Below are 52,097 nucleotides of genomic sequence, written 5' to 3' on the forward strand. Positions count from 1 at the left end.
GGAACGCACGCCGCTCGGCTGTCAGTCCACCGCCTTGCGGATACCTCATTGGCCAGGCATACCGCTAGGACCGTCACCTGTCAGCCCTGGACGACATCACGCCTTCAAGCTCGTTAGTTGCCGCAGGCGAGGCCGCATCGGCAGCCGACGGTAAAGACTGCAGGAATAGCAGCCCGGGCAGCAGACTCATGAGAATGACCGCGACCGCGGCGGATGCGCGTCCCGAACGAGCCCATGCCAAATTCCGGCGCATACGCCGTCACACTCCGAACCACAACGAGGGGCATCTGCCGATGCCAGACGTCGCTCCACCCCACCCGGCAGACCTGGACGTCCTGGCCCGTGCGGCTCGGAGCAGCTACCAAACGGGCAAAGCGTAACTTCACCATGATCGGGCAACAAGATCCATTGCAGCTACCAGTCGGGCACGGAATGCGACTTACCGGACTTACCTGACATCGCCTACGTCAGACCTGATCGAACGGTGCCGACGACCGCACGTCGAGCTTCTCGCCAACCAGACGGTCACGCAGCTTGCTAGCCCTGTTCGTGAGGCCCACCAACGGTCTACGCGCGCACGCCAGCTCGGCACACAGGCGGAAGCGGGCGCCCTGGCTCGTCTTCTCACGACCGAGCGGCTATTAACGGCACTCCCTCGAGGTCTTGGGGTGGCCAGGGTTCAGGATCTGCCCCATAGAAGCCGGGGAGTCGCCGGCAGCCTTGACCCAAGCTTTCCCTCCACCGGCAACCCTTGCCGCACCCTTGGGTGCTGCATGGACAGGAACGCCGGCTGCACTCATAGCGAGCCAAGCACTGTGACCGTCTTCCCGAGGGCCCGCATACGGACAATTAAGATGAATCCGGACATCTGAGATCGAATCTGAAGATCAGCTGTGAAGATCGAGCGACTTAGACGGATCCGGCTCCCTATTTGGTTCCTGTGATCTATGTCACATTCAAGTGACTACACAACGTAACATCACACTAACGGAACTTTCGTCCCACACGCCACACCCCCTGCATACCCTGCAAAAACATCTCCTTCCGATAACAACACGGAAAGATTCCTGACAGATAACGGAACGGTCACGCAGGTAACGGCGCCTACCAGACCCCTCAAACCGGGTTCCACCTGCGAAGATCACCGCGCTATGTTCCTTGCCATCCCTTTACTGACGCATGGGACGCACGATGCGACCCACGACAGACCAAGGAGCAGTTCCCTTGAAGCGCATCCTCATCCCCGCCGGTGGCGCGATCATGGCCACCGGTCTTCTGGCCGCCGGTCTCGCCGGCTCGGCCCAGGCCGACCCGACCACGGCCAAGGACCCGATGGCCACCAGCGCCGCCAACGCCAAGGCCATCGCCCAGTTCTGGATGGAGAACAACGGTGCTGCCCTGAAGGCTGCCACCGAGTCCAACGTCTGGGACAAGCAGGACGTCGCCAAGCTGCAGAGCAAGGGCGGCTACAGCTCGGACACCAAGCCGGGCCAGACCGCTCCGATCGGCCAGGAGAAGAAGGCCGCGACGAAGGTCCAGAACGTCAACATGCCGAAGACCATCGGCAAGGTCTTCTTCGTCAACAGCAAGGGCGAGAAGAGGTGGTGTTCGGCCACTTCGATCCAGTCCAAGTACCGCAACCTGGTCGCCACGGCCGGTCACTGCGTGTACGACACGGCCAACAACACCGAGGTCGTGTCCAAGTGGGTCTTCGTCCCCGGTTACTACCAGGGCAAGGCTCCTTGGGGCGTCTACGTGGGTAAGCAGGCCTTCACCCACTACGACTTCGACGTGTACGAGGACTACGACCGCGACTACGCGTTCGTGACCGTGTACAACGGCGTCCACATCGGTGGCGGCACGCCCAAGCAGGTCTCCAAGGCTGAGTGGGACAAGTACCAGGGCATCAAGGATGCCAAGGACGTCGAGATCAGCCGCGAGGAGTTCCGCAAGTGCAAGCTCGACCCCACGTCGACTGTTGCGTGCTGGGTGAAGAGGGGCACGGCGCCTGAGGCGACCGGTCCCGACTACCCGGGCGCCGTGGTGGGCAAGGTCGAGGTCAACGAGGCCACCTACAAGGCGGCCAAGGTCGGCAAGGGCAACGGTTTCAAGTTCGGTGAGCCTGTCACCGAGATCGTGACCGACAACGAGGCCGCTGCCTACCTCGAGAAGCAGAAGAAGGACCCGGAGAAGTACCCGGCCAAGGTCGTCAAGGACGCCCGTGGCAACTGGACCATCACGCACTACTACGTGCAGCAGTGGTACAGGCCGGGTTCGGACACCAAGTTCTACAAGACGGTGTTCTTCATCGTCGAGGGCTTCGTCAAGGACGCCGGCCGTCTGGGCGACAACGTCGGCGGTCAGGGCTTCGCCTGGAACCAGCCCACCGGCAAGTACGTCCGCGTGTTCGGCTACCCGGCCGCGCCGCACCCCGACGGCAACAAGGCCTACACCGGCATCACGCCCAAGTGGTGCTACGGCAAGACCTCGGCCAAGCTTGTCGGCTCCGCCGCCAAGAAGATCGAGGAGCACCTCGCCCTCAAGTGCGCCATGACCGAGGGCGCCGACGGTGGCCCGTGGCTGTACAAGTACAGCAACGCCAAGCGCCTCGGCTACGTCAACGGTGTCACCAGCACCTTCAACGACCAGGACGGCAACGGCCGCGTGGACTACATCTCCTCGCCGTACTTCGACGGTGAGACGAACACGGTCTACAAGGCTGCGGCCAACGTCTGGTCGGGCAAGATTGTCTGAGTGACGGACAGCGATCGGCTCTGAGCCGTTCGTACGACCGTTCCAAGCGAAGGGCCCGGCATCCGCCGGGCCCTTCTGCTTTCCCGGCCCGGAAAGTGAAGGCGTTTGGACGCACGGCGCGCCCAGACGGTGCCATTGATCCGATGTGATGTGCGTCACATCGGACGATCGAGCCGGACAGGAAGGACGCCTCCGCCCCGCGAGTCACACTAACAACTCCCTTATGTTGATCAGGGCAAACAGGTGAGAGGCAGGCCTCCTTCGACTCCTGCGCATCAGCCACTTAAACATCACAGAACGATCACGACCGACTTGTCGCCTCTTTTCCCGTCAAAGCGACTACCCGAGTTCAAGATCGACACTGTAGGTTCCTGGCTATCCCTTTACTGACGCATGGGACGCAAGAGGCGTTCCACGACAGCGCAAGGAGTTCATTGTGAAGCGCATCCTCCTCCCGGCCGGTGGCGCCGTTCTGGCCACTGGTCTGCTGGCTGCTGGTCTGGCCGGCACCGTCCAGGCCGCCGAGCCGACCGTCGACAGCGCGCACCTGGCTGAGACCCAGGCGAAGGCGGCCGAGGTCCTGGACTTCTGGACCAAGTCCAACAACGCGGCTCTGAAGGGCGCCAAGGCCTTCAGCCCCGACTACCTCGAGGTTCCCAAGATCTCGGCCAAGGGTGGCTATACCCCGGACAGCAAGCCGGGCATCGCCGAGCCCATTGGCGGGGAGAAGAAGGTCACCGCCAAGGTTCAGAACGTGAACCTGCCGAAGACCATCGGTAAGGTTTTCTTCGAGGGCCGCGACGGCAACCTCTACTACTGCTCGGGCACCTCGATCCAGTCGCAGTACCGCAACCTGGTCGCCACGGCCGGTCACTGCGTGTACGACCTGGCTGCCAACGACGAGGTCGTGTCCCGCTGGGTCTTCGTCCCCGGTTACTACCAGGGCAAGACTCCTTACGGGATCTACGTGGGTAAGCAGGCCTTCACCCACTACGACCTGAGCGTCTACGAGGACCTCGACCGCGACTACGCCTTCGTCACCGTCTACGACGGTATCGGCGGCACCCTGAACAAGCCCAAGTTGGTCGACTGGAAGACCTACAAGGAGTACAAGGGCGAGAAGTTCGTCAAGGACGTCACGGTCACCGAGGACGAGTACAAGAAGGGCAAGCTCGACCCCAAGACCACGGACTACTACGACGTGGACCCGGGCTCGTCCGACGAGGCCACTGGTCCGGACTACCCCGGCGCTGTGGTGGACCGGGTCGAGGTCACCAAGGCGGTGTACGACGCTGCTGGTGTCGGCCAGGGGAACGGTAAGAAGTTCGGCGAGCCCATCGTCGAGCACGTTACCTACAACGAGGCCATCGAGTACATCAAGAAGCAGGACCCGCGTTGGCGGCCCGGTCGGCCGCTGCCGGCCCCGACCAAGGACTACCCTGGTACCGTTGCGCTGGACGAGCGGACCAACTCGACCATCACGCACTACTACGTGCAGCAGTGGTACAAGAAGGGTAAGGTCGCTCGTTACATCCGTCTCGAGCCGTACATCGTGGTCCACGAGGTCAAGAGCGTTGGTCGCCTCGGCGACAACGTTGGTGGCCAGGGCTTCGCGTGGAACCAGCCGACCGGCAAGTACGTCCGCGTGTTCGGCTACCCGCAGGGTGAGCACCCCGACGGCAACAAGCCCTACACGGGCGTGACGCCGAAGTGGTGCTACGGCAAGACCGGCACGAAGACCTACCAGGCTCCGAAGTACAAGGTCGAGGAGCACGTCGCGCTGCGGTGCGCCATGACCGCCGGCTCGTCCGGTGGCCCGTGGCTGTACAAGTACAGCAACGCCAAGCGTCTCGGCTACGTCAACGGTGTCACCAGCCTCATGGCCGACACCGACGACAACAAGCGCTACGACACGATCACGACCGCGTACTTCGACGGCGAGACCAACCTGGTCTACAGCGCCGCTGCGAAGGCGTGGTCCGGCAAGCTCATCCCGTAGTTTGCCGATCGGACGTAGACCTGGTCTTCGTTCAGCAGTCAGTACCAAAGGGCTCGGCCGCCAGCCGGGCCCTTTGGCCTTTTTGGTGAGAAATCTGAGAAGAACCCTTACCAGAGTGACTAATGGGTCGATAGGGTCTTTACGCACTTCTTGACAACCGTTGTGGAGCCTCCGTTGAAGCGCCTGCTCATCCCCCTCGCCGCCGCCGGCCTGAGCGCCGCCAGCCTCGCCCTTCCCGCCAGCGCGGAACCTCACTGGGCCACCGACCCCCTCGCACCGAAGCCAGCTGACGCCTACAGCAACGCCTACTTCTGGCTCGACGCCAACGGAGCAGCTCTGCGCAAGGCCACGCAGTACCACTGGGACTTCAAGCAGGTTCCCAAGCTCGTGAGCCCCCAGAGCAAGACCCCCGACGACGGCAAGCCGGGCATGACCGCCCCGACGGGCTCGACCGGCGCCGCGACCAAGGTCAACAACATCAACCTGCCGAAGACGGTCGGCAAGGTGTTCTTCATCGACAAGGCCGGCAAGTACCGCTGGTGCTCGGCCACCTCGATCCAGTCGCGTCACCGCAACCTGGTCGTCACCGCGGGACACTGCGTGTTCGCGAACGGCAAGGACGACGTCTACGACAAGTGGGTCTTCGTCCCCGGCTACTACCAGGGCAGGGCCCCGTGGGGCGTCTACGCCGGCGCGTACGCCTTCACCGCCTTCGACCTCGACACCTACGACGACTACGACGGCGACTACGCGTTCGTGGCCGTCCACAACGGCTTCTCCCTCGCCGGGGAGAAGGAGGTGTCGCACAAGGAGTTCAAGGAGTGGGCCGGCGACAAGTGGATCAAGCCGCGTGAGATCGACTCCAAGGAATTCCTCAAGTGCCAGCTGAACCTCGGCGAATGCTGGTCGGAGGGCGAGGACAAGCCGGCTGACCTCGTCGGCCCCGACTACCCCGGCGCCGTCCTGGAGAAGGTCGAGGTCTCCAAGGAGGCCTACGATGCGGCCAAGGTCGGCAAGGGCCAGGGCTTCAAGTTCGGCGAGCCGGTCGTCGAGCAGGTCACCAAGCCCGAGTGGGACGCCTACAAGGGACCCGGTGACAAGGGCACCGACAAGGTCGGCAACTACATCATCACCCACTACTACACGCAGAAGTGGGTCAAGCCCGGCACGTCGCGTAAGTACTACGAGGCCCACTACATCATCGGCCTCGCCAAGGACTTCGGCCGGCTCGGTGACGTCGTCGGCGGCCAGGGCATGGCGTGGAACCAGCCGATGGGCCAGAAGGTCGTGGCCTTCGGCTACCCGAGCGCCCCGCACCCCGACGGCAACAAGCCGTTCTCCGGCCTGACCCCCAAGTACTGCATGGGCAAGACCGGCACCAAGACCTACCAGGTCAACATGTTCAAGGTGGAGACCCACCAGGTGCTCAAGTGCTCCATGACCCCCGGCGCCGACGGCGGCCCCTGGCTCATCCGGTACGACAACAACAAGCGCAGCGGCTACGTCAACGGCGTGACGAGCATGTTCCACGACCAGGACGGCAACCAGCGGATCGACTTCATCAGCTCCGCGTACTTCGACGGCGAGGTGGCCGCGGTCTACAACAAGGCCAACTACGCGCAGACGAAGGCGATCGTCAGCCCCAAGGGCGAGCTCCTGCAGTGAACCTGGGAATGCGGTGAGGAAGGCCCGGAGCGGGGAGAATGCTCCGGGCCGTTCCCGTCTTCGGGGGACCGATTCATACCGCGGTGAGCTCTTTGGCGTGCTCCCGCAGTGCCAGCACCGGTCGTTCGTTCTTGTAGGGCTCCAGCCGCCGCCGCAGATCGGCCGCGTACGACCGGGACCGCGCCGACTGCAGCTCCGCGGCCAGCGTCATGGCGCTCGCCGCGACGGAGCAGGCCTCCTCCAGCTCCCCGCACTGCACCAGCCCGGCGGCCAGCAGTGACAGGTTGAACATGCGCCCCCGTACGTACCGGGAGTCCATGTCGAGCGAGCGCCGCGCGTGGCGGACGGCCCGCTCCCCCTCCCCCAGGTCGCGGAAGCAGTGGGCGAACTTGGCGGACAGGTAGGCCTCGTCGAAGTAGCCGAGCCACGGGGGCTCGTCGGCGGGCCTGCGTGCGTCGAAGGCGCGTTCGGCCTCGAAAAGGGAGGCGCCGCAGGCGCGGGCGTCGCCGCGCCCGGCGTGGGCATGGGCCTCCAGGACGTGCGCGGAGGCCAGCAGGGTGTTGACGCCCGCGCTGCGGGCCGCGAGCTGGGCCGCCCGGGCCAGGTCGAGGGCGTGGGCCGGCTGGCCCATGTAGATCGCCTGGTGGGCCATGCCGGCCAGGATCTCGCCGCCCAGGGTCTGGTCGTCGGCGCCCCTGGCCAGGCGGAGTGCCTGGATGAGGTAGCGCTGGGCCAGGCCGTGCTGCTCCATGTCGTAGGCCATCCAGCCGGCCAGGCGGGTCAGCTGGGCGGCCGCGGCGGCCAGCTGACGGCCGGTGGCCTCGTCGTACGAGCCTTCCTTGAGCAGGGGCGAGACGGCGGTGTCGAGGTATTTGACGACGGACGAGCGGACGCGGCCGCTGCCGAAACGGTTGTCGAGCTCACCGAAGGACCGGGTGACCTCGTGGATGGCGGCGATGTCGGCGCGGCCGACGCGCCGCGTTCCCGTGCCGCTCAGGCGTCCCTCAGACGGGGACGTCAACCAGCGAATGGCTCCGACGGAGCCTGCTCCGATCGCGAACGTCGAGTCGATCAGAAACCTCCGTCTCTCTACGTCGGCCCGCCACAGCGCGGTCACAGTCGCGACCCCCTCCTGCCACGTGTGCGTGAACTCCTGCCCGAGATCGAGGGGTGTAATGATGGCCGGCATCCCGAGGTCCTCCGAGGTGACCGGCCTGCCCAGCCGCATCGCGAAGATCTCCGTGAGCAGGCATGGGACCGGGTCCCTCGGGCGCTGGCCACCGATCCAGCGCAGCACCGAGCTGTGGTCGTACTTCAGACCCGGCGTGCCACGTGCGGCTCCGAGATCGTTGAGGCGTCTGGCCAATCCCTTGTGGGAGAAACCCGCCTCTACGATGAGCTGCTGCAGCAGTCGATTCGGCTCGCGTTCCATCGCTCTCCTCGTCACAGGAGTGGGCCGCCGACATCATTACAGAGAGCTACAGTTATAGCACCTTGCGTAAAGGGTTTATGACAGATTCCAAAGCTTGTCCAAACTCCGTGCTCCTTCCGCCGCCGGCGCTGTGCGCGGGCAGGCAGGTGGCGGCTCCGTCTCGGGCGGGGATCCTCACGTACCCAAGGGAACGCCGGGCAATCGCAAAGCGGCCCCGACCTGCGGCGGGAACCGTTCGGTCCCCGCCGCGGAGCGCTCAGGCGCGGGCGACGCCGTCGGCGCGGGCCTGCGCGGCCACGGCGGCCGCGACGGCGGGCGCGACGCGCTCGTCGAACGGGCTCGGGATGACGTACGTCGGCGCGAGGTCGTCGCCGACGACGCCCGCCAGCGCGTCGGCCGCGGCCACCTTCATGTTCTCGGTGATGTTGGCGGCGCGGACGTCCAGGGCGCCCCTGAAGACGCCGGGGAACGCCAGCACGTTGTTGATCTGGTTGGGGAAGTCGGAGCGGCCGGTGGCGACGACCGCGGCGTGCTTGGCGGCGACCTCCGGGTGGACCTCGGGGGTCGGGTTGGACAGGGCGAAGACGATCGAGCCGGCGGCCATGGAGGCGATGGCCTGCTCGGACACGGTGGAGCCGGACAGGCCCACGAACACGTCGGCGCCCGCCAGTGCCTCCTCCGTCGAGCCGGTGCGGCCGGCCCGGTTGGTGTCGCCTGCCAGTGCCTCCTTGACCGGGTTGAGGCCCTCCCTGCCCTCGTAGATCAGGCCCTTGGAGTCGGAGACCGCAATGTCGCCGATGCCGGCCTCCAGGAGGATGCGGGTGACCGCGACGCCGGAGGCGCCGGCGCCGGCCACGACCGCGCGCAGGTCGCCGAGCGGGCGGCCGGTCAGGCGGGCGGCGTTCTGCAGCGCGGCGAGCACCACGATGGCGGTGCCGTGCTGGTCGTCGTGGAAGACGGGGATGTCGAGCAGGTCGCGCAGGCGGGCCTCGATCTCGAAGCAGCGGGGCGCGCTGATGTCTTCGAGGTTGATGCCGCCGAACGACGGCGCCAGGCGCACGACGGTCTCGACGAGGTCGTCCACGTCGGTGCAGTCGAGGCAGATCGGGACGGCGTCGACGTTCGCGAACTCCTTGAACAGCAGCGCCTTGCCCTCCATGACCGGCATGGCGGCGGAGGGGCCGATGTCGCCCAGGCCGAGCACGGCGGTGCCGTCGGAGACCACCGCGACGACCCTGGAGACCCAGGTGTAGTCGTTGACCAGCGCGGGCGTGTCGGCGATGGCGGTGCAGACCCGGGCCACGCCCGGCGTGTAGGCGAGCGACAGGTCGTCCGCGTCGCGGACGGGAACGGCGGAGCGAACCTCGAGCTTGCCTCCGCGGTGCAGCGCGAAGGCCGGGTCGAGATCGAGTGTTTCGACGGATGCAGAAGCGGGCGTGGCAGCCACAGCGACCCCTGTAGTCATCGGAAGCGGAAGAACCTTCGGCGGACGAGCGCGAGCGGGCTGGCTTCGGTAGCTGCCAGGATCCCCTCGGCGATCATCTCGTGAGGGGGGTTCGGGGGTCACCCGTGATCCCATAGTGCCACATGGTGAGATGGCTTCGGTGTCGGCGCCGACGCCGTTCCGTTGACGCATCGTTAAACGGCCGATGACGGACCGCAGCAAAACCCCATTTAAACTGCACAAAAAGCAAGTTTCATGACTTTTCACTTCTAGGAGGCCGTACATGGCCCTCAGTACTAAGGGCCGCCGTGGTTACGCCGCCGGCGCGCTCGCCCTGGCCGCTGCGCTCACGCTGACCGCGTGCGGCAGCGACACCGGCTCGAGCTCCGGCACCACCAGTGCGAACGCGACCGCTGCCGGCGGCGCCAAGCTGGTCCAGCCCGGCAAGCTCACGGTCTGCACGAACATCCCGTACGAGCCGTTCCAGTTCAAGGACGCGAGCGGCAAGATCGTCGGTTTCGACGTGGACATCGTCGACCTGGCCGCGAAGAAGCTGGGCGTGACCCAAGAGATCGTCGACATCGACTTCGCGGTGATCAAGAGCGGCGCCGCCATGGCGTCGAACAAGTGCGACGTGGCCGCCGCCGGCATGACGATCACCCCCGAGCGTCAGAAGAACATCGACTTCTCGGTCCCGTACTTCGACGCCACCCAGGCGCTGCTGGCCAAGAAGGGCACCGGCGCGAAGTCCCTGGAGGACGTCAAGGCCAAGGGGCTCAAGCTGGGCGCCCAGGCCAGCACCACCGGCCTCGACTACGTGAAGGGCCAGGGCTTCGACCCCACCGAGTACGCCGACTCCTCCAAGGAGCTGCTGGCCCTGCAGGCCGGACAGTCCGACGTGATCATCCAGGACCTCCCCGTGGTGCTCACCTGGTTGAAGAAGCCGGACATCGCCGCGAAGTTCGAGCTGATCGGCAGCCTCGACACCGGTGAGCAGTACGGCATCGGCCTGAAGAAGGGCTCCGACCCGGTCCTGCTCAAGACGATCAACGATGAGATCACCAAGGCCAAGCAAGACGGCACCTACGAGAAGATCTACGTGAAGTGGTTCGGCAAGAAGCCCGGCGAGCTGGGCTGATCCATGGCCGACCAGCCGAAGACGGCTGAGCCTGCCCGCGCCAGGCTCAGCCCCCGGAAGAAGCGGCAGATCAGCAGGGGCGTCCAGTACGTCATCCTGGTCGTCGCGCTCGTCGCCCTCATCCTGTACGCCGACTGGGGCAAGCTCGCCGAGAGCTTCGCCGAGCCGGACGTGGCCAGGACGACGCTGCCCGAGCTGTTCACCATCGCCCTGCGGAACACGGTCATCTACACGATCGGTGGCTTCGCCCTGTCGTTCCTGCTGGGCCTGCTGCTCGCGCTCATGCGGCTGTCGGAGGTACGGCCGTACCGCTGGATCGCGATCGTTTACATCGAGATCTTCCGCGGGCTCCCCGCACTGCTGATCTTCCTCTTGATCAACTACCTGCCGCTGGCGCTGCCCGGGTTCCAGGTGCCCTTCGGCACCTACGGCCAGGGCATTCTCGGCCTCGGCATGGTCGGCGCGGCGTACCAGGCGGAGGTCTTCCGCGCGGGCCTGCAGGCCGTGCCCAAGGGGCAGACGGAGGCGGCCCGGTCGCTGGGCATGTCCGCCATGCGGGCCCAGTTCACCGTGGTCATCCCGCAGGCCATCCGCATGGTCATCCCACCCACCATGAACCAGTTCGTGGCGCTGCTCAAGGACTCCTCGCTCGTGCTGTTCCTCGGAGTGTCCAGCCAGTACGTCGAGCTGGCCAAGTTCGGCAACGACCTGGCCTCCACGCACTCCAACGCCACGCCCATCATGATCACGGGCTTGACGTACCTGATCGTCACCATCCCGCTGGGATACCTGGTGACGCGGCTGGAGGGACGTAAGGGGAGGACCATATGACGCACGCCATCGAGCTCGCGGACCTGCACAAGTACTTCGGCAAGAACGAGGTGCTCAGGGGCATCGACATGACGGTCGACCCCGGCCAGGTGGTCTGCGTCATCGGCCCGTCGGGGTCGGGCAAGTCGACCCTGCTGCGCTGCGTGAACCTGCTGGAGGTGCCCACCCGGGGCAAGGTGTTCGTGGAGGGCGTCGAGGTCACCGACCCCGACGTGGACATCGACGCCGTACGCCGCCGGATCGGCATGGTCTTCCAGCAGTTCAACCTGTTCCCGCACATGACCGCGCTGCAGAACGTGATGATCGCCCAGCAGCGGGTGCTGAAGCGGAGCAAGAAGGAAGCCGAGGTCGTCGCCAGGGACAACCTGAACAAGGTCGGCGTCGGCGAGAAGTGCGACTCCTACCCGGCGCAGCTGTCGGGAGGGCAGCAGCAGCGGGTGGCGATCGCCAGGGCGCTGGCCATGAACCCGGATCTGATGCTCTTCGACGAACCCACGTCGGCGCTGGACCCCGAGCTGGTCGGCGACGTGCTCGCCGTCATGCGCAAGCTGGCGGAGGAGGGGATGACCATGTTGGTGGTCACCCACGAGATGGGGTTCGCGCGGGAAGTGGCCGATCGGGTGGTGTTCATGGACGGCGGCGTGATCGTCGAGGACGGTGCGCCGGCCCAGGTGATCGGCGCGCCGAGCCAGGAGCGCACCCGCACGTTCCTGCGTCGCGTCCTGCACCCGGAGGGCTGACCGGGCATCGACGGCGGGGGCGCTCCTTCGGCGCCCCCGCCGCGATCAGTGCCGGCTGTGTAATACTCCGGCATGGACCTCACCTCTTACGCCGAGTGGGCGGTCCGCCTGGCCAACGACCCCGCGCCGCCGCCCGGCCTCGTCCGGCTCAGGGACGAACTGGCCGCGGTGTTCGACGCCGCGGGCGACGAGCGGGCCGTGGCGGAGCTGCTCAACGCGCTGCTCGTGCGCTATCCCGTACGCCCTCAGCTGACCGACCACGACGGCGGCGGCTGGCATCTGCACCTGGCCGAGGACCCCGCGGCCACCGCCGTGATGGGCCTGGCCGCGGTCGTGGCCGAGCTGGGCGCCGACCGGCTGGGCCGCTGCCTGGAGCCGCGCTGCGGCCGTGCGTTCCTCGACACCTCCTCCAACCGCTCCCGCCGCTACTGCTCGGCCCGCTGCGCCAGCCGCGCGAACGTCGCCGCCTTCCGCGCCCGCCGCAAGAGCGCCTCCTAACGCCGCGGCCGGCGCCGCAGCAGAGGCCAGTAACGCAGCACGACGCGGCCGACGATGTCGTGGACCGGCCCGAAGTCCCAGCTGTCGCGCCGCCCGCTGGCCCGCTGGTTGTCGCTCTCCAGCCACCACCCGTCCGCCCCGTGCCACTGCGCCCGCTTGACGATCAGCCGGTCGGGATCCTCCGGCAGTCTGGCCACCACGAGATCACCGGGATGGACCCTGGCGTTCCTGCGCACCAGGAGCCAGTCGCCGGGAAGCAGCACGGGCCGCATCGAATCGCCCTCGACACGCACTCTCATGCGCCATGACCCCCTACTCCCCAGGAGTTCCGACCCGAGTAAGGTCGGTTGTGGACCAAGCTGATTCAGCATCCAGGAAGGACTTTCTGATGCTCGCACGACTGCTACGACCCAAGCATGTCGCTTCCGCACACTGCGACCTGCCCTGTGGGGTCTACGACCCCGCTCAGGCCCGCATCGAGGCCGAGTCGGTCAAGGCGATCATGGAAAAGTACGCGGCCAACGAGGACCCGGTCTTCCGCGCCCGCGCGCTGACCATCAAGGAGGAGCGCGCCGAGCTCGTCAAGCACCACCTGTGGGTGCTGTGGACCGACTACTTCAAGCCTCCGCACCTCGAGCAGTACCCCCAGCTCCACCAGCTCTTCTGGGATGCCACGAAGCTCGCGGGCGCCGCCGGCGCCAAGGGCACGGTGGACGTCTCCAAGGCCGAGGACCTGCTGGGCAAGATCGACGAAATCTCCAAGATCTTCTGGGAGACGAAGGCGGCCTAAAACGGCACATAAGGCTCTGTGCGGTCGTGGCCGCACAGAGCCTTTTCCGTTGATGGCGAGTCTGATTCGTCCAAGCACCTCTCCGGGGCGGTAAGTTGCAGTTGGCGTCGGATATGCGAGGAGGAACGTGACCGAGGAAACCGAGACGCGCGCGGAGGGCGTGGCCGGCATCCGCGACGTGGTGAGCATCAGGCTCCCCGCCGCGAGCGCCTACCTGTCTGTGCTGCGTACGGCCACCGCCGGGCTGGCGGCGCGGCTTGACTTCACGCTGGACGAGATCGAGGATCTGCGGATCGCGGTCGACGAGGCGTGCGCCATGCTGCTGAGCGAGGCGGTGCCCGGCACCGACCTGACCGCCGAGTTCGAGCTGACCGGGCAGGAGATGCAGGTCCGGGTCGAGGTGGCGACGGTCGGCAGCTCCGCGCCCAAGCGCGACGACTTCGCCTGGATGGTGCTGACCGCCCTCGCGGACGACGTCGACGCGGTGACCGACTCCCCCGATCGCATGGCGATCGTCCTGCGCAAGCGCCGAGGCGCGGCCCAAAGAACGGCGGGGCCGGCGTGACGGAAAGGACTGGAGCCATGGCCACCAGCGAACACGCCGTGCCCGACAGGGTGCGCGCCCGTCAGCTCTTCGCCGAGCTGGCCGAGCTGGGCCCCGAGGAGCCGCGCCGCCAACGCATCAGGGACGAGCTGGTCGAGCTTCACCTTCCCCTGGTCGAATACCTGGCTCGTCGCTTCCGCAACAGGGGCGAGTGGCTCGACGACCTCACCCAGGTCGCCACCATCGGTCTGATCAAGTCCATCGACCGTTTCGACCTCAACCGCGGCGTGGAGTTCTCCACCTACGCCACGCCCACGATCGTCGGCGAGATCAAGCGGCACTTCCGTGACAAGGGCTGGGCGGTCCGCGTGCCGCGCCGCCTCCAGGAGCTCAAGCTCTCGCTGACCAAGGCGATAAGCGATCTGTCGCAGCGCGAGGGCCGCGCCCCGACGGTGGCCGAGCTGGCCTCCTACCTGAAGATGACCGAGGAGGAGGTGCTCGAGGGCCTGGAGTCGGCGAACGCCTATTCGACCGTGTCCCTGGACGCGCCCGACTCCGGCGACGACGACGCCCCGGCGGTGTCCGACTCGCTCGGCATCGTGGACGAGTCGCTCGAGGGCGTCGAATATCGCGAGTCGCTCAAACCGCTGCTCGAGCGGCTGCCGCCGCGCGAGAAGCGCATCCTGCTGCTGCGGTTCTTCGGCAACATGACGCAGTCGCAGATCGCCACCGAGCTGGGCATCTCGCAGATGCACGTCTCGCGCCTGCTGGCCCGCACGCTGGCGCAGCTGCGCGAAGGGCTGACGGCCGACGACTGACAGGCGCCGGCGCGTCTCCGCGGTCGGCCTCGCGTACCTCCGCCACCCCAATGGGGAGGGATCGGGAGGTGACGGCGGCGATGAGCCGGGGTCCTTTTGGGAGACGACCTAGCCGTCGCCGTAGAGCGCGTGCGTGGTGGGGGGCGCCAGCAGGGTGGCGAGCCCGGCCACGGCGATCACGAGCAGGGGGATCCCCAGTTGCGGCTGGCCGGATTGGATGAGCGTGACCGCGACGGGCACCATGAAGATCTGGGTCAGCACGCCCGGCGCCCTCCCCCATCGCTCCATCTTGAACAGGCCGCCCCAGGCCACCCAGAGCAGCCCGGCGCCGACCAGCACGCCGAACCCCGCCTCGGCCGCCGCGGTGGTCATGTCGTCGGGCTTCCCGATCAGGGTCTCCACCGCGACGTAGACGCCGAGCCCGAGGGCGACCAGCCCCTCCAGGGCGACGATGGCGGCGGCGATGAGAAGAGTGAGCGGGCGACGGTTCACGCCCGTACACTACCCGGCCTCCCCGGCGGTCCGGCTTCCGGCCGATCTGCGCCCGCCGATCACGGGCTACCCTGGCGATATGCGCGCGATGCTGCTGGTTAACCCCAAGGCCACGACGACGAACGCCCGCACACGGGACGTGCTGATCCGCGCGCTCGGCGCGGCCGTGCAGCTCACCGTCGAGGAGACCCGCTACCGGGGGCACGCGGCGGCGCTGGCGGCCACCGCCCGTGCGAAGGGCTACGACGTGGTGGCGGTGCTCGGTGGCGACGGGACGATCAACGAGACCGTCAACGGCCTGCTCAACCCGGTCAACGGCGACGACGCCCCCGCTCTTGCCGACCCGAGCGAAGGCCGGCCCGCGCTCATCGTCATCCCCGGCGGCAGCGCCAACGTCTTCGCCCGCGCGCTGGGGCTGCCCAACGATCCCGTCGAGTCGACGGGCGCGGTGCTGGAGGCGCTCAGGGAGGGCCGGCGCAGGACCGTGGGTTTGGGCCAGGCCCTCTGGGAGGGGCAGAGCCGCTACTTCACGTTCTGCTCGGGCATGGGGTACGACGCAGAGGTTGTACGGGCCGTAGAGGGCCTGAGAGGCACCGGCCGCAAGGCTACCCCGGCACGGTATGTCAACACGGCTCTACGGCACTATCTGGCCACGGACAAGCGGCATCCAGCGATGACGCTGACCGGTCCCGGCATCCCCGCCGCCCACGGCATCTACATGGCGATCATTTCCAACACCTCACCGTGGACGTACGTCGGCAGCAGGCCCGTGCGCCCGACCCCGTGGGCGAGTTTCGAGACCGGCCTCGACGTCCTGGGGCTGCGCCGGATGGGGCCGATCGCCCTCGCGCCGGTGCTCCGGCACATCCTCACGGAGAGTGACGCTCTTCCGTCCGGCCGGCACCTCGTCCAGCTCCACGACGAGGCCGAGTTCACGCTCACCGCGGACCGCCCTGTGGCCTTTCAGCTGGACGGTGACTACCTGGGTGAACGTGAAATCGTAACATTCCGGTCTACACCGAACGCGTTACAAGTTCTGGTCTAGCCGGTTACATTCGGTCATTGTGTGACGCATCCGACATCCATATCAGCCAAAACTTCGCCCGAACCCCCTTGCGTGCACTCTCCGTGGCTGAAAAGCTCACTACTGACGTCGGAACGTAGGACCTTTAACAGCCCCAAGGGTCCTCCGGCCGTCAAACGGACGACCCCGGTCCCCAACAGGATCCGGGTACTCGTTCGCGGGAGTTAGTGAAACTCTTCACAAAGTAGTAGCCGCACGGAGCCGACCAAAGGCTTCATCTACTAAGGAGTGGACGCATGGACTGGCGCCACCGAGCTGCCTGCCGTGACGTGGACCCCGAGCTGTTCTTCCCGATCGGCAACACCGGCCCCGCCCTCATGCAGATCGAGGAGGCCAAGCAGGTCTGCCGGTCCTGCTCGGCCATGGATGCGTGCCTGAAGTGGGCCCTTGAGTCCGGCCAGGACGCCGGCGTCTGGGGCGGCCTGAGCGAGGACGAGCGTCGCGCGCTCAAGCGCCGCACGGCCCGCGCCCGCGCTCGCGCCACCGCCGTCTGACCCAGTCCCCCTGTTACGCAGCCGGGAGCGGGATCGACAGCACGACCTCCGTGCCGCCCTCGACGCGCGGCTGAATGGAGATCCTGCCCGACAGCTCGCCCTCGACCAGCGTGCGGACGATCTGCAGGCCGAGGCTGGTGGAGCTGTCGAGGTCGAAGCCCCCGGGCAGACCCCGCCCGTCGTCCCACACGGTGACGTTGAGCCGGTCGAGCGCCGGCTCCACCACCACCTCCAGCCGCTTGGGCCGCCCATGCTGCAACGCGTTCTGCAACAGCTCGGTCAGCGCCATGGCAAGGGGTGTGGCGATCAGCGACGGCAGCACGCCGAACGCCCCGACGCGCCGCGGCGTCACCGCCACCTCCGGCGACGACACCTCCCCCGCCATCGCGATCACGCGGTCGGCGATCTCGTCGAAGTCGACGAACTCCTCCGGCGCGTGAGACAGCGTCTCGTGCACGATCGCGATCGAACCGACCCTGCGCACCGCCTCCTCCAGCGCCTCCCGGCCCTCCGGGACCTGCAGCCGCCGCGCCTGCAGGCGCAACAGCGCGGCCACGGTCTGCAGGTTGTTCTTCACCCGGTGGTGGATCTCGCGGATCGTGGCGTCCTTGGTCATCAGCTCGCGCTCGCGCCGCCGCAGCTCGGTCACGTCCCTGATGAGCACCAGCGCGCCGATGCGACCGCCGCCGACGATCAACGGGATGGCCCTGAGCTGCACGATCGTGCCGCCGGACTCGACCTCGGTCTCCTTTGCCGCGCGTCCGCTGGCCACGATCATGAGGTCTTCGTTGATCGGCTCGTCGGAGTAGCACAGCGTGGCGGTGACCCGGCCCAGCTCGGCGCCGACCAGGTCGGCGTGCAGGCCGAGCCGGCGGTAGGCGGACAGGGCGTTCGGCGAGGCGTACGTGACGCGGCCGGCCCGGTCGAGCCTGAGCAGGCCGTCGCCGACGCGGGGCGAGCGGACCAGGATCGGCTCCTCGCCGGAGAACGGGAAGCGACCTTCGGCCACCATCTGCGCCAGGTCGGAGGCGCTCTGCAGGTAGGTCAGCTCCAGGCGGGAGGGCGTGCGGGCCGAGGACAGGTTCGTGGAGCGCTGGATCACCGCCAGGAAGCGGCCCTCGCCGCCCTCGACCCCGCGCCGGACCGGGATCGTCTCCTCCCTGACCGGGACGCCCGTGGACCAGTCGGGGTCGCCCTCGCGGCAGATGCGGCGCTCGTTCCACGCGGTGTCGATGAGCTGGCGCTCGCCCTTGGCGGCCACGGTGCCGACGATGTCGTCGTGGTAGACGGTGGGGCCGGTGGTGGGGCGCATCTGGGCGATCGCGATCCAGCCGTTCTCCCCCAGCAGCGGCGCCCACAGGATGAGGTCGGCGAACGACAGATCGGCCAGCAGCTGCCAGTCGGAGACGAGCGAGTGCAGCCAGTCGAGATCCGCGCCGTCGAGAGCGGTGTGGCGGGCGACGAGGTCGCTGAGAGTCGGCACGACTGCATCATGCGTGCTTTCCCCCGCCAGAACCAAACCGAACCCCTCAAGGAATGCGCACCATCATGAGCGGGCAGTACTCCGCCGTGGGCCACCGCACGCCCGCGTGCTCGCGCAGTGAACACGGATACGGCATCGTTCACCCAACTGGTCTTTTGCGAAATCTCCTATTGTGAAAAGCGTCACACTGCTGAAGTCGTTCGGGTCCCGGGGCGGGGCTGTGCGGGGCGAGCCGGAGGTGATCTTCACGGGCACGTGGTACCACCGTGACACAGGGCGTGCGGGTCTCGAGACCTGCGCCGGGCCGCGGGACGCGTCCGCTGCGGGACCCTCGGTTGCGGTCGCGCGCGATGCTGTGGATATCCTTCACCATCAGCCTGAGCAGCCCGGACTTCCGCATGCCAGGCACTCGGTGTTGAGGGGCCGCGACAGCCGGCGGTTGACCGCCCCGGCCGATGTGAGTTCCGATGATCTCGCGGTGATCAGACACGCCTCACCGCCGTGGCAGAAGTGAAGGTGAGCGCGTGACAGACGACAGCCCCCGCGTACCGAAGTACTACGACGTCAAACGCAGCCTGCTGGAGCTCACCAAGAGCCTGCCGCCGGGCACGGCGCTGCCGCCGGAGCGGACGCTGGCCGTACGGTTCGAGACCTCGCGCACCACGGTCCGCCAGGCGCTCACCGAGCTCGTGGTCGAGGGGCGGCTGCTGCGCATCCAGGGCAAGGGCACGTTCGTGGCGCAGCCGAAGGTGGCGCAGGTGCTGCAGCTGACCTCGTACATCGGCGACCTGCGCACCGCCGGCCTCGAACCCGACACCAAGATCCTCGAGATGGGCTACATCACCGCGGACGAGGCGCTGGCCCGCCGGCTGGCCATCAACCCGGGCGGGCGCGTCCTGCGCATCCACCGCCTCAGGCTCGCCAACGGCGAGCCGGTCTCGATCGACACCACGCACCTGTCGGCGCGGCGCTTCCCGAGGCTGCGGCGGGAGCTGGAAGTGCACTCGTCGCTCTACGAGACGCTGCACAACGCCTACAACGTGCGCCTCACGGATGCCGAAGAGATCATCGAGACCGTCCTGGCCACCCCGTACGACGCCAAGGCCCTCGGCGTCGACGTCGGCCTCCCGATGCTCCTGCTCACCCGCCACGCCTTCGACGCCGACGGCAACCCGGTCGAATGGGCGCAGTCCCTCTACCGCGGCGACCGCTACAAGTTCGTCACCCGCCTCCGCAGGCCGTAGCGGCCCCTCGATCGTCCCGCTCGGAGGAGACCCGTCGCGACGGATGGCCGTGACGTTCCCTGAAGCGCGCGAGTACGGGCCTACGCTGGGACTATGAGCATCCTCGTCGTCACAGGGACCGGCGCCGGAGTGGGCAAGACAATCGTGACGGCGGCCGTGGCGGTGCTGGCCAGAGGGCGCGGCGCCGCCGTCGCCGTGGTCAAGCCCGCTCAGACGGGTGTCGCGCCGGGCGAGGCGGGCGATCTCGACGCCGTCATCCGGCTCGCGGGCGTCACCACCACGTTCGAGCTGTGCAGGTTCGCCGAGCCGCTGTCCCCGGCCGCGGCGGCAAGGGCGGCCGGGATGCCACCGGTGTCGATGACGTCGGCGGCGCGGCTGGTGCGGGAGCTGGCCGAGAGCAACCGGCTGGTGATCGTGGAGGGCACGGGAGGGCTGCTCGACCGGTACGACGAGGACGGCGCGACCATCGCCGACCTGGCGCGGCTGCTGAGATCGCAGGTGCTCGTCGTGACCGGGGCCGGAGCCGGCGCGGTCAACCAGGCGGCGCTCACCCTGGAGGTCCTCGCCCACCGCGGGCTCGACCTGGCCGGGCTCGTCATCGGGCGGTGGCCGGAGGAGCCCGGGGTCGCCGAGCGCAGCACCGTGGCCGATCTGGAGATGCTGGCCGCCCGGCCTCTGGCGGGCGCCCTGCCGGAGGGGGCGGGCGGTCTGGGGCGGGAGGCGTTCGCGGAAGTGGCGCGCCACGGGCTGGGCGCCACGCTCGGCGGCACGTTCGATCCCGCCGCGTTCCGGCACGAGGTCGGCTAGCAGGCCGGCTTCCGCAGGTCGCGTGCGGACCGTGGTGGGGCTAGCCCCACCATCCACCCGCACACCAGACCCATTTCGCGTCCTCCGCCCGGCTCAATACCGTTGGGGCATGAAGGTCCCCCGTCCGTGGTCGGCACGGGCCTGGCTCGACACCGCGCACCTGATGATCGGTCTGCCGGTCGCGCTCGTGCTCGGCGAGCTGACGCTCGTCCTGATCGTGGCGCCTCCTCTGCTGCGGCGCGCGCTGCCGTGGTTCACCCGGGTGCAGCGCTCCAGGTTCGAGGCGTTCCTCGGCGTGCGCATCCCGCCCGTGCCGACGCCGTCCAACTGGCGCAGCCGGGCGACGTGGCGGCAGATCGCCTACCACCTGCTGTCGCCGTTCGTGGGCCTGGCGGCCGCGTTCCTGGTGGCGGTGGCGTGGGGCGGTGCGATCGTGGGGCTGCTGGCGTTCCTGCCGCAGAAGCTGCAGGAACGGCCGCTGGAGTTCGTGTTCAACCTCAGGGACAACCGGGTCGTGGTCATCTTCATGGTCATCGGGCTCGTGCTGCTGGTGCTAGCGCCGATCCTGGCGCGCGGCATGGCGGCGCTGGACCTGTCGGTGGCGCGTACGCTGCTCGGGCCCAGCCGGTCGGAGCTGGGCCAGCGGATCGAGACGTTGACCGAGAGCCGGGCGGGCGTGATCGACGCGGCCGACGCCGAGCGCCGCAGGATCGAGCGGGACCTGCACGACGGCGCCCAGCAGCGCCTGGTCTCGCTCGCCATGAACCTGGGCCTGGCCAGGGCCACCCTCACCGACCTGCCCGAGCCGGCCCGCGAGGCCATCGCGCAGGCGCACGAAGAGGCCAAGCAGGCGCTGAAGGAGCTGCGCGACTTCGTCCGCGGCCTGCACCCGGCCGTCCTCAACGACCAGGGCCTGGACGCGGCGCTGTCCGGCGTCGCCGCCCGCGCCCCCTTCCCCGTGAAGCTGCGCGTCGACATCGACCGGCGCGCCAGCCCTACGATCGAGGCGGTGGCCTTCTTCATCGTGTCCGAAGCACTGACCAACATCGCCAAGCACGCCGCGGCGACCAGGGCCGAGGTCAACGTGCGGCGCGAGCGCGACCGGCTGCACGTGCTCGTGTACGACGACGGCTGCGGCGGCGCCCGGCTGGACGGCGGCACCGGCCTGCGCGGCCTGGCCCAGCGCATCGACTCCGTCGACGGGGCGCTCCGGCTGTCCAGCCCGCTCGGCGGCCCGACGACGATCGAAGTGGAGCTGCCGTGCGAGTAGGCCCGAGGACGATCGAAGTGGAGCTGCCGTGCGCGTAGTGCTCGCCGAGGATTCCGTGCTGCTGCGCGAAGGGCTGATCCGGCTGCTCGACGCCTCCGGCATGGAGGTCGTGGCGGCCGTGGACGAGGCCGAGGGGCTGCTGCGGGCGGCCGACGAGCACCGGCCCGAGCTGGTGATCACGGACGTCCGGATGCCGCCCACGCACACCGACGAGGGGCTGCGGGCCGCGCTCGTGCTGCGTCGCCAGCAGCCCGGCCTGCCGGTGGTGGTGCTCTCGCAGTACGTCGAGGAGCGCTACGCCGCCCAGCTGCTGGCCTCCGCCGCGAACGGAGGCGTCGGCTACCTGCTGAAGGACCGGGTGGCGGACGTGGCCGAGTTCATCGACGCGCTGCGCAGGGTGGCCTCCGGCGGCACCGCGCTCGACCCCGAGGTGGTCGCCCAGCTCATCGTGCGCGGCAACAGCGACCCGCTGGAACGGCTGACGCCCAGGGAGCACGAGGTGCTCAAGCTGATGGCGGAGGGCCGCTCCAATGCCGGCATAGGCCAGGCGCTGGTGCTCAGCGAGGGCGCGGTGGGCAAGCACATCGGCAACATCTTCACCAAGCTCGACCTGTCCCCGGCGGAGGGCGACCACCGGCGGGTGCTCGCCGTCCTGCAGTTCCTGAAGATCAGGAGCCTGCCGTGAGGGCGGCCTGGCTGGCGGCCGGCACCGTGGCGACCGCGATAGCGCTGCTCATGTCCACGGTGCTGCTCTGGCGCGAGTTCGCCAGCGCCAGGACGCCGGCGGACGTCACCCAGCGGTCCATCCCGTTCATGAAGGACAAGGTCCAGATCCAGGCGGTCGCCGGCCAGGTGAGCCTGGTCCTGATGCCTGGCCGGGCGGGCGAGCTGCTGATCAACAGAACACTGAGATGGTCCAGGGACCGGCCGGACGTCACCGAGGACTGGAACGCCCGCACCTCGACGCTGCGGCTGAAGGCCGTCTGTCCCGGCGCCGATCAGCCGGACGGCCCGGTGTGCCGCGCCACCTACATGATCATGGTGCCGCCGGAGACCGACATCGTGGCCGGCACGACCGAGGGCATGCTGTCCGTGGAGAACACCTTCGGCAACCTGCGTCTGACCTCCGTCTCCGGCTTCATCCAGATCGACGGCGTCTTCGGAACCGTCTGGGCCAGGACCCGCACCGGCGACATCGAGGCGGACCGGATCGACGGCGAGCAGGCCGACGTGGAGGTCGGCGCCGGCAACGTGGACCTGTGGTTCGTGAACCCGCCGACGTCCGTCAGGGCAGTGGTCAGGACCGCAGGTGCGGTCGGCGTCAACCTCCCGCGCACCGGCGCCTACGACGTGACAGCGGAGGCCACGAACGTGACCCTCGACATCAAGAGGGACGAACAATCGCCACGGAAGATCATCGCGACGGTGGGGGACGGCTCGGTGACCCTGTGCTGCCGTTGAATATCTGTTTACCGCTGTGACTGATTGGTAAGTTCCCGGCATGGAGTCTGCGAAGCACGCCGGTGACGCCGCCGTCGCCGTGTCCAAGGCCTATGGCGTCGAGACCATGTTCACCCTCTCCGGAGGACACGTCTTCCCGCTCTACGACGGCGCGGTGCACGAGGACATGCGCATCCTCGACGTACGCCACGAGCAGAGCGCGGTGTTCGCCGCCGAAGCGACGGCCCGGCTGACCAGGAGGCCGGGGCTGGCCGTGCTGACCGCCGGCCCCGGCATCACCAACGGCGTCAGCGGCATCGCGACCGCCCACTTCAACGGCTCGCCCGTGGTCGTCATGGGCGGGCGGGCCCCCAAGTCACGCTGGGGCAGCGGCGCGCTGCAGGAGATGGACCACCCGCCGCTGCTCGGGCCGATCACCAAGCTGTCGTTCACCGCGAGCGACGCCGAGTCGGTCGGCCAGGAGGTCGAGTCGGCCTTCCGCACGGCCATCGCCCCCCATCGCGGACCGGTCTTCCTCGACTTCTACATGGACCATCTGTTCTCGCCGTCGCCCGTGCACGAGGTGCGGACGCAGACGCCGTCCCCGCTGGAGCCCGACCCCGACGACCTGGCCGCCATCGCCAGGCTGCTGGCAGAGGCCGAGCGCCCGGTGCTGGTGTACGGCTCCGACGTGTGGATGGACCGGGCGGAGGAGGCCGCCCGCGACTTCGCCGAGACGTGGCGGCTGCCGGTGATCCCCAACGGCCAGGGCCGCGGCATCCTGCCGTCCGGGCACGAGCTGCTCGTCACGCGCGCCCGCGGGCTCGCCTTCTCCCAGGCCGACCTGGTCATCGTGGTCGGCACCCCGCTCGACTTCCGCCTCGGCTACGGGTGGTTCGGCGGCAAGGACGGCGCTCCGCTGGCCCGCGTGGTCCACATAGCCGACGCGCCGTCGCAGCTGACCACGCACATGCAGCCGGCCGCGTCGGCCGCCGGCGACCTGTCGGTGGTGTTCTGGAGCCTCGGCACGGCCTGCGGCGACGCGGGGGTCAAGCCGGACGCGTACGCCCCGTGGGTGTCGAAGCTGTCGGACGCGGCCTCCGCGGCCATCGCGGGCGACGCCGAGCTGCTGGCCTCCGACTCCGACCCGATCCACCCCATGCGCGTGTACGGCGAGCTGGGCAAGGTGCTGGCCGACGACGCCGTGGTGATCGGCGACGGCGGCGACTTCGTCTCCTACGCGGGCAAATACGTCGAGCCGAAGCAGCCCGGCAACTGGCTCGACCCGGGCCCGTACGGCTGCCTCGGCACCGGCCTCGGCTACTCCATCGCCGCCCGCCTGGCCAGGCCCTCGTCCCAGGTGGTGCTCCTGCTCGGGGACGGCGCGGCAGGCTTCTCGCTGATGGACGTCGACACCCTCGTACGCCACCGGCTCCCGGTCGTCATGATCTGCGGCAACAACGGCATCTGGGGCCTGGAGAAGCACCCCATGCAGCTGCTGTACGGCTACGACGTGGCGGCCGAGCTGCAGCCGCAGTGCCGCTACGACCAGGTCGTGACCGCACTCGGCGGAGGCGGCGAGCTGGTCACCAAGCCGTCGGAGATCGGCCCGGCGCTGCGCAGGGCGTTCGACTCCGGGATCCCGTACATGGTCAACATCGCGACGGACCCGCAGATCGCCTATCCGCGCAACACGACGGGCGTGTGACGGTCATCTCGGCGTGGTGGTCGGGCTGGGGCTCGTCGACGGGGTCGAGCAGTCGCCGTCGACCACGATCAGCTGGACCGGCTTGGTGATGTCCTGCGCCGTCCCGCCGCTCGGCACCGTCCGCTGGATCCTCCCGCAGCGCAGCCCGGCGGTGGTGGTGGTCTGGTCGGTCACGCGCACCTGGAAGCCGGCCCCCTCCACCATCGCCTGCCCGTCCAGGAACGGCATCCCGACGACCTTGGGCACGAGCACCTTCTTGATGGTCGGCGTGGGACTGGACGACGGCGTCTTGGACGGTGTCGTGGTGGGCTCCTTCGTCACGGTGGGGGTGGGGGTCTCCTCCTCGTCCTCGGTCACCGTCGGCTTCGGCCTCGCGGTGGTCGGCTTGGGCTCCGGCGTCCGGGTCTTCACAGGCTTGGGCTTCGTCGTGGTCGGCTTGGGGCTGTTCTTGGGCGTGGTCTCGTCTCCGAGCGGGGGCGCGGTGATCGTCGGGGCGGGACCGGCGGTCATGCCGGTCAGCGCGACCGCCGTGGCGCCCGCCCCCAGCACCACCGCGACGGCGACGCCCGCGATCAGCCCGGTTCTGCGCGGGGCCTTCGCGGCGCGCCGCCCGCGCCGCTCGGCGACCGTCGTCTCCTCCGGCCGGGCCGCGCGGACACCGGTCTGGTACGGCCCCGCGTCGAACTGGCCCGTCGACTGGGCGGGGAAGTCCGGCGGCGGCACCATCGTGGCCCCGGTGGTCAGCGGCTCGGGAGGGGGAGCCGGCGTCTGGCCGGTGGCGATCGCGCGGGCCGCGTCGCTCATGGCCTTGGCCGTCGGGTAACGCCTGGCCGGGTCCTTCGACAGGGCGATCTCGACCAGGGTGCGCACCGGCTGCGGGATGTCGGGCGGCAGCGGCGGAGGGGCCTCGCGGATGTGCTTGAGCGCGATCGTGACCGCGCTGTCGCCGTCGAACGGCCGCTGCCCCATGAGGCACTCGTACGCGACCACGCCGAGCGCGTAAATGTCAACGGCAGGCGTGACCGGCGCACCCTCGGCCTGCTCCGGCGCGCAGTAGGCGGCCGTGCCCAGGACCATGCCGGCGTCGGTCAACCGGCTCGCCATGTCGGAGCGGGCGATGCCGAAGTCGGTGAGCACCAGCGTGCCGTCGCGCTGCACGAGCAGGTTGCCCGGCTTGACGTCGCGGTGCACGATGCCCTGGTCGTGGACGGCCTGCAGCGCCGACGCGGCCTGCGCGATCAGCTCCATGGCGGCCTGCGGCGGGATCCTGCCCAGCCTGGCGAGCAGCCGGTCGAGCGGCTCGCCGTCCACGAACTTCATCACCAGGTAGACGGTGTCGCCGCTGACGCCGTAGTCGTAGACGTCGACGACGCCGGCGTGGTTGATCGTGGCCATCGCCCGCGCTTCCCCCTGAAAGCGGGCGAGGAACCCCGGATCCTGCATGCGGCCGGGAAGCAGCACTTTGACGGCGACGGTGCGGGCGAGCACGATGTCCTCGCCTCGCCACACCTCGCCCATGCCACCGGCGCCGATGCGGGTATCAAGCCGATACCGCCCCGCCAGTGTCGTCCCTTGGGCCACCATGATCCCCCCGCTACCCCCCTACCTCTGTAACCTCTTCCACCCCGCGGTTCTCCAACAAAGCGAACCTTTGTCGCGGTGAGGTAACACAGTGGTCACGGAACTCAGAGAGTGTACGACTCACCTGTCCCACATGCCACTCAAACGTCTCAAGCCGTACAAACACTATCCTGCGACCTCATGGCGGTAGTTGTCCGCGTTTCCAGGTAACTCCCGGGGCCCATTAGCCGGTGTCGCTACACCCCACCTGCGCTGTGCCGCTGAACGCGGCCCACCGTACCCTGACTCCATGGAGTTGGTTGCGGGGCTTCGGGCCCAGTCGGTCGTCGTGGTCGAGATGAAGGACACCGCGAAAGAGGTGGGCAGCGGCGACGTGCCCGTGCTGGCCACGCCCCGGCTGCTCGCGCTGGCCGAGGCGACGACCGTACGCGCCGTCGAGGAGCATCTCGCCCCCGGCCAGACCTCCGTCGGCACCCGGGTCGAGCTGGAGCACCTGGCCGCCAGCCCGTTGGGCAGGCAGGTGCAGGTGGGCGTGGAGCTCGTCGAGGTCGACGGCCGCCGGCTGGTCTTCGCCTTCGAGGCCCACGACCAGCACACCGTCGTGGGCCGAGGCACGATCGAACGCGTGGTGGTCGACCGGGGCACGTTCATGGCCCGTGCTACTCGATGACGGCGATCAGGTCGCCTTCCTGGATCACGTCGCCCTCGGCCACCTTCAGCTGCACCAGGACACCCTCGTCCTCGGCGAGCACCGGGATCTCCATCTTCATGGACTCGAGGATGACCAGCGTGTCGCCCTCAGAAATGGTGTCACCCTCTTTGACGAGGACCTTCCACACATTCGCCACCATCTCAGCGCGTACCTCAGCCACCTGGACTCCCCTCTTACACCGTTGTAGTTACCTTAGGCCCGCATCCGCCCGACCAGGCCCGTGTCGTAGTCGCCGGTGACGAACTCGGCGTTGTCCAGCAGTTCCGCACAGAACGGCAGGTTGTTCTTGGGCCCCTCGACGGCGAACGCCTCGACAGCCTTGCGGCCCTTCTCCAACGCGTCGGTCCGGTTCGCCCCATGGACGCAGAGCTTGGCCATCAGCGGGTCGTAGAACGGGGTGACCGCGTTGCCCGCCTCGTAGCCCGAGTCCACGCGCACTCCGTCGCCGGTCGGCTCCTCCCATGTCGAGATCACGCCGGGCCCGGGGAAGAAGCGCTTGGGGTCCTCGGCGTACACGCGGAACTCGATCGCGTGGCCGCTGGTCTCGACCCGCACGTCGGGGCTCTCCCCCGCGGCCACGCGCAGCTGCAGCTCGACCAGGTCGAGCCCGGTGACCAGCTCGGTGACCGGGTGCTCCACCTGCAGCCTGGTGTTCATCTCCAGGAACACGAAGTCCTGTTCGTCGGCGTCGACGAGGCACTCGACGGTGCCCGCGCCGAGGTAGCCGACCGCCTCGCCGGCCCGCACGGCCGCGGCGAGCATGCGCTCGCGCAGCTCAGGGGTGATGCCGGGGGACGGGGACTCCTCGACGACCTTCTGGTGGCGGCGCTGCACCGAGCAGTCGCGCTCGCCCAGCGCCAGGACGCGGCCGTCGGGCAGGCCGAGGATCTGCACCTCGACGTGGCGGGCCCGCTCGATGTAGCGCTCCAGCAGCACGGCCGGGCCGTCCAGCGCGTCGGAGCTCGCGCCCGCGAACCTGGACGCCGCCCGCGCCGCCTGCTCGTACGCCTTGGCCAGCGCCTCGTCGTCGTGGGCCACGCTCATGCCGATGCCACCGCCGCCGCCCGCGGTCTTGACCATGACCGGGTAGCCGATGGCCTCGGCCGCCCGCAGCGCCTGCGACAGGTCGGTGACCGGCTCACGGGTGCCCGGGGCGACCGGCACGCCGGCGGCCTCCATCAGATTCCTGGCGTTGATCTTGTCGCCCATGCGCTCGATCGCCTCCGGCGCGGGGCCGATCCACACCATCCCGGCGTCGATCACGGCCCGCGCGAACGCGGCGTTCTCGGAGAGAAAGCCGTAGCCCGGGTGGATCGCCCGCGCACCGGTCGCGCGGGCCGCCTCCAGCACCTTCGCGGCGTCCAGGTAGCTCTGCGCGGGACTGGCCGGGCCGATCAGCACGGCCTCGTCCGCCTCGCGTACGAAGGGCAGGCCGGCGTCGGCCTCGGAGTGCACGGCGATGGCGCGCAGCCCCAACCGCTTGACCGTGCGGATGATCCGCCGCGCGATCTCCCCTCGGTTGGCGATCAGAACGGCTCCGAGCGTCTCAGTAAGCACGCCGCCCACCCTATGGCGGTCACCGGCTTGCCCCCTTTCCCCCTAAACCACCGATCCGGCGAGCACGATCTGTAGAAACCCCACAATCGTGAGCTGTCCGAAACGCGGTAGACGGGTGCCGAACTGCCGGAACGCCACAAGAGCTCAGATACGGCGCCGGTCGATCACACGCGCGAGCGCCTCGATCGCGTGCGGATCGTACGCGCCGCCGGGGGCGAGCCGGATGCGTTCGAGCGCCGCGCCCGCGCGGTCGCGGTCGGTCGAGGGGCCCACCAGGTCGTCGTAGGCGTTGGCGACCTTGATGATGCGGCTGGACAGCGGCGGGTCGTCGGCGATCGGGTCGCACTGGCGCTTGACCACCTCGGCCACCCGGTCGAGCACGCCCGTCTGCCTGATCACCTCGGCGCCCAGCTCGGCGATGCGGCGGGCCTGCTCGGGCTCGGTGAGCACGGTGGCGCCGCCCGGGATGGGGTCGCGCAGCGAGAGCTGGCCTATGTCGTGCATCAGCGCGGCGTACTCCAGCTCCAGCAGCTCGGGCTCGGACATGCCGAGCTCTCTGCCGATCGCCACGGCGAGGCGGCTCACCCGGCGCGAGTGGCCGGGCTCGACGTAGCCGCCGACCTCGGTGACCCGGGACAGCGCCCGCACGGTCTGCAGGTAGGTGGCGCGGATGCCGGCGTATTTGCGGAAGGCCACCTGGGTGACCAGCAGCGGCGCCGCGAACACCAGCAGCGCCACCAGGTCCATGCTGTGCGTGGCGAGCGCGAGCAGCACCCCGGACGAGGCGACGGCGGCGCCGAGCGGGAAGGCCATGTTGATCTCGTCGCGCACCGCCACCCGGAACGCGGTACGCACCTGCTCGGCCCTGAGCCAGGCCGCGATGAGCACGTCGATGAGCAGGCTGGCGGCGATGAGCGTGACCATCACGGCGAGCGCCGGCCACCAGGTGCTGGTGGGCGGCTTGGTCAGCTCGTAGAGCGGGTCGGCCAGGGGGCGGAAGGCGAAGGCCAGCAGCGCGCCGGTGAGCAGCCGGCGGGCCATCGCGTCCAGGCGCGGCGGGCGGCCCACCGCCAGGTGCGGGAGCGCGCCCGCCAGCATGCCGACGGCGATCACGGCCACGACCTGCAGCGCGGAGTGGCGCAGCGGGTTTTGGCTCAGGTCGAGCAGCAGGGTGTAGCCGAGCGCGGCGGCGGCGCCGATGGGCGCGACCTCCCTGTTGCCCGGCATGGTGAGCCTGGCCAGCTCGCCGACCGCGATCAGCGCGCCGAACCCGACGGCGATCTCCGGCCGGTCGAGCCCCACCGTGGCGGTGTGGGCGACGCCCGCCACCGCGACCAGGCCCGCCGCGCAGATGAGCAGGAGCTGGCCGGAGTCGAGCCTGCGCAGCACAGTGGTGCGTTCGGTGCGCCTGAGGCGCTCTGTGGTGATCATTGTCCGGTCACGACCTGGATCGGCATGGTCGGGTCGTCGTGGTCCTTGATCGGGGCCTCGGCGGCGTCGGGCGGCGGCGGTTCGACGCGGCGGGGCGGCTGCCACGGCTCGCGCTCGAGCGCGCGGATGAAGGCCGCGACCATGACCGGGTCGAAGTGGGTGCCGGCGCTCTTTCGCAGCTCCTCGATGGCCTCGGGCACGGGCCTGGCGCCGCGGTAGGAGCGGTCGGAGGTCATCGAGTCGAACGCGTCGGCCACCGCGATGACCTTGGCGAACTCGGGGATCTCGTCGCCGGCCAGCCCCATGGGGTAGCCGGTGCCGTCGTGCTTCTCATGGTGGTGCATGATCCCGGCGTACGCCTCGTCGAGGAAGCCGATGCCGCGTACGATCTCCAGCCCGCGCATCGGGTGGAGCTGGATCGCCGCGAACTCCTCCTCGGTGAGCGGCCCGTCCTTCTGCAGCACCTTGGTGGGCACCCCGAGCTTGCCGACGTCGTGCAGCATGCCCGCGTAGCGGATGGCGCGCACGCGTTCCAGCCCCATGCCGATCTCCTGGGCGATCATGGAGGAGGCGTGCGAGACGCGCGTGCAGTGGCCCCTGGTGTAGTAGTCCTTGGTCTCCACGGCCTGGCAGAGGGCGGCGATGGTGGCGTCGTACGAGCGCTGCTGCGCGTGGTATTGCCCGAACGCCCACCGCGCCACGAACAGCGGCAGCAACACCAGCACCGCCGAGATCGACTGCACGGTCGCCCAGAGCCCGGCCACGAGCAGCCCGAACGTGCCGTAACCGAGGTAGGACAGCAGGAACTGGGCCATGCCCCGCATCGGCACCTCGGCCCGCACCCGGGTGGCCAGCCCGATCATGGTGAGCGTGAGCGCGATGTTGAGCGGCACGAACACGGCGGTGGCGGCCGCGTAGGGCCCGATGAGGTCGTCGAACGCGTCGACCTGGGGCACGCCGACCCGGCCGTCGAGCGCCTTGTAGACGTGACCGGCGACGTAGCCGCAGATGGCGAACTGCGCGCCGTTGAACAGCCGTTTGATCAGCGGCAGCCCGGGCCGGACGCTCAGGACGGCGGTGAGCCCCACCAGCGCCGCGCCGTCGGGGCCGATCAGCACCACGGCGGCCAGTGAGGCGGAGAAGCTCACCGACACCGCGAACTGGTCGACGTTGAGCAGCGTCGGCATCGACTCGCACACCAGGAACAGCAGGGCGAGCACGAGCAGGACGTCGAGATCCTCCGGGGCCACCGGGGCACCGGAGGTCACTGCGCTGCGGACGATGAGGGCGGCCGCCGCCCCGATCACGGCGACCAGATAGACCCTCGCGGCCCATGGCAGGTCACGCATTGCGGCCCCCCTACGGCGTCGTCAGATCCAGGACACCCCGGGTGGCACGGCTCCGCCGATCGACGCGACCACGGGAGCGACCAGCACGATGGCCATGAACAGCCGGGCGACCGTAACCTTCAACATCCAGATGCCTCCAGTCGTCTTCTGGAGTTCACGCTACAGAAGACGGCGTGGCCGCACTGGCGGAGTCGGAAATCGCAAGCAAAGCGTAATCAAGCCACTACGCGTGGCAACGCTCCCTGGCCCACTCGACGGTGTGCTTGATGCCCGCGGCCAGGTCGGTGCGCGGCTCCCAGCCGAGCCCTTCGTGGGCCGGAACCGGATCGACGGCCATGGCCGGCAAGTCGCCCACGCGCGGCGGCGCGAAGCCCGGCTTGTCGGGGGCGCCGGCCGCGTCGGCGATCAGCGCGTGCAGGCGCCGGTCTGTGGTCTGGATGCCGGTCCCCAGGTTGAACCTGCGGCCGTCGCCGGCCTGGCCGCAGGCGCGGACGAAGCCGTCGACCACGTCGTCGACGTAGACGTAGTCGCGGGTCTGGGTGCCGTCGCCGTAGACGACCGTGGGCGTGCCGCTCAGCAGGGCGTCGGTGAAGATCGCCACGACGCCCGCCTCGCCGTCGGGCGACTGGCGCGGGCCGTAGACGTTGGAGAGCACCAGCGTGGTGTATTCGAGGCCGTAGAGCGCACGGAAGGTGGCGAGGTAGATCTCGCCGCTCAGCTTCGAGGCGGCGTACGGCGAGCGCGGGTCGGTGGGCGCGTCGCCGGGCACCGGGATCGTGGTCGGCCGGCCGTAGACGGCCACGGACGAGGCGAACACCACCTTGCGCGTGCGCCCTTCGCGGGCCGCGGTCAGCACGCGGGCCGTGCCCTCGACGTTGACGGAGGCGTCGCGCACGGGGTCGGCGACGCTCATGCGCACGCTGATCTGCGCGGCCAGGTGACAGATGACCTCCGGCTGCAGCTCGGCCGCGAGATCGACCAGGGCGGGATCGCGCACGTCGAGCTCATGGAGCCGGAACCGGTCGACGGCGGCGGCCCCGGCCAGGTTTTCCCTGCTGCCGGACGACAGGTCGTCGACCACGACGACCTCGTGACCGTCGGCGAGCAGGCGATCGACGAGATTCGAGCCGATGAACCCGGCGCCCCCGGTGACCAACACGCGCATGCGGTGCATCCTAGTCCGCCAGCTCAGACCTCACCTGCGCGATCCGTGCCAGCACCTTGGAGCGCAGATCGGCCGGGACGGGGTCGCAGCCGCAGTGCTTGTGCACCAGCGCCTTGATCGCCTTGTCCAGGTCGTATTCCTTCAGGCACGGACCGCACTCGTCGAGGTGGACCCGGATGTCCACGCAGTCGCCCTCGTCCAGCTCCCCGTCGAGGTAGGCGTAGACCTTGTCGAGCACCTCACGACAGTCGGTCTCGTGCGGCTTGCCACAGCTCATTTCGATCCCTCCGACGGGACCAGGCCACGCTCGCGAGCATAGTCCTCAAGGAGGCCCCGCAGCTGCCTGCGTCCCCTGTGCAGCCTCGACATCACGGTGCCGATCGGAGTGCCCATGATGTCGGCGATCTCCTTGTAGGGGAAGCCTTCGACGTCGGCCAGATAGACCGCGATCCTGAACTCCTCCGGCAGCGCCGCCAGCGCCTCCTTGATGTCGCCGTCGGGGAGATGCTCCAGCGCCTCGACCTCGGCCGACTTCAGGCCGCTCGAGGTGTGGGACTCCGCACGGGCGAGCTGCCAGTCCTCGATCTCCTCGGTGCCTGACTGCTTGGGCTCACGCTGCTTCTTGCGGTAGCTGTTGATGAACGTGTTGGTCAGGATCCGGTAGAGCCACGCCTTGAGGTTGGTGCCCTCCTGGAACTGGTGGAACGAGGCGAACGCCTTGGCAAAGGTCTCCTGCAGGAGGTCCTCCGCGTCCGCGGGATTCCGGGTCATTCGGAGCGCGGCGGAATAAAGCTGCTCGAGATACGGCATGACGTCGCGTTCGAAGCGCTCGCTCCGCTGCTCCAGCGTCTCCGCGCCTGTCGCGGGCACCGGACCCACCCCCCTAAGATCACCGGTGACCGGCTGTGGCAGGACACCGTACTCAGGGGAGGATACCCGTTGGCCCGAAGCCGGTCGGGCATCGGGGAGGGGGTCTACCAATGTGAGCATGCTCGTCGCAACACCCCCGCACCCCCGTCTGTTCCCGCAAGATAGAAGGTACGAAGGACCCGGTGCGGGGAACGTCATACGTACCGGCTGGTAGCCCTTTTTCCGGAACCCAGGAGTCGCGTGTGCTGCCCATTCCGGCCGAGGAACTGAACGGCTCAGGGACGCTCGGGCCGTACTGGACGTTCTACCGCGCCGTCGCCGCCGAGCAACTGAACCGATGGCTTCCCGGCGAACCCTCCGTGATCCTCGATCTCTCCGGCGGTCGCGGGCGATGGTCCGGCCAGGCGGCCAGGGCCGGCCACCGGGTGATCGAGGTGCTCGACTTCCGTCGCACCGTCGACGGGCAGTCCCGATTGCGGGACGCCGACCGGGTTCGTCACATACGCGCCGACGATCTGGCGTTCCTTCCCGACGCGAGCGTGGACGCCGTGCTCGCCGAGGAACGCGTGATGTCGATCGAGCTCATGGCGGAGTCGGCCATGAGCGACGTGGCCCGGGTGCTGCGGCCGGGGGGCCGGGCGCTGGTGTGCGTCGACTCGCTGGTCCTGGGCATGGCGATCCTGGCCGAGCAGGAGCACTGGCAGCACCTGCGGCAGACCGGCGAGGTCATGCTCGTGCCGTGGCCCGACGGCAGCATCACGCGCTGCTTCAGCAGCGGGCAGCTGCGCGAGCTGCTGATCGGCGCCGGCCTCGAGGTGGAGTGGATGAGGCCGCGCACGGTGCTGTCGCCGTCCACGGTGGACCACGTGCTCGGCTCCGACGCCCGTTCCCTGACCTGGCTCGTGCGCACGGAGCTGGAGGCCCAGCCGGACGACGACGACACGGTCGGCATCCATCTGGTGGCCAGCGCCCGCAAGAGCTGACCACCCGGAGACCGCTGACCGCTGGAGGCCTGCGCCGCTCAAGAGCCGACCGCCCGAAGGCCGCTGCCTTCCGGGAGGCCGACGCCGCTCAGGAGCCGACCCGCCGTTCTTCGTGTCCGGCAGCGCGCTCCTCGGCGGCGTCGTTCAGTGGCGGCGTTCCTGCTTGGACTGACACTGAACGCAGCGCGCCGCCTCCGGACGGGCCTCCAGCCGGCCTTCCGGCACGGGCTTGCCGCAGTCGACGCACCGGCCGTACACGCCTTCCTCCAGGCGCTTGAGCGCCTCGATCACCGCGCGCCGCTGTGCGGTGGCCACGGTCAGCATGGCCTGGGCGCGGTCGGCGTCGGTCAGGTCGGAGCCTGCGTCGGCCGCCGAGTACTCGCGTACGGCGACGGGATCGCCCTGCAGGACGCCGATCGAGCGATCCAGTTCGGCGAGCATTTCTTCCAGCCGCTCACGAGCGGTCGTGACGTCCACGAATCCGCACCTCCGGGTAAACGAGGGCAACCCGCGGCGAGGACTCCCCGGATGTCCCGCCCGGTGTAATTAAAGGGGCAATTATGGCGGTGACACCGAGTTAACGGATGCATCGCTTTCCTCACCGGATGCCCACTTACCGCGCTTCTTACACCTTTAGAAAAGCGCCGTTTCCTGCTCTTCGGGAAGAGGTTTGATGAGGTCGGGCCCGTTGTTTCTGACGTTGTTGACGTCCGTGGAGACCGGGTACGCCGTCAGGCGCCCCTGCTCGGCCGGGACCAGCAGCCGAGAGGCCTGTTCGACGTCGTTGAGCTTGGGGTCGAGCCATTCCTCCCAGCGCTCCCGCTCGATCATCATGGGCATCCTGTCATGGATGCGACCCAGGTGGTCCTCGGCGTTGGTGGTGATGACGGTGCAGGTGACCAGCCATTTGAGCGGGTCGTCGTCATCGCGCGACGGGTCCTTCCAGAACTCGTACAGGCCCGCCATGGCGAGAACCCCGCCGTCGGCCGGATGGATGAAGTACGGCTGTTTCTTCTTCTTTTCGCCATCGACCGGCATCCATTCGAAGTAGCCGTCGGCCGGGAGCAGGCACCTGCGCTTGGCGAAAGCCCGGCGGTACGACGGCTTCTCGGCCACGGTCTCGATCCTGGCGTTGATCAGCCGCGACCCGATCGACGGGTCCTTGGCCCACGGCGGAACCAGGCCCCACTTCACGACCCTGAGCTGCCGCACCGCCCGCTCGGCCTGCTCGGGCACACGGCTCATGACGGCGTAGACGTTCTTGGTGGGCGCGACGTTGTAGTCGGCGCCGAGCTCCTTGTCGGGCTCGGCGTCGTGCTCGACCTGGAACTCCTCGAGGAGCTCGTGCTTCTTGCGCGCCGAGGCGTATCTACCGCACATGACCCCACACTGCCACGTACGGCTTTCGATCGCATGTTTGCTTACCCGACACTTACTTGTCCACAGGCTGTGACCCTGCTCCGCCGCACGCCAGTAGTCTTTGACCATGCCCGCTTCCATGCCCAGTCCGCACTGGCCCGCGCCCACCGCCACCGCCCCGGTCACCGCCACGGTCTCGTTGCCCGGCTCCAAGTCGGTGACCAATCGCGCGCTCGTCCTCGCGGCGCTCGCCGAGGGCCCCGGCATGGTCAGGCGGGCGCTGCGCAGCCGCGACGCGGACCTCATGGTGGCGGCGCTGCGGGCACTCGGCGCGACGCTCGAGCCCGCCGGCGAGACGGCGGCGAGCGTCGACTGGCAGGTGACGCCGGGTCCGATCCGGGGCGGCGCCGCCATCGACGCCGGGCTGGCGGGCACGGTCATGCGGTTCGTGCCGCCGATGGCCGCGCTGGCCGACGGCCCCGTCTCGTTCGACGGCGACCCCCACGCGCGCAAGCGGCCGATGGGCCCCATCCTCGACGCCCTGCGCGCGCTCGGGGCGCGGGTCGACAACGACGCGCTGCCGTTCACGATCAGCGGCCCGCTCACGGGCGGCGAGGTCACGCTGGACGCGTCCGGTTCGTCGCAGTTCGTCTCAGGTCTGCTGCTCACGGCGGCGCGCTTCGAGAAGGGCGTCACGATCCGCCACGTGGGCCCGCCGGTGCCCTCGCAGCCGCACATCGAGATGACCGTGCAGATGCTCAGGGCGGCCGGCGTCACGGTCGACGACAGCGAGCACAACGTGTGGCGGGTCGAGCCCGGGCCGATCGCGGCCAGAGACCTGACGGTGGAGCCCGACCTGTCCAACGCGGCGCCGTTCCTGGCCGCGGCCCTGGTCACCGGCGGCACGGTGACCATCCCCGCCTGGCCGCTGGAGACGACCCAGCCGGGCGACGCGCTGCGCGGGCTGCTGACGACCATGGGAGCCACGGTCACGCGCGCCGACACACGTGCCGACAGCGCCGACCTCGTGGTCACGGGGACGGGCGAGGTTTCCGGCATCGACGCCGACCTCCACGAGGTGGGCGAGCTGACCCCGACGATCGCCGCCCTGGCCGCGCTGGCGACGACGCCGAGCCGCATCCGGGGCGTCAGCCATCTGCGCGGCCACGAGACCGACCGCCTCGCCGCGCTCGCCACTGAGATCAACCGCCTGGGCGGCGATGCCGAGGAGACCGACGACGGCCTCGTCATCCGTCCGCGCCCGCTGCACGGCGGCACCTTCCACAGCTACGACGACCACCGCATGGCCACCGCGGGCGCCGTGATCGGCCTGCGGGTGCCCGGCGTGGAGGTGGAAAACGTCGCGACGACCGCCAAGACCCTGCCGGAGTTCGTCCAGATGTGGACGGCGATGCTGGAGCCGCGATGACCGCGATCCGCGCGGGGGCTGGTTTCGCGTCCGACGCTCCGGGCACGTCGGAAAAGGGCGGCACGTGGTGAGACGCTGCCCGCACGGCGACGCGACGATCCACCGGCACCGCGCCCTCCGGCCACGTTCGGATGGCGCCCACAGCAGTTCACGACACACCACACCCATGCCTGCGGCCCCCGGCGCTTCCCCTCGCCACGGACGTCATCCGGCGGACAGCCGGGCGGGCCGGCAGGCGGCGAGCGAAAGAAGGGAAGCGGAGCGCATGGGAGCGGACCGCTGAGAAAGCGGGAGTACGACGAGGACGACGTACGGGTCCGGCCGGGCAGGGGCTCGCGGCCGCGGACCCGGATCCGTCCTGCGCACGAGGACGCCGTCGAAGGCTTCGTGGTCGCCGTCGACCGGGGCCGCTACACGACCCTGGTCGAGCCCGAACGCCCCAAGGGCTCGGCCCAGAAGCGCAAGCAGCAGCACCAACGCCGGCTCGTGGTCGCCATGAAGGCCCGCGAGCTGGGCCGCAAGGGCATCGTCGTGGGCGACCGGGTCGCCCTGGTCGGCGACGTGTCGGGCCGCCCTGACACCCTGGCCAGGGTGGTCCGGGTGGAGCCGCGCACCTCGATGCTGCGCCGCTCGGCCGACGACACCGAGGACACCGACGGCATCGAGCGCCCGGTGGTGGCCAACGCCGACCAGCTGGTCATCGTGACCGCCCTGGCCGACCCGCCGCCCCGGCCCCGCATGATCGACCGGATCCTGGTGGCGGCGTTCGACGCGGAGATCGACACCCTGCTCTGCCTCACCAAGTCCGACCTCGCCCCGCCGGACGAGCTTGTGGCGCTCTACGAGCCGCTGGGCGTGTCGCATGTCGTCGTGCACAAGGGCGGCCCCCTCGACGAGCTGCGCGACCATCTGACCGGCCGCATCAGCGTCCTGGTCGGCCACTCGGGCGTCGGCAAGTCCACCCTGGTCAACGCCCTCGTCCCCGACGCCAACCGGGCCGTCTCCCAGGTCAACGCGGTGACCGGCCGCGGCCGCCACACCTCGACCTCCGCCGTGGCCCTGGAGCTGCCGGAGGGCGGCTGGATCATCGACACGCCGGGGGTCCGCAGCTTCGGCCTGGCCCACGTGTCGGTGGAGACCGTGCTGGCCGCGTTCCCCGACCTGGTGGAGGGCACGGTCGACTGCCCGAAGGGGTGCACGCACCTGGGCGACGGCTGCGCGCTGGACGCCTGGGTGGCCGCAGGCAACGCCGACCCGGCCCGCCTGGAGTCCCTCCGCCGGCTGCTGTCCAGCCGCGAAGGCACCCTCGACGACCCCAACGCCTGACCCCGCACCCCTGCCACCGGCCTTCGCCAGGCGGGCACCTGTGCCGCGCCAAGCAGCAGATCGCCGCCGGCCTCTGGCACAGAAGGCGGTGTTCGGGGCGCGCGCTAGACGACCACGGCCGCACAGTGCGAGCCGCCCAGGCGACTGGACGGCGCCTGAGCCGCCACCTGGCCGCCGATCACGGGCGCGGGCGGGTGGGGCGGCACGCCGCTGGCCCACGGCGGTCACATGAGCGGCACGCCGCTGGCCCATGGCGGTCACATGGGCCGCGGGCCGACCGCGGTCCTGGCGCCAGCACGCCGGCCCGCGTCCCGCGTGCGGGCGTCCCGCGGGCGGGCCCCACAGCGTCCGGCGCGCGATGTGGCCGCAGGCGGGCGCCACAGCGTCTGGCGCGACCTGCTGGCGGTCAGGCGCCGGTCGCTCCGTGCAGGTCGAGCCATCGTGGCGGCGCGCGACCCCACGCGAGGGCGCGGCGCTCCGCTGGCAGCCCGTCTCCTGCCGGTCAGCCCCTCGCCACTGCGGGACGAGGCAAGGGCCGGTGAATCGCCCCGTCCACGGCCCCGCATGGCCACGCGCGGCGGGGCGGCGTGCGCACGAGCCCAGGACGACGCACCGTGCGCCCGAGTCGGGAAGCGACAAGACGCACCGTGCATCCGGGTCCGGAAGCGACAAAGCGTGCGCCCGGGTCCGCGACGGCGGCCCCGGGGAAGGGACGTGCGTGCGCCCGAGTCCGGGGACGGCGGCGTCTCGGGTCAGGGGCGGTTGGGGTGGAGGGTCCAAGTCACGGTGAGGGTGGAGACCAGCGTGCCGTCGGCGTCCTTGATGTCGACCGCCACGTCGAACACCGGCCGCTCCCCCGCATCCAGCCGGGCCACCACCTCGTCCCGCGTCACCAGCAGCCGCGCCTCGGCGCGGACCTCGCCCATGGCCAGTTTCCGGTACTCGATCGCGGCCTTCGTGGCCAGCGGAACCGCGCGCTCCAGCTGATCCCCCAGGGCGGAGAGCATCGCGGCCCCCGACGCCGACTCGGCCAGGGTGAACAGCGCCCCCGCGTGCGGCCCCCCGACGTGATTGTGGAGATCCGCCCGATCCGGCAGACGGCAAACGGCTTGCCCGTCACCCACCGAATCGAAAGTGATGCCCACAGTTCGGGCGAAAGGAACGGTCTGGAGCAGCAACGCGCCGACATCTAGCGACATGGCCGGCATGCTACTAGTGAGTAACTGGAACGGTAGTTACCAGAAAAGGGGCGTCTGTGACTGATGTTCGTTATACGCGACACGGTAGCGTGGGCGACCGTGCAGGGTTATAACGATGATCTACGCCTCGCGCATGTCATGGCGGACGCCGCCGACGACCTGACCATGCGACGGTTCAAGGCGGTCGACCTCAAGGTCGACACCAAGCCCGACCTGACGCCGGTCAGCGACGCCGACCGCGCCGTGGAGGAGGCGATCCGCGGCACGCTGCGGCGGGCCAGGCCGCGTGACGCGGTCGTGGGCGAGGAGTTCGGCAAGACCGGGTGGGGCGCCCGGTCGTGGATCATCGACCCCATCGACGGCACCAAGAACTACGTTCGCGGCGTGCCCGTGTGGGCGACGCTGATCGCACTCATGGAGTACGGCAAGGTCGTCGTCGGCCTGGTGTCGGCCCCCGCCCTCGGCCGGCGCTGGTGGGCGGCGGCCGAAGGCGGCGCGTGGACCGGCAAGAGCCTGACGAAGGCGTCCCGGATGCACGTGTCGTCGGTGTCCACGCTGGAGGACGCGTCGTTCTCGTACTCGAGCTTCGGCGGGTGGGAGAAGACCGGCAAGCTCGACAACTTCCTCGACCTCGGCCGCTCCTGCTGGCGGACCAGGGCGTACGGCGACTTCTGGTCGCACATGATGGTCGCCGAGGGCTCGGTCGACCTGTCCGCCGAGCCCGAGCTGTCGCCGTGGGACATGGCGGCGCTCACGGTGATCGTCGAGGAGGCGGGGGGCGTCTGGACGGACGTCGCCGGGGTGCGGGGCCTGGAGGGCGGCAGCCTGGTCTGCACCAACGGCATCCTGCACGACGAGGTCATCAACCGCCTCAATTCCACCATCGTCCGCTGACGACCCCGACAGCCCCGAATCGCGCCCGCCCCACGGACGCATACGCCCAAGCCCGCCCGCGCGGCGGCCGCCGAACGCCCCCACGGTGCGCCCGCGTCGTCGGCGGCCGCGCACCGGCGGCAGACATGAGCCGACGGCCTCCCCCAGACCCGCACCATCCCACGGCCTCCCATGCACGAGTCAGCCGGCCACCCCGGCGGGCTCTCGGCAGGCCGGAGCACCGAATCTCCGCATTCGCGCGTCGGCACGGATCCGGCCCGCTCGGAGGACGTCGGCCCGCGTCGCGGTCAGACGGACCTCAGGACTCCGGCCCTCTCCCCGCCGACCTCGACCCCGGCCGCGGGTTGAGGAGCCCGGCCTGGGATCGGATGCGGGCGGTGGCCGCGTTCAGTTCCCGTTCATCTTTGATCGTCACATTCCCTTCGTACGTCACCCCGCCGGGCGGGCTGTCGTGCCCCACCGGATCGGCGTCCCAGTAGTTCCCCCGGTACACGACGTTCTCCAGCGGCGGCGCCACCTCCAGCACGGCCGTGCTGTCCGCCCGCGCGACGACGTTCCCCTCGACCGTCACCCACGAGGCCCCGTAGTCGGTGTAGAGCCCGAAGTTGTACGGCGTGCGCGTGTCCTCGACGACGTTGCCCTGTACGAGCCCCGCGTCGTCCGGCCCGGATCCCTGCGCCCCGGACAGGTAGATCCCGCCCCCGTCGGCCAGCACCAGCATGGTGTCCACGGTGAGGTTGCGCAGCGCCCGCGTCCTCTGGCCCGGCCCGAGGACGATTCCGCAGTGCGGCACGTCCGTGATCTCGTTCCGCACCACCGTGCACCCCTGCGCGTCCGACACCGCGATCCCCGGCGACCCGCTGTATTCGAGCCCGACGTGGTGCACCCAGGTGTCCTCGATCGTGACGTCCCGCCCGCCCGACACCGAGATGCCGCCGCCCGAGACCGTGTCGACGTCGCAGCCGCGCACCGTGACCCCGAGGCCGCCGGACACGCCCAGCCCGAACGCCCCGAGCCGGGTGAACCGGCAGCCATCGATCTCCACCCCCGCCACGCCCTCGAACGTCACGCAGGCCGGGATCGTCGCCGACGCGGCCGGGTACGTCACGGACGCACCCTCTCCCAAGACCGCCGTCTCGACGCCGCCGCCCTCGTAGTAGCCGCTGCCGTGATAGTGCACGAAGCCCTCAGGACGGCTGGGACGCAGCCAGGTGGCGTCGGCGAACACCAGCCCACGGAACGACACGTTCCGCGCCCCCACGACCCTCAGGAGCGTTTCCAGGGCCGGCGCGACCACGTCCGTACGCTCCGGGTCCTCGCCGGGAAGGGGCAGGTAGAGAAGGACGTGCCGCCCGGGCCGCGACCGGTCGAGGACGAAGGTGCCCGGCTCGCTCAGGAAGGCGACGTCGTTCTCGACGCGCGTGGGCAGTCCGGGCCCGCTGGACGTCTGCCCTTCCCAGGTGGAGTTGTAGAGCTCGGCCGCCCAGCCGAACGCCGGCTGCGCCATGGTGATCACGGTCGAGTCGCCGTCGGCCGAGATGCCGGCCACGCCGCAGCGGCCCTCGGTCCACGGGTAGACGCCGCGGTAGACGAACTCGACGTCGCCGGGGCTCTGCCAACCGCGCGGGTCCGCACTGTCCGTGACGTAACCCGTTACGGTCGGGCTCGCGGTCCCGGGCAGGCCCGGGATGCCGGCGCGGACGGCCCGGCGGCCGTCCACGTACAGCTGGCGGAAGTCGAGATCGCCGACGTCGGCGGCCCAGACGCCGTCCCGTTCCCGCAGGCCGGTGATGCGCCGACCGCCGCTCACCACGGCCTCCTCCCGGTCGGGGGTGCCGTAGCCGTACGCCTGGTAGACGACCCCGGAGTCGGCCTCGGTGAGCTCCAGCGGCCGGCTCAGCACGTGGGTGCCCGCCCGGAGGTGCACGACCACGTCGCCGGCCGCCTCGCGGGCCGCTGACCGGGCGCGTTCGAGGGTGGCGAAGGGACGTTCGGCCGAACCGGGCCCGGTGTCGTCGCCGGAAGGCGCGACATGGAAGTGGAACATCTCAATCCCCTTTGCTGTTTATGCCGTACACGTAGTATTACACCATAAACAGGGAGGGCGCCAATGGCGAAGGGCAGAGCCGGGGACCCGGATCACGGGCTCGAGTTGCTGTGGCGGGGGAGGGAGCGCGAGCCGCGGCCCGGGCTGAGCCTGGGCAGGATCGTGCGGGCCGCGATCGAGCTGGCCGACGCCGAAGGGCTCCCGGGCCTGTCGATGCGCAAGGTGGCCGACCGGCTCGGCTTCACGACCATGTCCCTCTACCGCCACGTGCCCGGCCGCGATCAGCTCGTCGACCTGATGGTGGACGACGTCATGGGCGAGCACCCCGACGACGTGCCGGACGCGGCCGGCTGGCGGGCCCGGCTGGAGGGCGCCGCCCGCCAGGCGTGGCGGATCCGCAGGCGGCATCCCTGGCTGGCCGAGGTACGCGGCACGCGTCACCTCCCCGGCCCCAACGGCGTCGCGCAGTACGAGTACATGCTGAGCACGCTCACCGGCACCGCGCTCACCCCGTCCGAGGTGATCGCCGTCGTGGGCCTGGTCGGGCGCTTCGTCGACGCCGAGGCCCTGCACCTGCTGGAGACCCAGCGCGAGGAGCGGCGCAGCGGCGTCTCCGAGGAGGAGTGGTGGGGCTCCCGCGACACGCTCTACGACCGCCTCGACCGCTACCCCACGATCACCTACCTGTGGACGGCGGGCGGCTGGGACGCCCCTGAGGACTCCTTCGAGTTCGGCCTGCGTCGCCTGCTGGACGGCGTGGAGGTTCTCATCGAGCAGCGTGACGAAAAGCGTGACGAAAGTCTGGTGTGCGAGGAGTGCGGCAGGCCGCTGGAGCCCGCCGCGTCCGGCCGCCCCCGCGTCTACTGCTCCCGCGCCTGCCGTCAACGCGCCTACCGCAAGCGCAAGCCGGGCTGACCCCATTCCGGAGAGGCCTGAAGCGCCTGGGGGCACGGGCCCGGCTAGAGCGCCAGCACCCGCCGTACCGCCTCCATCAGGCTGTCCCGGTAGGACTCGCCGAACAGCACCACGTGCACGAGCAGCGGATGCAGCTGGTGCAGCGGCACCCGCTCCCGCCACCCGTCCGCAAGCGGCCACTCCTCCCGATAGGCCCCGAGCACCCGATCCAGGTGGGGGAGTCCGAACAGCGCGAGCATGGCCAGGTCCGTCTCCCGATGCCCGCCGTGGGCGGCCGGATCGATCAGCACCGCGGACTGTCCGGACCACAGCACGTTCCCGCTCCAGAGATCCCCGTGGATCCGCGACGGCGGTTCTGCCGGCCCGGCGACCTCGGCGAACCGCTCCACGGCCCGTTCGACGGCGGCCACGTCCGAGGAGGGCAGTCGCGCCTGCCGCAGGAAGGGCAGCACCCGCCGCTCCGCGTAGAAAGCCGGCCAGTCGTCACACGGGGAGTTGTCCATCGGCAACTCGGCGATGAACCCCGGCCACGGCGCCCCGAAACCCTCGGCCCCGGCGCGATGCAGCCGGGCCAGCTCCCGGCCGAACCGCTCGGCCGCCGCCGCGCTCGGCCGCTCCTCCTCCACCCACGACAACACCAGCCGGTCAGGGCCGACGTCGATCACCTCAGGCACCGCGATCGCCTCGCCGAGCCAACGCAGCCCGGCCGCCTCCGAAGTGAACACTTCGGAAACGACACCGCTCTTCGCGAAGACCTGCCGCCCGTCGTCCAGCACGCCCCGCTGCCGCCGCCAGCCGTGCGACGAGCCCAGGTCCTCAGTCGATCTCATCGGCGACATGCTGGGCCACGCCCTCGGCGGCCGACTCGACCAGCGCGAGCACCTCCTCGAACCCTTCCCGGCCGCCGTAGTAGGGGTCCGGCACCTCGGCGTCCGGCGGCGCCGCGGGGTCGAACGAGCGGAACAACCGCACCTCCACCCCGGCGGGCGCCATCCGCCGCAGGTTGGCCAGATTGTCCCGGTCCATGGCCAGCACCAGGTCGTAGCGGTCGAACCAGTCCCTGGTGAACTGCCTGGCCCGGTGGGCGGAGCCGTCGTAGCCGCGCTCGGTCAGGATCCGCAGGGCCCGTTCGTCCATGGGGTCGCCTTCGTGCCAGCCGCCGGTCCCGGCGCTCTCCACGACGACGCGGTCACCCAGCCCGCGGTCGTCGAGCGCCTGCCGCAGCACCACCTCGGCCATCGGCGATCGGCAGATGTTCCCCATGCACACGAGACATACGCGATAGGTCATCCCACCAGGATGGCCTCTTACAACCTATTCATACGACCCGGAGCACGTCTTTGGGCCTCAGTCACGGGTCGTTCTACTGCTGTTCACTTTTGCCCGGTGTCATCGGATGCGACGACGTACAGATCTCATCACTAGGGACGAGGAAATACCGTGACCCGTGGACAGCGCCGCCTCAGCGCGGTGGCGACGGCCGCCATCGTTGTGGGCCTTTCCGCCGCTTGTGGCGGCACCAACACCACTCCGCCCGCTGGGGAGGGCACCGCTTCCGCCTCTGCCAACACGGGCGCCGGCGCCCAGCTCAGCGGGCAGGTCAAGGTTGATGGCTCCAGCACGGTAGCCCCGCTGACCAGTGCCGCTTACGAGTTCTTCGCCGAGGAGCAGCCCAAGGTCAACGTGACCGTGGCGACCTCCGGCACCGGTGGCGGCTTCGAGAAGTTCTGCAACGGCGAGACCGACATCTCCGACGCCTCCCGTCCGATCAAGGACGAGGAGAAGGCCGCGTGCGACGCCAAGGGCATCAAGTTCGGCGAGCTCACGGTGGCGACCGACGCCCTGACGGTCGTGGTGAACAAGGAGAACACCTGGGCCACCTGCCTCACCGTCGACCAGCTCAAGAAGATGTGGGAGCCGGCCGCGGAAGGCAAGGTCAACAGCTGGAAGGACGTCGACCCCAAGTTCCCGGACGAGCCGCTGAAGCTCTTCGGCCCGGGCACCGACTCGGGCACGTTCGACTACTTCACCGACGAGATCAACGGTGAGGAGGGCGCGAGCCGCAAGGACTACAGCCCGAGCGAGGACGACAACGTCACCGTCCAGGGCGTCGAGGGCACCAAGGGCGGCCTCGGCTACTTCGGCTTCACCTACTTCGAGGAGAACGCCGCCAAGCTCAAGGCGGTGCAGATCGACTCCGGCAGCGGCTGCGTCGAGCCCAGCAAGGAGAACGCGCAGGCCGGCAAGTACACGCCGCTGGCCAGGCCGCTGTTCATCTACCCGTCGGTCGCCGCCATCAAGCGGCCCGAGGTCGCGGGCTTCCTCGACTACTACGTGAACAACATCAACAAGATCGTGACGGACGCCAAGTACATCCCGCTCAACGCCGAGCAGGAGAGCAAGCTCAAGACGGACCTCGCCTCCCTCAAGAGCCAGGCGGGCTGATGGCGGCCCGCGACTCCGCGACCGCGCCGGGGACCCCCCAGTCCCTGGCGCGGTCGCGCCCGCGTTATGGCGAGATGGCTATCAAGGCGGTCCTCATGCTGGCCTCCCTGCTGTCCATCGCCACCACGGTCGGCATCGTGGTCTCGTTGCTCCAGCCCACGATCAAGTTCTTCGGGGAAGTCAGCGCGGTGGAGTTCTTCACCTCCACCAACTGGGGACCGCTGTTCGAACCCCCGCACTACGGCGTGCTGCCCCTGGTCAGCGCCACCCTCATCACGACGGGCATCGCGGTCGTCGTGGCCGTGCCGCTCGGCCTGGCCGCGGCGATCTACCTGTCGGAGTACGCCAAGCCGCGGGTCAGGAAGATTTTCAAGCCGGTGCTCGAGGTGCTGGCGGGCGTGCCGACCGTGGTCTTCGGATTCTTCGCGCTCAGCTTCGTGACCCCGTTGCTGCGCAGCATCATGCCGTTCGAGATGGAGATCTTCAACGCGCTGAGCGCGGGTCTCGTCGTCGGCTTCATGATCATTCCGATCGTCGCGTCGCTGTCCGAGGACGCGATGGCGGCGGTGCCGAACGGACTGCGCGAGGGCTCGTACGCGCTGGGCGCCTCGAAGATGGTCACCTCGCTCCGCGTGGTGCTGCCCGCGGCCTTCTCCGGCATCGTGGCGGCCGTCATCCTGGCGATCTCGCGTGGCGCCGGCGAGACGATGATCGTCTTCATCGCCGGAGGTCTCAAGGCCAACTTCACCTTGGACATCGGCGCGGCCATGCAGACCATGGCCGCCTTCATCGCCGCGGCCGGTTCCGGAGACGTGCCGGTGGGCACGGTCGAGTACGACACCATCTTCGCGGTCGGCGCGCTGCTCTTCGTGATGACGTTCGCGATGAACTACGTCAGCGCTCGCCTGGTGCGGAAATATCGTGAGGTGTACGAGTAATGGCCGTTCTCTCGACGCCCCGCTCCGCCGTGCAGCTGGCGGGCAAGGGCACGCCGATCAAGGAGCGGCTGTTCCAGATCGCCCTGCTCGCGAGCCTGGCGCTGGCGCTCATCTTCCTGGTCGCCCTGCTCGCCTTCGTCCTGGCGGAGGGCTGGCCGCGGATCGACGCCCGGCTGTGGGAGAACATGCCGTCGATCCGCAACCCGGAGATCGCCGGCGCCCAGTCCGCCATCATGGGCACGCTCTGGGTCATCTCCCTGACCGCGGTCTTCACCGTGCCGACGGGCATCGCGGCGGCGATCTACCTGGAGGAGTACGCCGACAAGACCCGCTGGTACAACCGGTGGATCGAGCTCAACATCCAGAACCTCGCCGCCATCCCGTCGATCGTCTACGGCATCCTGGGCCTCGGCATCATCGCCCGGACGATCGGCCTCGGCTTCAGCGTGATCACCGCCTCGCTCACCCTGGGGCTGCTGGTGCTCCCCATCGTGATCATCGCCTCGCGTGAGGCGATCCGCGCGGTGCCGCCCTCCATTCGCGAGGGCTCGCTCGCGTTGGGCGCCACGCAGTGGCAGACGATCTACCGCCAGGTGCTGCCCGCGTCCATCCCCGGCATCGCGACCGGCTCCATCCTGGCGCTCTCCCGGGCCATCGGCGAGGCCGCGCCGCTGATCATGCTGGGCGCCGTGTCGTTCATCCGCTTCAACCCGGACGGCATCTTCGCCAGCTACACCGTCCTCCCGATCCAGATCTTCAACTGGATCTCCCAGTCGCGCGAGGGCTTCCACGTCCTGGCCGCGGCGGCGATCGTGGTCCTCCTCGCGATCCTGCTGCTGATGAACTCCGTCGCGATCTGGCTCCGCAACCGCTACCAGAAGCGCTGGTGAGGGAGAGGAAATGACTGAGATAGGAAACAAAATGGCGAACGTCACCGTTCGCGGTCCGGAAGCCCCGCGTACCGCTGAGGCCCTGGACCCGGTCTTCACCGTCTCCGACCTCAGCGTCTGGTACGGCGACTACGAAGCCGTCCGCGACGTCGACATGACGATCGGCAACCGCGAGATCACCGCGATGATCGGCCCCTCCGGCTGCGGCAAGAGCACGGTGCTGCGCTGCTTCAACCGGATGAACGACCTCATCCCCGGCGCCCGCCCCGAGGGCAAGATCCTCTACCACGGTGAGGACCTGTACGGCGACCACGTGGACCCCATCGAGGTACGCCGCCGCATCGGCATGGTCTTCCAGAAGCCCAACCCCTTCCCCAAGTCGATCTACGACAACATCGCCTATGGCCCCCGCGTCAACGGCATGAAGGGCAAGATGGACGACCTGGTCGAGCAGGCGCTCACCCAGGCGGCCCTGTGGGACGAGGTCAAGGACAAGCTCAAGCAGAACGCCCTGTCCCTGTCCGGCGGTCAGCAGCAGCGCCTCTGCATCGCGCGGGCCATCGCGGTCAAGCCCGAGGTCATCCTCATGGACGAGCCCTGCTCGGCCCTGGACCCGATCGCCACCACCAAGATCGAGGACCTGATGCAGGAGCTGGCGCGCGACTACACGATCGTGATCGTCACGCACAACATGCAGCAGGCCGCCCGCGTCTCCCACCGCACCGCGTTCTTCACGGCGGAGGTCGACGACAAGCAGGTGCGGCACGGCCGTCTCGTGGAGTACGACGAGACCAGTCGCATCTTCACGAACCCGTCCGACAAGCGCACTGAGGACTACATCACGGGGCGCTTCGGCTGATGACCCAACAGCAGGCGGCATCCACGATGAACGGGGACGCGCGGACCAAGCCCGTACTGCTCATCGCCGATCCCGACAACGCCGTGGTCGACGACCTGGCCACCGCCCTCGAACGTGAGGGCGTGGCGGTCACCGGCGCGTCCGACGGCGCACAGGGATTGCTGCAGGCAGGCGCCCTGCAGCCGGACGTGGTGCTCGTCTCGGCCACGCTCCCGGTCATCGACGCGGTCGAGTTCGTCCGCGCGGTACGGCTCGCTCGAGCCGTACCGGTGCTGCTCGGAGTCGGCGAGGGGCACGCCGAGCAGGCCGTACGCGCGCTCGCGGCAGGCGCGGCGGCCTGCGTGGCCAGGCCCTACCGGGTGCCGGAGCTGCTGCCGTTCATCCAGGCGGCCTCGCCCGAGTCACGCAAGGTGCTGACCGTGGGCGGGGTCGAGCTGGACGTGCAGGCCTATCAGGTACGCGTGGGCGGGCGGGCCGTGCACCTGCCGTTGCGGGAGTTCGAGCTGCTCCAGTACCTGATGCGCAACGCCGACCGCACCGTCACCCGCGAGCAGATCATGCGGAACGTGTGGCACACCGCCGCCGCCACTTCGACGAACACCATCGCGGTGCACGTCAAGCGGCTGCGCGCGCGGCTGGGCGACACGGACGACCAGCTCATCCAGACCGTACGCGGCGTGGGCTACCGGCTGGTCACTCCCGGCATGACCGGAAAGACTGCATGATCCGCTTCACGACGCCTTCGACGGTCGCGATGCCGTACCCCACCTCGGGACTGCCCTCGGAGAGCACGGCCACGGCGTAGTCGTGGCCGTCTCCCCTGATCAGGCCCACGCTGGTCACGGCCCAGCGCTTGGTCGAGACGCGCTTGAGCCAGCCGTTCTTCAGCGCCACCCCGTCGCTCCGGCACGCGGCGGCGCTGATGCCCCAGTCCTGCCCCTCGGCCACCTTGCCCATGAGCCCGAGCACCCGATCGCGGGCCGCGGCGGCCAGCGGGCTCTTGCCGGACACCAGCGCGCCCATGAGGCGGATCTGGTCGTCGACGGACGTCCGGGTGATGCCCCAGCAATACAGGTCGAGACAGTCGCCCGGGACGCCCTGCGTGTGCTTGAGCCCGAACCGCCTGCCTGCCTTCGTGAAGCCGGCCGCGCCACCGATGCGTAACCACAGGCGGTCGGCGGCGTGGTTGTCGCTGTAGCGGATCATCAGCTCGGCGTCGCGCCTGACAGCCTCGGGCAGCCGCTTCCACGGCGTCTCCAGAAGCAGCGCCATGAGGATCAGGACCTTGGCGCCGCTCGCGGTGATCAGCCGCTCGCCCGGGTGGTAACGGTAGATCCGCCCGGTCGTCAGGTCCTTCACCATGGCGGTGACCGGCCCAGGACGGCCGGCCAGGAAGCGGTCGAGCCGCTTGGCGATCTGCTTGGCCGGGATCGGCTTCAGCGCCTCCTCGACCGCGGTGCCGTCGATCCTTCCCAGCACCCGCCCGGGGACGCCCGGGACCGCGGCGGCCTGCCACACGGGACGCCGCGCGGCAGGCGAAGGCACGGGCACGGTGACCAGGGATAACAGCAGGGCGATGACGAGCACTACACGTGCTGTCACCTGCCCGCGGCCGGTGATCACCCGGGCATTATCACGAAGAACCGCAACCGCCGCCAGACCCACATTTCTCGACGTCCTCTGCGGGTGCTGTGGTGATGCGACGAACAGGGCTAGACGGCCGCGGTGACCAGTTTCGCGATCGAGTCGTCGTCGCAGGTGTCCCAGAAGCCGCCCACGACGTCCTCGAGGTGGTCCAGGGATTCCGCCTCGAACAACACATCCTGATATTTCGTGATGTCGTAGTGAGTCGTCCCCATGGCCGACAGGTCCAGCGGCCGGATGTCCATCCCGCGGAACTCCTCGATCTCCCCGTACGAGGACAGGATCCCCGCCCCGTACGCCCTGAGCTCGCCCCCCTCCCGCATCACCCCGAACTCCAGCGTGAACCAGAACACCTTCGACACGAACTCCAGCGCCTCCTCGCTCTCGACCCGCCGCGCCGCCTGGCCGGCCAGGCGGTAGAGGGCGGCGTACCGGGAGCTCGCCAGCGCGTTGGCGTGCCCGATCACCTCGTGGATGACGTCGGGCTCCGGCGTGTAGAACGGCACGGAATGGTGGCGGATGTACTGCGTCGAGTGGAAGAGCCCGTCCGCGAGCACCCCGTAGAAGTCCCGCAGCGGCACCAGCCCCGCCGCCGGCAGATACCGGAACCCGGTCAGCGGCTCCAGCAGCCGCGAGACCTCCTCCAGCTGCGGGATCCGGTCGGCCGGCAGGCCCAGCCGGGCCACGCCGTCGAGGTATTCCGCCGTGGCGTACTTGGCGTGCTTGACCGCCAGCTCCTTGCTGACCATCGCCCACACCGCATGCTCCTGCTCGGTGTACTCGGCCGCAGGAATGGGAGTCCCCGGCCGGTAGTCGACGGCGAGCTTCGCGATCGCGTTCCGCCGCGCCCGGTAGACCGGATCCGCGAACCCCGGGTGCGACGCGGACAGCTCGACCACCACCGACCCGTCCGCCTGGGCCGCGACCGGCGCGAAGTACTGTGCTTCCTCAAACATGTCCAGATAACAGCAAGTCTCCGCTTTCCTGGCAAGAGCGCGCAGTTTGACTGCGCGATACGCTTACTTTCGTACGCATATAGCGGCATTTACTAGTCGATTCGCACAGTCCGCGGAGGGCCCAGGATGGACGAGCTGGACACCAGGTTGCTCGTGACCATGCGCGCCAATCCGCGCGTCGGCCTGACCGAGCTCGCCCGCCTCCTCGGTGTCGCCAGAGGCACAGTGCAGGCGCGGGTGGAGAAGCTGACCGCGCGCGGCGTGATCGAGGACTTCGGCCCCACGGTGTCGCCGGCCGCGGCCGGTCATCCCATCCTGGCTTTCGTCTGGCTCCAGATCGCCCAGGGCCGCCTGGAGGAGGCGGTGGCCGCGCTGCGTGCCGTACCGCAGATCCTGGAGGTCCACGGGACCAGCGGCCAGCACGACCTGCTGTGCCGCGTGGTCGCCAGAAGCACCGATCACCTGCAGGAGGTCATCGCCCGCATCCTGGCCTCGCCGGCGGTGCAGCGCACGGACACCACCATCGCCCTGTCCACCCAGATCCCGTATCGCATCGAGCCCCTGCTCGAACAGGGTTAACGCGCCACTACAGGCGATACGGACAACATGTCCCTATTGGGCCACTAACCGCCCACCACGGGTAGGCCCACAACAGAAAAGCCCCCGACCGTGTGGTCGGGGGCTTTCCCTATCAAAGATTGTCCGGCGGTGACCTACTCTCCCACACCCTCCCGAGTGCAGTACCATCGGCGCTGAGAAGCTTAACTTCCGGGTTCGGAATGTAACCGGGTGTTTCCTTCCCGCCATAACCGCCGTAACCCTGAGAAACAGCCGCTTGCTGTCTCAGAATTGCCTAGTGGACGCGAGCAAGAT

At 69.3% G+C, this 52,097-nt stretch carries 51 protein-coding genes and 1 rRNA gene; 30 read left to right on the forward strand and 22 right to left on the reverse strand.

Annotated features, from left to right (window positions below; all coding sequences use genetic code 11):
* Positions 1-1,224 precede the first annotated feature (1,224 nt).
* The 3 genes from ID574_RS56980 (at position 1,225) to ID574_RS56990 (ending at position 6,418) form a co-directional block, all read left to right on the forward strand.
* Entirely contained in the window at positions 1,225-2,754 is a 1,530-nt protein-coding gene (locus ID574_RS56980) for a trypsin-like serine peptidase (RefSeq protein WP_188197445.1), read from the forward strand.
* Between the two features lie 436 nt (positions 2,755-3,190).
* Positions 3,191-4,753 carry a trypsin-like serine peptidase gene (locus ID574_RS56985; protein ID WP_188197446.1) on the forward strand — a complete coding sequence of 521 codons (1,563 nt, stop codon included), beginning with the start codon at positions 3,191-3,193 and terminating at the stop codon, positions 4,751-4,753.
* A 174-nt stretch (positions 4,754-4,927) separates the two neighbouring features.
* Positions 4,928-6,418 carry a trypsin-like serine peptidase gene (locus ID574_RS56990; protein ID WP_188197447.1) on the forward strand — a complete coding sequence of 497 codons (1,491 nt, stop codon included), beginning with the start codon at positions 4,928-4,930 and terminating at the stop codon, positions 6,416-6,418.
* 73 nt (positions 6,419-6,491) lie between these two features.
* Here the strand turns inward: ID574_RS56990 and ID574_RS56995 are convergent, their stop codons facing one another.
* Both ID574_RS56995 and ID574_RS57000 read right to left on the reverse strand, forming a co-directional pair.
* Positions 6,492-7,850 (reverse strand): NsdA family TPR-like regulatory protein, encoded by a 1,359-nt coding sequence (locus ID574_RS56995; RefSeq protein WP_188197448.1) that lies wholly within the window; start codon positions 7,848-7,850, stop codon positions 6,492-6,494.
* A 256-nt stretch (positions 7,851-8,106) separates the two neighbouring features.
* On the reverse strand, positions 8,107-9,315 hold the full coding sequence (locus tag ID574_RS57000) for an NAD(P)-dependent malic enzyme (RefSeq protein ID WP_188197449.1): 1,209 nt from the start codon (positions 9,313-9,315) through the stop codon (positions 8,107-8,109).
* 262 nt (positions 9,316-9,577) lie between these two features.
* Between ID574_RS57000 and ID574_RS57005 the strand changes: the two genes are divergently transcribed.
* From ID574_RS57005 to ID574_RS57020, 4 genes are all read left to right on the forward strand, one after another.
* Positions 9,578-10,432 (forward strand): ABC transporter substrate-binding protein, encoded by an 855-nt coding sequence (locus tag ID574_RS57005; RefSeq protein WP_188197450.1) that lies wholly within the window; start codon positions 9,578-9,580, stop codon positions 10,430-10,432.
* A gap of 3 nt (positions 10,433-10,435) precedes the next feature.
* The gene (locus ID574_RS57010; protein ID WP_188197451.1) at positions 10,436-11,263 is read left to right on the forward strand and encodes an amino acid ABC transporter permease; all 828 of its coding nucleotides are present in this window, start codon (positions 10,436-10,438) and stop codon (positions 11,261-11,263) included.
* Positions 11,260-12,003, forward strand: a complete 744-nt coding sequence (locus ID574_RS57015) for an amino acid ABC transporter ATP-binding protein (RefSeq protein ID WP_188197452.1) — start codon at positions 11,260-11,262, stop codon at positions 12,001-12,003. Before ID574_RS57010 ends, ID574_RS57015 begins: the two co-directional genes overlap by 4 nt.
* A 72-nt stretch (positions 12,004-12,075) precedes the next feature.
* Positions 12,076-12,501: a CGNR zinc finger domain-containing protein gene (locus tag ID574_RS57020; RefSeq protein WP_188197453.1), complete on the forward strand. Its 426-nt coding sequence runs from the start codon at positions 12,076-12,078 to the stop codon at positions 12,499-12,501.
* Here ID574_RS57020 and ID574_RS57025 read toward each other — a convergent pair.
* Positions 12,498-12,800 carry a S24 family peptidase gene (locus ID574_RS57025; RefSeq protein ID WP_188197454.1) on the reverse strand — a complete coding sequence of 101 codons (303 nt, stop codon included), beginning with the start codon at positions 12,798-12,800 and terminating at the stop codon, positions 12,498-12,500. The two genes, ID574_RS57020 and ID574_RS57025, sit on opposite strands and share 4 nt — an antisense overlap.
* 89 nt (positions 12,801-12,889) lie before the next feature.
* Between ID574_RS57025 and sodN the strand changes: the two genes are divergently transcribed.
* The 3 genes from sodN to ID574_RS57040 all read left to right on the forward strand — a co-directional run bounded on the left by sodN (position 12,890) and on the right by ID574_RS57040 (position 14,653).
* Positions 12,890-13,291: a superoxide dismutase, Ni gene (sodN, locus tag ID574_RS57030; RefSeq protein WP_223168142.1), complete on the forward strand. Its 402-nt coding sequence runs from the start codon at positions 12,890-12,892 to the stop codon at positions 13,289-13,291.
* A gap of 127 nt (positions 13,292-13,418) precedes the next feature.
* Positions 13,419-13,856, forward strand: a complete 438-nt coding sequence (locus ID574_RS57035) for an ATP-binding protein (RefSeq protein WP_188197455.1) — start codon at positions 13,419-13,421, stop codon at positions 13,854-13,856.
* Positions 13,857-13,873: 17 nt separating this feature from the next.
* Positions 13,874-14,653: an RNA polymerase sigma factor SigF gene (locus ID574_RS57040; protein ID WP_188197456.1), complete on the forward strand. Its 780-nt coding sequence runs from the start codon at positions 13,874-13,876 to the stop codon at positions 14,651-14,653.
* A 108-nt stretch (positions 14,654-14,761) separates the two neighbouring features.
* Here ID574_RS57040 and ID574_RS57045 read toward each other — a convergent pair whose 3' ends face one another.
* The gene (locus tag ID574_RS57045) at positions 14,762-15,145 is read right to left on the reverse strand and encodes a hypothetical protein (protein ID WP_188197457.1); all 384 of its coding nucleotides are present in this window, start codon (positions 15,143-15,145) and stop codon (positions 14,762-14,764) included.
* Between the two features lie 79 nt (positions 15,146-15,224).
* Here ID574_RS57045 and ID574_RS57050 point away from each other — a divergent pair, with 79 nt between their 5' ends.
* Both ID574_RS57050 and ID574_RS57055 read left to right on the forward strand, forming a co-directional pair.
* Positions 15,225-16,190 (forward strand): diacylglycerol/lipid kinase family protein, encoded by a 966-nt coding sequence (locus ID574_RS57050; protein ID WP_188197458.1) that lies wholly within the window; start codon positions 15,225-15,227, stop codon positions 16,188-16,190.
* A 275-nt stretch (positions 16,191-16,465) separates the two neighbouring features.
* Positions 16,466-16,723 carry a WhiB family transcriptional regulator gene (locus tag ID574_RS57055; RefSeq protein ID WP_188197459.1) on the forward strand — a complete coding sequence of 86 codons (258 nt, stop codon included), beginning with the start codon at positions 16,466-16,468 and terminating at the stop codon, positions 16,721-16,723.
* A gap of 13 nt (positions 16,724-16,736) precedes the next feature.
* On the opposite strand, the gene ID574_RS57060 is transcribed toward ID574_RS57055, so the two are convergent.
* Positions 16,737-18,206: a PAS domain-containing sensor histidine kinase gene (locus ID574_RS57060; protein WP_188197460.1), complete on the reverse strand. Its 1,470-nt coding sequence runs from the start codon at positions 18,204-18,206 to the stop codon at positions 16,737-16,739.
* 524 nt (positions 18,207-18,730) lie between these two features.
* On the opposite strand from ID574_RS57060, the gene ID574_RS57065 reads away from it, so the two are divergent.
* The 6 genes from ID574_RS57065 (at position 18,731) to ID574_RS57090 (ending at position 24,675) form a co-directional block, all read left to right on the forward strand.
* A complete protein-coding gene (locus ID574_RS57065) occupies positions 18,731-19,450 on the forward strand; it encodes a GntR family transcriptional regulator (RefSeq protein ID WP_127936225.1) in 720 nt (239 codons plus the stop codon).
* A 93-nt stretch (positions 19,451-19,543) separates the two neighbouring features.
* The gene (gene bioD, locus ID574_RS57070) at positions 19,544-20,257 is read left to right on the forward strand and encodes a dethiobiotin synthase (protein ID WP_188197461.1); all 714 of its coding nucleotides are present in this window, start codon (positions 19,544-19,546) and stop codon (positions 20,255-20,257) included.
* Between the two features lie 109 nt (positions 20,258-20,366).
* A complete protein-coding gene (locus ID574_RS57075; RefSeq protein ID WP_188197462.1) occupies positions 20,367-21,527 on the forward strand; it encodes a sensor histidine kinase in 1,161 nt (386 codons plus the stop codon).
* A 28-nt stretch (positions 21,528-21,555) separates the two neighbouring features.
* A complete protein-coding gene (locus tag ID574_RS57080) occupies positions 21,556-22,212 on the forward strand; it encodes a response regulator transcription factor (protein WP_188197463.1) in 657 nt (218 codons plus the stop codon).
* A complete protein-coding gene (locus ID574_RS57085) occupies positions 22,209-22,988 on the forward strand; it encodes a DUF4097 family beta strand repeat-containing protein (RefSeq protein ID WP_188197464.1) in 780 nt (259 codons plus the stop codon). Before ID574_RS57080 ends, ID574_RS57085 begins: the two co-directional genes overlap by 4 nt.
* Positions 22,989-23,028: 40 nt before the next feature.
* Positions 23,029-24,675 (forward strand): acetolactate synthase, encoded by a 1,647-nt coding sequence (locus tag ID574_RS57090; RefSeq protein ID WP_188197465.1) that lies wholly within the window; start codon positions 23,029-23,031, stop codon positions 24,673-24,675.
* A gap of 3 nt (positions 24,676-24,678) precedes the next feature.
* Here ID574_RS57090 and ID574_RS57095 read toward each other — a convergent pair whose 3' ends face one another.
* Positions 24,679-26,259, reverse strand: coding sequence for a serine/threonine-protein kinase (locus tag ID574_RS57095; protein ID WP_188197466.1), 1,581 nt, complete (start codon positions 26,257-26,259; stop codon positions 24,679-24,681).
* A 286-nt stretch (positions 26,260-26,545) separates the two neighbouring features.
* Between ID574_RS57095 and ID574_RS57100 the strand changes: the two genes are divergently transcribed.
* A complete protein-coding gene (locus ID574_RS57100) occupies positions 26,546-26,926 on the forward strand; it encodes a thioesterase family protein (protein WP_188197467.1) in 381 nt (126 codons plus the stop codon).
* On the opposite strand, the gene ID574_RS57105 is transcribed toward ID574_RS57100, so the two are convergent.
* From ID574_RS57105 to ID574_RS57135, 7 genes are all read right to left on the reverse strand, one after another.
* Entirely contained in the window at positions 26,916-27,128 is a 213-nt protein-coding gene (locus ID574_RS57105) for a biotin/lipoyl-binding carrier protein (RefSeq protein WP_188197468.1), read from the reverse strand. The two genes, ID574_RS57100 and ID574_RS57105, sit on opposite strands and share 11 nt — an antisense overlap.
* Positions 27,129-27,160: 32 nt before the next feature.
* On the reverse strand, positions 27,161-28,525 hold the full coding sequence (locus ID574_RS57110; RefSeq protein WP_223168143.1) for an acetyl-CoA carboxylase biotin carboxylase subunit: 1,365 nt from the start codon (positions 28,523-28,525) through the stop codon (positions 27,161-27,163).
* Between the two features lie 144 nt (positions 28,526-28,669).
* Complete coding sequence (locus tag ID574_RS57115; protein ID WP_188197470.1) at positions 28,670-29,956, reverse strand: HD-GYP domain-containing protein; 1,287 nt, start codon at positions 29,954-29,956, stop codon at positions 28,670-28,672.
* On the reverse strand, positions 29,953-31,305 hold the full coding sequence (locus ID574_RS57120; RefSeq protein ID WP_188197471.1) for an HD-GYP domain-containing protein: 1,353 nt from the start codon (positions 31,303-31,305) through the stop codon (positions 29,953-29,955). The genes ID574_RS57115 and ID574_RS57120 overlap by 4 nt, the downstream gene beginning before the upstream one ends.
* 223 nt (positions 31,306-31,528) lie before the next feature.
* Entirely contained in the window at positions 31,529-32,470 is a 942-nt protein-coding gene (locus ID574_RS57125; protein WP_188197472.1) for an NAD-dependent epimerase/dehydratase family protein, read from the reverse strand.
* 10 nt (positions 32,471-32,480) lie between these two features.
* Positions 32,481-32,747 (reverse strand): mycothiol system anti-sigma-R factor, encoded by a 267-nt coding sequence (gene rsrA / locus ID574_RS57130; RefSeq protein ID WP_188197473.1) that lies wholly within the window; start codon positions 32,745-32,747, stop codon positions 32,481-32,483.
* Positions 32,744-33,349, reverse strand: a complete 606-nt coding sequence (locus ID574_RS57135) for a sigma-70 family RNA polymerase sigma factor (protein ID WP_188197474.1) — start codon at positions 33,347-33,349, stop codon at positions 32,744-32,746. The genes rsrA and ID574_RS57135 overlap by 4 nt, the downstream gene beginning before the upstream one ends.
* A gap of 233 nt (positions 33,350-33,582) precedes the next feature.
* On the opposite strand from ID574_RS57135, the gene ID574_RS57140 reads away from it, so the two are divergent.
* The gene (locus tag ID574_RS57140; protein WP_188197475.1) at positions 33,583-34,323 is read left to right on the forward strand and encodes a class I SAM-dependent methyltransferase; all 741 of its coding nucleotides are present in this window, start codon (positions 33,583-33,585) and stop codon (positions 34,321-34,323) included.
* 144 nt (positions 34,324-34,467) lie between these two features.
* On the opposite strand, the gene ID574_RS57145 is transcribed toward ID574_RS57140, so the two are convergent.
* Together ID574_RS57145 and ID574_RS57150 are read right to left on the reverse strand one after the other, a co-directional pair.
* Entirely contained in the window at positions 34,468-34,800 is a 333-nt protein-coding gene (locus tag ID574_RS57145) for a TraR/DksA family transcriptional regulator (RefSeq protein ID WP_188197476.1), read from the reverse strand.
* A 156-nt stretch (positions 34,801-34,956) separates the two neighbouring features.
* Positions 34,957-35,703: an SOS response-associated peptidase gene (locus tag ID574_RS57150; RefSeq protein WP_188197477.1), complete on the reverse strand. Its 747-nt coding sequence runs from the start codon at positions 35,701-35,703 to the stop codon at positions 34,957-34,959.
* A 106-nt stretch (positions 35,704-35,809) separates the two neighbouring features.
* Here ID574_RS57150 and aroA point away from each other — a divergent pair, with 106 nt between their 5' ends.
* Together aroA and rsgA are read left to right on the forward strand one after the other, a co-directional pair.
* Entirely contained in the window at positions 35,810-37,111 is a 1,302-nt protein-coding gene (gene aroA / locus ID574_RS57155; protein WP_223168144.1) for a 3-phosphoshikimate 1-carboxyvinyltransferase, read from the forward strand.
* A gap of 279 nt (positions 37,112-37,390) precedes the next feature.
* Positions 37,391-38,437 (forward strand): ribosome small subunit-dependent GTPase A, encoded by a 1,047-nt coding sequence (gene rsgA / locus ID574_RS57160; RefSeq protein ID WP_188197493.1) that lies wholly within the window; start codon positions 37,391-37,393, stop codon positions 38,435-38,437.
* A gap of 752 nt (positions 38,438-39,189) precedes the next feature.
* On the opposite strand, the gene ID574_RS57165 is transcribed toward rsgA, so the two are convergent.
* Positions 39,190-39,645, reverse strand: coding sequence for a DUF4442 domain-containing protein (locus ID574_RS57165; protein ID WP_188197478.1), 456 nt, complete (start codon positions 39,643-39,645; stop codon positions 39,190-39,192).
* 54 nt (positions 39,646-39,699) lie between these two features.
* Between ID574_RS57165 and hisN the strand changes: the two genes are divergently transcribed.
* Positions 39,700-40,530, forward strand: a complete 831-nt coding sequence (gene hisN, locus ID574_RS57170; protein WP_442939464.1) for a histidinol-phosphatase — start codon at positions 39,700-39,702, stop codon at positions 40,528-40,530.
* A gap of 298 nt (positions 40,531-40,828) precedes the next feature.
* On the opposite strand, the gene ID574_RS57175 is transcribed toward hisN, so the two are convergent.
* Complete coding sequence (locus tag ID574_RS57175; protein ID WP_188197480.1) at positions 40,829-42,577, reverse strand: right-handed parallel beta-helix repeat-containing protein; 1,749 nt, start codon at positions 42,575-42,577, stop codon at positions 40,829-40,831.
* Positions 42,578-42,640: 63 nt separating this feature from the next.
* On the opposite strand from ID574_RS57175, the gene ID574_RS57180 reads away from it, so the two are divergent.
* The gene (locus ID574_RS57180; protein WP_188197481.1) at positions 42,641-43,492 is read left to right on the forward strand and encodes a TetR/AcrR family transcriptional regulator; all 852 of its coding nucleotides are present in this window, start codon (positions 42,641-42,643) and stop codon (positions 43,490-43,492) included.
* A gap of 44 nt (positions 43,493-43,536) precedes the next feature.
* On the opposite strand, the gene ID574_RS57185 is transcribed toward ID574_RS57180, so the two are convergent.
* Positions 43,537-44,322: a fructosamine kinase family protein gene (locus ID574_RS57185; RefSeq protein WP_188197482.1), complete on the reverse strand. Its 786-nt coding sequence runs from the start codon at positions 44,320-44,322 to the stop codon at positions 43,537-43,539.
* Positions 44,309-44,782 (reverse strand): low molecular weight protein-tyrosine-phosphatase, encoded by a 474-nt coding sequence (locus ID574_RS57190; protein WP_188197483.1) that lies wholly within the window; start codon positions 44,780-44,782, stop codon positions 44,309-44,311. Before ID574_RS57190 ends, ID574_RS57185 begins: the two co-directional genes overlap by 14 nt.
* A 150-nt stretch (positions 44,783-44,932) precedes the next feature.
* On the opposite strand from ID574_RS57190, the gene ID574_RS57195 reads away from it, so the two are divergent.
* The 5 genes from ID574_RS57195 (at position 44,933) to ID574_RS57215 (ending at position 49,349) form a co-directional block, all read left to right on the forward strand.
* Positions 44,933-45,937, forward strand: a complete 1,005-nt coding sequence (locus ID574_RS57195; RefSeq protein ID WP_188197484.1) for a PstS family phosphate ABC transporter substrate-binding protein — start codon at positions 44,933-44,935, stop codon at positions 45,935-45,937.
* A gap of 74 nt (positions 45,938-46,011) precedes the next feature.
* Positions 46,012-46,875: a phosphate ABC transporter permease subunit PstC gene (gene pstC / locus ID574_RS57200; RefSeq protein WP_223168145.1), complete on the forward strand. Its 864-nt coding sequence runs from the start codon at positions 46,012-46,014 to the stop codon at positions 46,873-46,875.
* Complete coding sequence (gene pstA / locus ID574_RS57205) at positions 46,875-47,765, forward strand: phosphate ABC transporter permease PstA (RefSeq protein ID WP_188197486.1); 891 nt, start codon at positions 46,875-46,877, stop codon at positions 47,763-47,765. The genes pstC and pstA overlap by 1 nt, the downstream gene beginning before the upstream one ends.
* Before the next feature lie 10 nt (positions 47,766-47,775).
* Positions 47,776-48,624: a phosphate ABC transporter ATP-binding protein PstB gene (pstB, locus tag ID574_RS57210; RefSeq protein ID WP_188197487.1), complete on the forward strand. Its 849-nt coding sequence runs from the start codon at positions 47,776-47,778 to the stop codon at positions 48,622-48,624.
* Complete coding sequence (locus ID574_RS57215; protein ID WP_188197488.1) at positions 48,624-49,349, forward strand: response regulator transcription factor; 726 nt, start codon at positions 48,624-48,626, stop codon at positions 49,347-49,349. Before pstB ends, ID574_RS57215 begins: the two co-directional genes overlap by 1 nt.
* Here the strand turns inward: ID574_RS57215 and ID574_RS57220 are convergent.
* Positions 49,318-50,247, reverse strand: a complete 930-nt coding sequence (locus tag ID574_RS57220; RefSeq protein ID WP_223168146.1) for a serine hydrolase — start codon at positions 50,245-50,247, stop codon at positions 49,318-49,320. The genes ID574_RS57215 and ID574_RS57220 overlap by 32 nt on opposite strands.
* A gap of 89 nt (positions 50,248-50,336) precedes the next feature.
* On the reverse strand, positions 50,337-51,224 hold the full coding sequence (locus ID574_RS57225) for a phenylalanine 4-monooxygenase (RefSeq protein ID WP_188197489.1): 888 nt from the start codon (positions 51,222-51,224) through the stop codon (positions 50,337-50,339).
* Between the two features lie 126 nt (positions 51,225-51,350).
* Between ID574_RS57225 and ID574_RS57230 the strand changes: the two genes are divergently transcribed.
* Positions 51,351-51,803: an Lrp/AsnC family transcriptional regulator gene (locus ID574_RS57230; RefSeq protein ID WP_188197490.1), complete on the forward strand. Its 453-nt coding sequence runs from the start codon at positions 51,351-51,353 to the stop codon at positions 51,801-51,803.
* Between the two features lie 121 nt (positions 51,804-51,924).
* On the opposite strand, the gene rrf is transcribed toward ID574_RS57230, so the two are convergent.
* Positions 51,925-52,041: ribosomal RNA gene (rrf, locus tag ID574_RS57235) — 5S ribosomal RNA — on the reverse strand.
* Positions 52,042-52,097: the final 56 nt, after the last annotated feature.

The sequence above is a fragment of the Nonomuraea sp. SYSU D8015 genome, assembly GCF_008065375.1.
Taxonomy (GTDB): Bacteria; Actinomycetota; Actinomycetes; order Streptosporangiales; family Streptosporangiaceae; genus Nonomuraea.

Bases quoted from the DNA above. Each gene is read 5' to 3' on its own strand.
- ID574_RS57190 (WP_188197483.1), bottom strand. From the start codon at position 44,782: ATGACCTATCGCGTATGTCTCGTGTGCATGGGGAACATCTGCCGATCG.
- ID574_RS57115 (WP_188197470.1), bottom strand. From the start codon at position 29,956: ATGATCACCACAGAGCGCCTCAGGCGCACCGAACGCACCACTGTGCTG.
- ID574_RS57185 (WP_188197482.1), bottom strand. From the start codon at position 44,322: ATGAGATCGACTGAGGACCTGGGCTCGTCGCACGGCTGGCGGCGGCAG.
- ID574_RS57165 (WP_188197478.1), bottom strand. From the start codon at position 39,645: ATGCCGGCCATGTCGCTAGATGTCGGCGCGTTGCTGCTCCAGACCGTT.
- ID574_RS57040 (WP_188197456.1), top strand. From the start codon at position 13,874: ATGGCCACCAGCGAACACGCCGTGCCCGACAGGGTGCGCGCCCGTCAG.
- ID574_RS57225 (WP_188197489.1), bottom strand. From the start codon at position 51,224: ATGTTTGAGGAAGCACAGTACTTCGCGCCGGTCGCGGCCCAGGCGGAC.
- pstB (WP_188197487.1), top strand. From the start codon at position 47,776: ATGACTGAGATAGGAAACAAAATGGCGAACGTCACCGTTCGCGGTCCG.
- aroA (WP_223168144.1), top strand. From the start codon at position 35,810: ATGCCCGCTTCCATGCCCAGTCCGCACTGGCCCGCGCCCACCGCCACC.
- ID574_RS57025 (WP_188197454.1), bottom strand. From the start codon at position 12,800: ATGAGAGTGCGTGTCGAGGGCGATTCGATGCGGCCCGTGCTGCTTCCC.
- ID574_RS57180 (WP_188197481.1), top strand. From the start codon at position 42,641: ATGGCGAAGGGCAGAGCCGGGGACCCGGATCACGGGCTCGAGTTGCTG.
- ID574_RS57230 (WP_188197490.1), top strand. From the start codon at position 51,351: ATGGACGAGCTGGACACCAGGTTGCTCGTGACCATGCGCGCCAATCCG.
- pstC (WP_223168145.1), top strand. From the start codon at position 46,012: ATGGCTATCAAGGCGGTCCTCATGCTGGCCTCCCTGCTGTCCATCGCC.
- bioD (WP_188197461.1), top strand. From the start codon at position 19,544: ATGAGCATCCTCGTCGTCACAGGGACCGGCGCCGGAGTGGGCAAGACA.
- ID574_RS57010 (WP_188197451.1), top strand. From the start codon at position 10,436: ATGGCCGACCAGCCGAAGACGGCTGAGCCTGCCCGCGCCAGGCTCAGC.
- ID574_RS57150 (WP_188197477.1), bottom strand. From the start codon at position 35,703: ATGTGCGGTAGATACGCCTCGGCGCGCAAGAAGCACGAGCTCCTCGAG.
- rsrA (WP_188197473.1), bottom strand. From the start codon at position 32,747: ATGAGCTGTGGCAAGCCGCACGAGACCGACTGTCGTGAGGTGCTCGAC.
- ID574_RS57095 (WP_188197466.1), bottom strand. From the start codon at position 26,259: ATGGTGGCCCAAGGGACGACACTGGCGGGGCGGTATCGGCTTGATACC.
- ID574_RS57055 (WP_188197459.1), top strand. From the start codon at position 16,466: ATGGACTGGCGCCACCGAGCTGCCTGCCGTGACGTGGACCCCGAGCTG.
- ID574_RS57020 (WP_188197453.1), top strand. From the start codon at position 12,076: ATGGACCTCACCTCTTACGCCGAGTGGGCGGTCCGCCTGGCCAACGAC.
- hisN (WP_442939464.1), top strand. From the start codon at position 39,700: ATGTTCGTTATACGCGACACGGTAGCGTGGGCGACCGTGCAGGGTTAT.
- ID574_RS57075 (WP_188197462.1), top strand. From the start codon at position 20,367: ATGAAGGTCCCCCGTCCGTGGTCGGCACGGGCCTGGCTCGACACCGCG.
- ID574_RS57090 (WP_188197465.1), top strand. From the start codon at position 23,029: ATGGAGTCTGCGAAGCACGCCGGTGACGCCGCCGTCGCCGTGTCCAAG.
- ID574_RS57120 (WP_188197471.1), bottom strand. From the start codon at position 31,305: ATGCGTGACCTGCCATGGGCCGCGAGGGTCTATCTGGTCGCCGTGATC.
- ID574_RS57125 (WP_188197472.1), bottom strand. From the start codon at position 32,470: ATGCGCGTGTTGGTCACCGGGGGCGCCGGGTTCATCGGCTCGAATCTC.
- ID574_RS57050 (WP_188197458.1), top strand. From the start codon at position 15,225: ATGCGCGCGATGCTGCTGGTTAACCCCAAGGCCACGACGACGAACGCC.
- pstA (WP_188197486.1), top strand. From the start codon at position 46,875: ATGGCCGTTCTCTCGACGCCCCGCTCCGCCGTGCAGCTGGCGGGCAAG.
- ID574_RS57100 (WP_188197467.1), top strand. From the start codon at position 26,546: ATGGAGTTGGTTGCGGGGCTTCGGGCCCAGTCGGTCGTCGTGGTCGAG.
- ID574_RS57005 (WP_188197450.1), top strand. From the start codon at position 9,578: ATGGCCCTCAGTACTAAGGGCCGCCGTGGTTACGCCGCCGGCGCGCTC.
- ID574_RS57000 (WP_188197449.1), bottom strand. From the start codon at position 9,315: ATGACTACAGGGGTCGCTGTGGCTGCCACGCCCGCTTCTGCATCCGTC.
- sodN (WP_223168142.1), top strand. From the start codon at position 12,890: ATGCTCGCACGACTGCTACGACCCAAGCATGTCGCTTCCGCACACTGC.
- ID574_RS57215 (WP_188197488.1), top strand. From the start codon at position 48,624: ATGACCCAACAGCAGGCGGCATCCACGATGAACGGGGACGCGCGGACC.
- ID574_RS57015 (WP_188197452.1), top strand. From the start codon at position 11,260: ATGACGCACGCCATCGAGCTCGCGGACCTGCACAAGTACTTCGGCAAG.
- ID574_RS56995 (WP_188197448.1), bottom strand. From the start codon at position 7,850: ATGGAACGCGAGCCGAATCGACTGCTGCAGCAGCTCATCGTAGAGGCG.
- ID574_RS57175 (WP_188197480.1), bottom strand. From the start codon at position 42,577: ATGTTCCACTTCCATGTCGCGCCTTCCGGCGACGACACCGGGCCCGGT.